The 57174-nt window shown below is 47.6% G+C and carries 55 protein-coding genes, 3 tRNA genes, 3 pseudogenes and 1 riboswitch; of the genes and pseudogenes, 45 read left to right on the forward strand and 16 right to left on the reverse strand.

All coding sequences use genetic code 11. The annotated features are described in order from the left end of the window. Positions 1-382 precede the first annotated feature (382 nt). The 25 genes and pseudogenes from B5F29_RS05825 to B5F29_RS05935 all read left to right on the forward strand — a co-directional run bounded on the left by B5F29_RS05825 (position 383) and on the right by B5F29_RS05935 (position 25472). Complete coding sequence (locus B5F29_RS05825; RefSeq protein WP_087153725.1) at positions 383-2569, forward strand: AAA family ATPase; 2187 nt, start codon at positions 383-385, stop codon at positions 2567-2569. Continuing rightward, positions 2566-3597 (forward strand): 5-methylcytosine-specific restriction endonuclease system specificity protein McrC, encoded by a 1032-nt coding sequence (mcrC, locus tag B5F29_RS05830; protein ID WP_087153726.1) that lies wholly within the window; start codon positions 2566-2568, stop codon positions 3595-3597. The genes B5F29_RS05825 and mcrC overlap by 4 nt, the downstream gene beginning before the upstream one ends. Positions 3598-3843: 246 nt before the next feature. Beyond that, positions 3844-5315, forward strand: a pseudogene (locus B5F29_RS17265) (IS1182 family transposase). A gap of 98 nt (positions 5316-5413) precedes the next feature. Beyond that, a pseudogene (locus B5F29_RS17270) lies at positions 5414-5572 on the forward strand (IS4 family transposase); the annotation flags it as partial. A 309-nt stretch (positions 5573-5881) separates the two neighbouring features. After that, the gene (locus B5F29_RS05845) at positions 5882-6466 is read left to right on the forward strand and encodes a restriction endonuclease subunit S (protein ID WP_087153727.1); all 585 of its coding nucleotides are present in this window, start codon (positions 5882-5884) and stop codon (positions 6464-6466) included. Next, the gene (locus B5F29_RS05850) at positions 6463-7998 is read left to right on the forward strand and encodes a type I restriction-modification system subunit M (protein ID WP_087153728.1); all 1536 of its coding nucleotides are present in this window, start codon (positions 6463-6465) and stop codon (positions 7996-7998) included. Before B5F29_RS05845 ends, B5F29_RS05850 begins: the two co-directional genes overlap by 4 nt. Before the next feature lie 14 nt (positions 7999-8012). Then, the gene (locus B5F29_RS05855; protein WP_087153729.1) at positions 8013-9011 is read left to right on the forward strand and encodes an SMODS domain-containing nucleotidyltransferase; all 999 of its coding nucleotides are present in this window, start codon (positions 8013-8015) and stop codon (positions 9009-9011) included. Next, positions 9004-9909 (forward strand): S-4TM family putative pore-forming effector, encoded by a 906-nt coding sequence (locus B5F29_RS05860; protein ID WP_087153730.1) that lies wholly within the window; start codon positions 9004-9006, stop codon positions 9907-9909. Before B5F29_RS05855 ends, B5F29_RS05860 begins: the two co-directional genes overlap by 8 nt. Next, a complete protein-coding gene (locus tag B5F29_RS16270; RefSeq protein WP_143449125.1) occupies positions 9906-11165 on the forward strand; it encodes a restriction endonuclease subunit S in 1260 nt (419 codons plus the stop codon). Before B5F29_RS05860 ends, B5F29_RS16270 begins: the two co-directional genes overlap by 4 nt. Next, the gene (locus tag B5F29_RS05870) at positions 11162-11680 is read left to right on the forward strand and encodes a dual specificity protein phosphatase family protein (protein ID WP_087153731.1); all 519 of its coding nucleotides are present in this window, start codon (positions 11162-11164) and stop codon (positions 11678-11680) included. Before B5F29_RS16270 ends, B5F29_RS05870 begins: the two co-directional genes overlap by 4 nt. Continuing rightward, positions 11680-11853 carry a hypothetical protein gene (locus tag B5F29_RS16545; RefSeq protein ID WP_087153732.1) on the forward strand — a complete coding sequence of 58 codons (174 nt, stop codon included), beginning with the start codon at positions 11680-11682 and terminating at the stop codon, positions 11851-11853. Before B5F29_RS05870 ends, B5F29_RS16545 begins: the two co-directional genes overlap by 1 nt. A 79-nt stretch (positions 11854-11932) precedes the next feature. Then, positions 11933-15022, forward strand: a complete 3090-nt coding sequence (locus B5F29_RS05880) for a type I restriction endonuclease subunit R (RefSeq protein ID WP_087153733.1) — start codon at positions 11933-11935, stop codon at positions 15020-15022. Between the two features lie 5 nt (positions 15023-15027). Continuing rightward, positions 15028-15753: a M48 family metallopeptidase gene (locus tag B5F29_RS05885; RefSeq protein ID WP_087153734.1), complete on the forward strand. Its 726-nt coding sequence runs from the start codon at positions 15028-15030 to the stop codon at positions 15751-15753. An 18-nt stretch (positions 15754-15771) separates the two neighbouring features. Beyond that, a complete protein-coding gene (locus B5F29_RS05890; RefSeq protein WP_087153735.1) occupies positions 15772-16611 on the forward strand; it encodes a restriction endonuclease in 840 nt (279 codons plus the stop codon). A 76-nt stretch (positions 16612-16687) separates the two neighbouring features. Continuing rightward, positions 16688-16852, forward strand: coding sequence for a hypothetical protein (locus tag B5F29_RS16405; RefSeq protein WP_162608369.1), 165 nt, complete (start codon positions 16688-16690; stop codon positions 16850-16852). 12 nt (positions 16853-16864) lie between these two features. Continuing rightward, positions 16865-16993 (forward strand): annotated as a pseudogene (locus B5F29_RS17275) (ATP-binding protein); the annotation flags it as partial. 197 nt (positions 16994-17190) lie between these two features. Continuing rightward, entirely contained in the window at positions 17191-19770 is a 2580-nt protein-coding gene (gene clpB / locus B5F29_RS05895; RefSeq protein WP_087153736.1) for an ATP-dependent chaperone ClpB, read from the forward strand. A 33-nt stretch (positions 19771-19803) separates the two neighbouring features. Further along, positions 19804-20496 (forward strand): site-2 protease family protein, encoded by a 693-nt coding sequence (locus B5F29_RS05900; RefSeq protein ID WP_206414180.1) that lies wholly within the window; start codon positions 19804-19806, stop codon positions 20494-20496. Between the two features lie 132 nt (positions 20497-20628). Then, a complete protein-coding gene (locus tag B5F29_RS05905) occupies positions 20629-20799 on the forward strand; it encodes a DUF4250 domain-containing protein (protein WP_087153737.1) in 171 nt (56 codons plus the stop codon). A gap of 161 nt (positions 20800-20960) precedes the next feature. Continuing rightward, a complete protein-coding gene (locus B5F29_RS05910; protein ID WP_087153738.1) occupies positions 20961-22001 on the forward strand; it encodes a uroporphyrinogen decarboxylase family protein in 1041 nt (346 codons plus the stop codon). A 205-nt stretch (positions 22002-22206) separates the two neighbouring features. Beyond that, positions 22207-22701: a translation initiation factor IF-3 gene (gene infC, locus B5F29_RS05915; protein ID WP_087153739.1), complete on the forward strand. Its 495-nt coding sequence runs from the start codon at positions 22207-22209 to the stop codon at positions 22699-22701. A gap of 33 nt (positions 22702-22734) precedes the next feature. Then, positions 22735-22932, forward strand: coding sequence for a 50S ribosomal protein L35 (rpmI, locus tag B5F29_RS05920; protein ID WP_087153740.1), 198 nt, complete (start codon positions 22735-22737; stop codon positions 22930-22932). Between the two features lie 26 nt (positions 22933-22958). Continuing rightward, entirely contained in the window at positions 22959-23318 is a 360-nt protein-coding gene (gene rplT, locus B5F29_RS05925) for a 50S ribosomal protein L20 (protein ID WP_087153741.1), read from the forward strand. 130 nt (positions 23319-23448) lie between these two features. Further along, the gene (locus B5F29_RS05930; RefSeq protein ID WP_087153742.1) at positions 23449-24519 is read left to right on the forward strand and encodes a CobW family GTP-binding protein; all 1071 of its coding nucleotides are present in this window, start codon (positions 23449-23451) and stop codon (positions 24517-24519) included. An 11-nt stretch (positions 24520-24530) separates the two neighbouring features. Further along, positions 24531-25472, forward strand: a complete 942-nt coding sequence (locus tag B5F29_RS05935; protein ID WP_087153743.1) for a TIGR03943 family putative permease subunit — start codon at positions 24531-24533, stop codon at positions 25470-25472. 52 nt (positions 25473-25524) lie between these two features. On the opposite strand, the gene pfkB is transcribed toward B5F29_RS05935, so the two are convergent. Then, positions 25525-26430: a 1-phosphofructokinase gene (gene pfkB, locus B5F29_RS05940; protein WP_087153744.1), complete on the reverse strand. Its 906-nt coding sequence runs from the start codon at positions 26428-26430 to the stop codon at positions 25525-25527. Between the two features lie 2 nt (positions 26431-26432). Next, complete coding sequence (locus tag B5F29_RS05945; RefSeq protein WP_087153745.1) at positions 26433-26753, reverse strand: helix-turn-helix domain-containing protein; 321 nt, start codon at positions 26751-26753, stop codon at positions 26433-26435. Between the two features lie 153 nt (positions 26754-26906). On the opposite strand from B5F29_RS05945, the gene B5F29_RS05950 reads away from it, so the two are divergent. The 4 genes from B5F29_RS05950 to B5F29_RS05965 all read left to right on the forward strand — a co-directional run bounded on the left by B5F29_RS05950 (position 26907) and on the right by B5F29_RS05965 (position 30555). Continuing rightward, positions 26907-26991, forward strand: a tRNA-Leu gene (locus B5F29_RS05950). A gap of 76 nt (positions 26992-27067) precedes the next feature. Then, a riboswitch (M-box (ykoK) riboswitch) is annotated at positions 27068-27229 on the forward strand. Positions 27230-27525: 296 nt separating this feature from the next. Then, positions 27526-30228 (forward strand): magnesium-translocating P-type ATPase, encoded by a 2703-nt coding sequence (gene mgtA, locus B5F29_RS05955; protein WP_242955589.1) that lies wholly within the window; start codon positions 27526-27528, stop codon positions 30226-30228. Between the two features lie 119 nt (positions 30229-30347). Beyond that, a tRNA-Leu gene (locus B5F29_RS05960) sits at positions 30348-30431 on the forward strand. A 39-nt stretch (positions 30432-30470) separates the two neighbouring features. Continuing rightward, positions 30471-30555: transfer RNA gene (locus tag B5F29_RS05965), tRNA-Leu, on the forward strand. A 130-nt stretch (positions 30556-30685) separates the two neighbouring features. On the opposite strand, the gene zupT is transcribed toward B5F29_RS05965, so the two are convergent. Beyond that, a complete protein-coding gene (gene zupT, locus B5F29_RS05970; protein WP_087153747.1) occupies positions 30686-31462 on the reverse strand; it encodes a zinc transporter ZupT in 777 nt (258 codons plus the stop codon). A gap of 169 nt (positions 31463-31631) precedes the next feature. Here zupT and B5F29_RS05975 point away from each other — a divergent pair, with 169 nt between their 5' ends. After that, entirely contained in the window at positions 31632-31976 is a 345-nt protein-coding gene (locus B5F29_RS05975) for a DUF805 domain-containing protein (RefSeq protein ID WP_087153748.1), read from the forward strand. A 62-nt stretch (positions 31977-32038) separates the two neighbouring features. Here the strand turns inward: B5F29_RS05975 and B5F29_RS05980 are convergent, their stop codons facing one another. Further along, complete coding sequence (locus tag B5F29_RS05980) at positions 32039-32671, reverse strand: cytidylate kinase-like family protein (RefSeq protein WP_162608370.1); 633 nt, start codon at positions 32669-32671, stop codon at positions 32039-32041. Between the two features lie 222 nt (positions 32672-32893). Here B5F29_RS05980 and htpG point away from each other — a divergent pair, with 222 nt between their 5' ends. Beyond that, the gene (htpG, locus tag B5F29_RS05985) at positions 32894-34972 is read left to right on the forward strand and encodes a molecular chaperone HtpG (protein WP_087153750.1); all 2079 of its coding nucleotides are present in this window, start codon (positions 32894-32896) and stop codon (positions 34970-34972) included. A gap of 12 nt (positions 34973-34984) precedes the next feature. On the opposite strand, the gene B5F29_RS05990 is transcribed toward htpG, so the two are convergent. After that, positions 34985-35482 (reverse strand): DUF5721 family protein, encoded by a 498-nt coding sequence (locus B5F29_RS05990; RefSeq protein ID WP_087153751.1) that lies wholly within the window; start codon positions 35480-35482, stop codon positions 34985-34987. 173 nt (positions 35483-35655) lie between these two features. Between B5F29_RS05990 and B5F29_RS05995 the strand changes: the two genes are divergently transcribed. The 7 genes from B5F29_RS05995 to B5F29_RS06025 all read left to right on the forward strand — a co-directional run bounded on the left by B5F29_RS05995 (position 35656) and on the right by B5F29_RS06025 (position 40770). Next, positions 35656-36495 (forward strand): DegV family protein, encoded by an 840-nt coding sequence (locus tag B5F29_RS05995; protein ID WP_087153752.1) that lies wholly within the window; start codon positions 35656-35658, stop codon positions 36493-36495. A gap of 240 nt (positions 36496-36735) precedes the next feature. Beyond that, complete coding sequence (locus B5F29_RS06000) at positions 36736-37392, forward strand: flavin reductase family protein (protein WP_087153753.1); 657 nt, start codon at positions 36736-36738, stop codon at positions 37390-37392. A 49-nt stretch (positions 37393-37441) separates the two neighbouring features. Next, on the forward strand, positions 37442-38509 hold the full coding sequence (locus B5F29_RS06005) for a virulence RhuM family protein (protein ID WP_087153754.1): 1068 nt from the start codon (positions 37442-37444) through the stop codon (positions 38507-38509). Between the two features lie 56 nt (positions 38510-38565). Next, positions 38566-39000, forward strand: a complete 435-nt coding sequence (locus B5F29_RS06010) for a GNAT family N-acetyltransferase (protein WP_087153755.1) — start codon at positions 38566-38568, stop codon at positions 38998-39000. 40 nt (positions 39001-39040) lie between these two features. Next, positions 39041-39538, forward strand: a complete 498-nt coding sequence (locus B5F29_RS06015; RefSeq protein WP_087153756.1) for an N-acetyltransferase — start codon at positions 39041-39043, stop codon at positions 39536-39538. 20 nt (positions 39539-39558) lie between these two features. Further along, complete coding sequence (locus tag B5F29_RS06020; protein ID WP_087153757.1) at positions 39559-40218, forward strand: DNA alkylation repair protein; 660 nt, start codon at positions 39559-39561, stop codon at positions 40216-40218. Positions 40219-40248: 30 nt separating this feature from the next. Then, positions 40249-40770, forward strand: a complete 522-nt coding sequence (locus B5F29_RS06025) for a hypothetical protein (RefSeq protein WP_087153758.1) — start codon at positions 40249-40251, stop codon at positions 40768-40770. Between the two features lie 77 nt (positions 40771-40847). On the opposite strand, the gene B5F29_RS06030 is transcribed toward B5F29_RS06025, so the two are convergent. Beyond that, the gene (locus B5F29_RS06030; protein ID WP_275532922.1) at positions 40848-41195 is read right to left on the reverse strand and encodes an HAD family hydrolase; all 348 of its coding nucleotides are present in this window, start codon (positions 41193-41195) and stop codon (positions 40848-40850) included. Positions 41196-41376: 181 nt separating this feature from the next. Between B5F29_RS06030 and B5F29_RS06035 the strand changes: the two genes are divergently transcribed. The 3 genes from B5F29_RS06035 to B5F29_RS06045 all read left to right on the forward strand — a co-directional run bounded on the left by B5F29_RS06035 (position 41377) and on the right by B5F29_RS06045 (position 43354). Next, positions 41377-41865 carry a flavodoxin gene (locus B5F29_RS06035; protein WP_087153760.1) on the forward strand — a complete coding sequence of 163 codons (489 nt, stop codon included), beginning with the start codon at positions 41377-41379 and terminating at the stop codon, positions 41863-41865. 96 nt (positions 41866-41961) lie between these two features. Beyond that, positions 41962-42201 (forward strand): hypothetical protein, encoded by a 240-nt coding sequence (locus tag B5F29_RS06040; protein ID WP_087153761.1) that lies wholly within the window; start codon positions 41962-41964, stop codon positions 42199-42201. 121 nt (positions 42202-42322) lie between these two features. Then, positions 42323-43354, forward strand: a complete 1032-nt coding sequence (locus tag B5F29_RS06045; RefSeq protein ID WP_087153935.1) for an FAD:protein FMN transferase — start codon at positions 42323-42325, stop codon at positions 43352-43354. Positions 43355-43482: 128 nt separating this feature from the next. On the opposite strand, the gene B5F29_RS06050 is transcribed toward B5F29_RS06045, so the two are convergent. The 4 genes from B5F29_RS06050 to B5F29_RS06065 form a co-directional block, all read right to left on the reverse strand. Beyond that, a complete protein-coding gene (locus tag B5F29_RS06050; RefSeq protein ID WP_087153762.1) occupies positions 43483-46140 on the reverse strand; it encodes an ABC transporter permease in 2658 nt (885 codons plus the stop codon). Positions 46141-46152: 12 nt separating this feature from the next. Beyond that, positions 46153-46821, reverse strand: a complete 669-nt coding sequence (locus tag B5F29_RS06055) for an ABC transporter ATP-binding protein (protein WP_087153763.1) — start codon at positions 46819-46821, stop codon at positions 46153-46155. A 106-nt stretch (positions 46822-46927) separates the two neighbouring features. Beyond that, the gene (locus tag B5F29_RS06060; RefSeq protein ID WP_087153764.1) at positions 46928-47860 is read right to left on the reverse strand and encodes a sensor histidine kinase; all 933 of its coding nucleotides are present in this window, start codon (positions 47858-47860) and stop codon (positions 46928-46930) included. Continuing rightward, positions 47857-48522, reverse strand: a complete 666-nt coding sequence (locus tag B5F29_RS06065) for a response regulator transcription factor (protein WP_087153765.1) — start codon at positions 48520-48522, stop codon at positions 47857-47859. Before B5F29_RS06065 ends, B5F29_RS06060 begins: the two co-directional genes overlap by 4 nt. A 97-nt stretch (positions 48523-48619) precedes the next feature. Between B5F29_RS06065 and B5F29_RS06070 the strand changes: the two genes are divergently transcribed. After that, a complete protein-coding gene (locus tag B5F29_RS06070; protein ID WP_087153766.1) occupies positions 48620-49105 on the forward strand; it encodes a hypothetical protein in 486 nt (161 codons plus the stop codon). A gap of 104 nt (positions 49106-49209) precedes the next feature. Here the strand turns inward: B5F29_RS06070 and B5F29_RS06075 are convergent, their stop codons facing one another. The 5 genes from B5F29_RS06075 to B5F29_RS06095 form a co-directional block, all read right to left on the reverse strand. After that, positions 49210-49977 (reverse strand): hypothetical protein, encoded by a 768-nt coding sequence (locus tag B5F29_RS06075; protein ID WP_087153767.1) that lies wholly within the window; start codon positions 49975-49977, stop codon positions 49210-49212. An 18-nt stretch (positions 49978-49995) separates the two neighbouring features. Next, positions 49996-51360 carry an FMN-binding protein gene (locus B5F29_RS06080; protein ID WP_087153768.1) on the reverse strand — a complete coding sequence of 455 codons (1365 nt, stop codon included), beginning with the start codon at positions 51358-51360 and terminating at the stop codon, positions 49996-49998. Between the two features lie 12 nt (positions 51361-51372). Then, a complete protein-coding gene (locus B5F29_RS06085; RefSeq protein ID WP_087153769.1) occupies positions 51373-52314 on the reverse strand; it encodes an RnfABCDGE type electron transport complex subunit D in 942 nt (313 codons plus the stop codon). Then, positions 52311-53690, reverse strand: a complete 1380-nt coding sequence (gene rsxC / locus B5F29_RS06090; protein ID WP_087153770.1) for an electron transport complex subunit RsxC — start codon at positions 53688-53690, stop codon at positions 52311-52313. The genes B5F29_RS06085 and rsxC overlap by 4 nt, the downstream gene beginning before the upstream one ends. 164 nt (positions 53691-53854) lie before the next feature. Beyond that, a complete protein-coding gene (locus B5F29_RS06095) occupies positions 53855-54283 on the reverse strand; it encodes an Rrf2 family transcriptional regulator (RefSeq protein ID WP_087153771.1) in 429 nt (142 codons plus the stop codon). A gap of 186 nt (positions 54284-54469) precedes the next feature. Between B5F29_RS06095 and B5F29_RS06100 the strand changes: the two genes are divergently transcribed. From B5F29_RS06100 to B5F29_RS06110, 3 genes are all read left to right on the forward strand, one after another. Further along, entirely contained in the window at positions 54470-55441 is a 972-nt protein-coding gene (locus tag B5F29_RS06100) for an NAD-dependent protein deacetylase (protein WP_242955590.1), read from the forward strand. Then, positions 55438-56067, forward strand: a complete 630-nt coding sequence (locus B5F29_RS06105) for a DUF3786 domain-containing protein (protein WP_087153772.1) — start codon at positions 55438-55440, stop codon at positions 56065-56067. Before B5F29_RS06100 ends, B5F29_RS06105 begins: the two co-directional genes overlap by 4 nt. Before the next feature lie 93 nt (positions 56068-56160). After that, positions 56161-56460, forward strand: coding sequence for a hypothetical protein (locus B5F29_RS06110; protein WP_143449127.1), 300 nt, complete (start codon positions 56161-56163; stop codon positions 56458-56460). Here the strand turns inward: B5F29_RS06110 and B5F29_RS06115 are convergent. Next, positions 56363-57028 (reverse strand): TetR/AcrR family transcriptional regulator, encoded by a 666-nt coding sequence (locus B5F29_RS06115; RefSeq protein WP_191411510.1) that lies wholly within the window; start codon positions 57026-57028, stop codon positions 56363-56365. The genes B5F29_RS06110 and B5F29_RS06115 overlap by 98 nt on opposite strands. Between the last annotated feature and the right edge of the window lie 146 nt (positions 57029-57174).

Consider the following 57174-nt stretch of genomic DNA (forward strand, 5'->3'; position numbering starts at 1 on the left):
CGTAATGCACTCCATCCAGAGGCTATAGTGGCATAAATCGCTATTTTTGTTAGCTGAAGTATTGAATTTTCAAGGTGCGAAGCCCATTTTGGGTATGGGAAGTCTTAGTATGATACTTAAAGTTGTCAGCATAGTGAGTTTTCATAATAACTTTTGAGATACGCAGAAAAATTAGGGAATTAGTAGTCTTGCATCTTGCCATGAATCGGGTGGTTTTTGTGAAAATGGTGCAGCGAAATAAGACAAGGGATTGAACCATTATCCAGAAAAGAAATCATAGATTAGAGTGTAGAGTAAGCAGAGCAATGCTATAATATAAAAGAAATGCAGGGTAGGTGTTCTGCCTGCTTTGATAAGAATGAACATATTGAGGAGGTATCTAATGGCACAATTTGACTGGATAGATTTTTACGGGGATTTCGCTAAAGCCTTACTTAACTATAGAGATAAGCGGGCTGATCTGATTCAAATCATAAAAAAAGTATATGAAGAGATTGAAATTAACTTGCCTACGCTGGAGAAAGATAATCAGATTGTGGACATAGATCCCTTTACCGTATTTGGTTTGTTTAATAAGAGTAAGTTAAAGGAATCAAATAGGGTAAAAATCATTACAGCGTTTGCAAAGAAACTTGCTATTAGCACTACGATTCCTACCTCTTTTGATGCCATTCCGGTGTTAAATAACCAGAATGCAACGTTTTATTATTGGATAGGAGACAGGGGATCGGAAGATGTTGATAATCTCTGGGAACTCTTTAGAAACGCGTTGGAATATGCAGAAGCACCAACCGATGATAAGCGGCAAATTTTTTCAAAGTATTTTGATCTTGCTATTAACCTGAAGGGAAATGGTAATAGTAAAATTACTATGGGTTTGTACTGGATTGCTCCGAATATATTTCTTAATCTTGACAGTAGAAATATTTGGTATATTTATGAATCCGGAAAGATTCCGGCTGATGTTGTTGACACTCTTCCTAAGATTGAACAAAAGATTTCAGCAAAATTATATTTTGATATTTCCGAGAAACTTCAAAAGTATTTGTTGAGCGAACGTAGTATGTTGAAAACTTTTATAGAACTCTCGTATGAGGCATGGAAGCGTTCTGTACAGGTAAATCAAGGGGAAAAAGAGGCTAAGATTCAAAGCCAGCGAGACGACAAAGGTATTGCGCTTGCAGATGAAGATGTTGATTCAGTTCATTATTGGGTATATTCACCAGGTGATAACGCATATAAATGGGACGAGTTTTATAAGAGTGGCATTATGGCGATTGGTTGGGGAGAAATTGGTGATTTAAAGATGTTTGCCAGCAAAGAAGAGATGAAAAAGAAAATGAAGGAGACTTTTGATCCTTCACGTTCTTATATAAATACAGCACTTGCCACATGGCAGTTCGTAAATGAAATGAAGCCTAGAGATGTGATCTTTGTAAAAAAGGGCATGTACCAGATTATTGGGAGAGGTATTGTTAAATCTGATTATATTTTTGATGACAGCGTCGAAGATTCATTTAAAAACATTCGTCAAGTTGATTGGACTGATAAAGGAGAATGGCCATATCCAGGACAAGCGGTTATAAAGACGCTGACAGATATTACTGCATATACGGATTCTATTGAGAAACTTAATGCTCTGTTTGAAACAGAGGATGACATAGTGGAAGAGGACGGCGATGACTCTAAATATCCTGAATATACTAAAATCAATTTTTTGAATGGAAAAGAAGATGGAAAGGATCGAGTCTATATGGGAGAGGAAGATTATGATACACTAGTGGGACTTGTTAGAAATAAGAAGAATGTAATCCTACAAGGAGCTCCGGGAGTGGGAAAAACATTCGTTGCAAAGAGACTTGCCTATTCTATGATGGGAAGAAAAAATCCGAATAGAGTTATGCTGGTACAGTTCCATCAAAGTTATTCCTATGAAGATTTTATTGAGGGATTTCGTCCCGTCGCTTCTGGTGGATTTGAGATTAAAAAGGGATCATTTTATAGTTTTTGCAAAAAGGCTCAGTATGATCCAGAGCATGAGTATTTTTTTATCATAGATGAGATTAATCGAGGAAACTTAAGCAAGATTTTTGGAGAGATGTTCATGCTGATTGAGAATGATAAGCGTGGAAATGAATTGCAGCTTCTTTATTCAGATGAGAAATTTTTTGTACCAAAGAATGTATATATTATTGGTATGATGAATACTGCGGACAGAAGTCTGGCAATGCTGGATTATGCTTTGCGCAGAAGATTTGCATTTTTTGATATGAAACCAGGATTTGCTTCGGATGGATTCCGTGAGTATAGAAAGAAGCTGGCAAATAAAAAGTTTGATAAGCTTATCGTTACAGTTGAAAATTTGAACAGAGTAATTTCGGAAGATGATTCTCTTGGTGAAGGATTTTGCATTGGGCATAGTTATTTTTGTGATTTGGAGCATATATCGGATAAAATTTTATCTGATATTGTTGAATATGAATTAATTCCAATGCTAAAAGAGTATTGGTTTGACGAACCTTTGAAAGTACAAGAATGGACGAACAATCTTAGGGGTGCTATTAAGTGATACCTATACAGAATATTTATTATATGCTTTCTTATGCCTTTCAGGTACTTAATGAGCAGGGCTATAAGAACATTGCTACAGAACAATTTTATAATATGGCTGATTTATGTGCGGCGATTCTGATACGAGGCATTTCATCGCAATTGAAACGAGGGCTTGGTCGGGAATATATATCTGAGACAGAAACGTTATCTGCATTAAAAGGGAAGATTAATGTGCCAGAATCAATAAAGACAATGACTATGCTGAGGAATCAGATGGTCTGTACCTATGATGAGTTTTCTGTTAATTCAAAGATGAACCAGATAATCAAAGCTACGGTAATGTTGCTTATGCATACCAATATTTCAAAACAGCGGAAAAAGGAATTACGAAAGCAGATAATCTTTTTCAGTGAGGTTGATGATATAGATGTATATATGATCGATTGGAATATTCATTATAATAGAAACAATCAGACTTATAGAATGTTGATATCTATTTGTTATCTGGTAATAAAAGGGCTGTTTCAAACAAATAAAAACGGGACTACCAGACTTATGGATTTCTTGGATGAACAGAGAATGTGCCGTTTATATGAAAAGTTTATATTGGAGTATTATCGAAAGGAACATCCCGAACTTATAGCAAATGCATCACGGATTCCATGGCAGCTAGATAACGATATGGATGATATGCTTCCGGTAATGCAGACAGATATCATGTTGAGTCGAGGAGAAAAATTTCTTATTATTGACGCGAAATATTATTCGCATATGTTGCAGACCAGGTTTGATACACATACCATTCATTCTGCAAATTTATATCAGATTTTTACATATGTAAAGAATAAAGAAGAGGAACTCTCTGACAAGCCACACGTTGTTTCGGGAATGTTGCTGTATGCAAAGACAGATGAAGGGATATTTCCCAATTACACATATCAGATGAGTGGAAATACGATTAGCGTGAAAACGCTGGATTTAGATTGTGATTTTGAGAAGATTGCTGAGCAGTTGGACGAGATAGTGGAAGAATATTTTCAGTAGAGAAAAATGTTAACCTTAACTTTGGAGAAAAATGTCATGAAAGAAAGATATCAAAAACAGCGTGAAATGGATTTCATTGTATGGTCTATAACGTAGTGATATAATCCCATCTTTGACAGTTGAGAAAAGAAAAAATCGCTGTATCCCTCGTATTTAAAGGGCACTGAAAAAGTCTGATTCTAAAAAAGAATTGGGCTTTTTTTAGTATTTCCTTTATAATAGAAATATACGGAAGGAGCGGCTGCCATGTTAAAAGATCATTCACAGTTACAATTATCATTGTCACCATATCAGGGGCTTTACGATGCAATCATTCCTGCAGATCATCTTTTGCGGAGAATAAAAGAAAATATAGATTTCAGCTTTGTAAATCCAATGCTTCGTAAGCAATATTGTGAAAATTTCGGTCGCCCGGCGAAGGAGCCGGAGATGATGTTTAAACTGCTTTTTCTGAAAAAACTGTATGATCTTTCTGATGAAGCTCTGATTAGCAGCGCCCAGACGGACATGGCATTTAAATTTTTCCTTGATCTGGAACCGGAAGCAAAAATGATAGATCCCAGTCTTCTTACAAAATTCAGAAAAACTCGTATTACAGAAGATATCCTGGAAGAAATGCTGAAAGAAACTATTCAACAAGCGTTAGACAAAAAACTGATCAAATCGGGAACCATTATCGTTGATTCTACTCATACACTTGCGTCTGTTCGGGCAAAATCCCCAACGCAGATTCTGCGGGATATGAGCAAACAACTCCGGAAAGAGATTTATAAAACAGCTTTTGAATTATCAGAGCTATTTCCCGAGAAACCATCTTTGGAAGCAGGACTGGATGAAGAAATTGCCTACACTAAAGAACTACTCCAGACTCTGGAAGAAGGAATAGAAACCTGCGGAAATAAAAAAATACGGAAACTCTCGCAGGAGATGAAAAACTACTAGAAGACGAACATCTCAAGGAAATCCGCTCCAAAGATGATAAAGATGCACGGTTTGGACACAAGACGGCAACCAGTACATTTTATGGGTATAAAAATCATCTTGCGATGACAGAAGAACGTTTCATTGCGGGGATCAGCGTAACAGACGGAGGAGCACCAGATGGACAGGAATTACCAAAATTGATAGAAAAAGCAAAGGAAAACGGAATACAAGTTGCAGAAGTGATAGGCGATATGGCATATGTCAGTGATGATAATCTGAAAACCTGCGGACAAGAAATAGCGCTGATAGCCCGAACGAACACAGCGGTAGCGGCTGCCGCAAATGGTGAACTTAAGGAAGGTTTCTGTTTCAATAAAGATGCAGGTATGTTGCAATGTCCTGCTGGAGAACTTTCTACACGTATAGAAAAAAGGTCGGCTTCAAATGGAAACACTTATTTAAGGTATATCTTTAGTAAAGTTAAATGCCGGAAATGTCCGCAAAAAGAGAATTGCTATGTGGGGAAATCAAAGGCAAAAATACGAAGTTACAGTATTACGCAGGCAAGCGAGAAAAACCTTGAAAGACTTAAATTTGAAGAAAGTGAATATTTCAAGGAGCGAATGAAGATCCGGCATAGAATAGAAGAAAAGAATGGAGAATTAAAAGAAGCTCACGGATTGCGCAGAGCAGATTCGAGAGGTCTATTTGCTATGCATCTGCAAATGTATTTTACGGCATTTACAGCAAATATAAAACGAATAGTAAGATTAGAGGAGCTGGCTATGGAGTAAACCATGGCTTTTTTTGTGATTTTTCTAAACAAAGAATTGAAAATAATCTAAAAGAAAAACTTCCACTTAAGAAAAAATGGAAGTTTTTCAGTGCCCTTGATATCACATGGATACAGGCATTTCACATGCTGCTCCAGATGTTCCGGTCTATCCTTAAGGACAACACAGAACTGACCGAAGAAAAGATCAACGAATTGGTTGATGCATTCATGGACACGTTGCCTGTTTTATTGAAGACACAGCTTCAGGCGGCATAGGGCAAAGGATAGAACTTTGATAATCGAATACCTGCCAGATATTGAATTTTCAAGGTGTATAGCTAAAATCTATGTGCGAAGTTTGAGTAAAATAATTAAAGGTAAAAAGAAAGTCTGGAAATCAATTAGTGGATATTTTTGAAATATAACGAAGCGTATATTGTGATATGTCCGTGATGTTATTTTTGTATCATGACAAACCTGTTCTTGACAAATTCAATTGGTTAAAATATAATAGGTTTATCTCAAGAAGAGTATTTTTTTAGATGACATCTGTCATTTATCAATCATGACAAACGAGGTGATGAGATGAAATTGCAGAGTCTTGCGGGTGTCCGCAGTGGATTAGTTTTGTCAAGAAAACAATCCAAGGAGCCGACAGATTACCGGTATCCTTTAATCAATTTACGTTGCATTCAGCAGGAGGGTAACATTGACCTACACAAAGCGGATATCTATGAAGCGAAAGAGTTACTGAAGGAAGAGTACCTTTCCAGGCAGGGAGATATTGTTGTCCGTCTTACTGCACCTTATACGGCAGTTTTGATAGATGACACTACATCAGGAATGGTGATATCCTCAAACTTTGTGGTGATTAGAATAGAAGATAAACGGTTGCTCCCAGAGTATCTTTTTTGGTTGCTTAATACCCAAAAGGTGAAGCATAAAATCTACGAGAATACGACTAGTAATATGCTTGGAGCAATAAAAGCAAAATTTCTTATGGACTTTGAGCTTGTGCTTCTTCCTACTGAGGTTCAACAAAAAATTGCACAGCTAAATTTGCTGGCAAAGAAGGAAAGCCAGCTGCTTAAAGAATTGGCAGCAGAAAAAGAAAAGTTGTATTCGAGTCTGTTAGATCAGGAATACAAAAGAGAAAAGAGAGGAAAATGAAGATGACAACGAGAAAAGATATTGAACAGGTTCTATGGAATGCCTGTGATAGTTTTCGTGGAAAGATCGATAGCTCCCGTTATAAGGATTATATTCTTTCTATGCTGTTCGTGAAATACCTAAGCGATGTCTCTAAGGAGAAACGAGAGGACTATATCAAACAATATGATGGCGATATGCGCCGGGTAGAGCGTGCCATGAGCCGAGAGCGTTTTTCAATGGACGAGCAGTCCACTTTCGACTATCTTTATACCAATAGAAATGATGCGGAAATTGGCCAGAAAATCAATGTGGCTTTGAACTATATTGAGGAACACAACAGCGGAAAGTTGCGCAATGTATTCCGGGCCATTGACTTTAATTCCCAGGTGGATTTTGGTGAGCCCAAAGAGAAGAATACAACCTTGAGGAATCTGCTGGAGGACTTCAATGGTCTTGATTTGCGACCAAGTCAGCTGGGCGCTGACGATATCATTGGGGATGCTTATGAATACATGATTGCTATGTTTGCCTCTGACGCAGGAAAGAAGGGCGGAGAATTTTTCACGCCCAGTCAGGTCTCTGAGCTAGTGGCCTCATTGGTAAAGCCCAGGGAGAACGACCGGATCTATGATCCTACCTGCGGGAGCGGTGGCCTGTTGTTGAAAGCGTATAAGAAAGTTCCCAACGGAAAAGTTGCTATTTATGGACAAGAACTCAACGCACAGACTTGGGCTCTCTGTACAATGAATATGTTTTTGCACGGTGTGGATGATGCTAGAATTTGGCAGGGAGATACCCTCTCCAATCCTCAGAATGTCGAGAATGATAATTTAATGAAATTTCAAGTCGTGGTGGCGAATCCCCCATTCAGTCTGGATAAATGGGATAGTGGTTTCTTATCGGAAGCCGAGGTAAACAGTAAGGGCAAGAAAAAAATGTCCGCTGAACTGGATCAGTATCACCGTTTTGATTGGGGAGTACCGCCCACTTCCAAAGGCGATTACGCCTTTGTGTTGCACATGCTTTCCAGCTTAGATGCGGAAAATGGTCGCATGGCAGTGGTGTTGCCGCATGGTGTCCTGTTCCGCGGAGCTAGCGAGGGAAAAATACGCCGTCAGCTTGTGGAAATGAATCTACTGGATGCGGTTATCGGGTTACCGGCCAATCTGTTTTACGGCACTGGAATCCCAGCCTGTATTTTGGTATTCAAGAAGAATCGCACTTGCCGAGATGTGTTGTTCATTGATGCTTCCGGAGATGGAAACTTCGAGAAGGGCAAGAACCAAAATGTTCTGCGAGACAGCGACATTACACGCATTGTGGAGGCCTATCAAGTGTGGCAGAACAAGGATAAATATAGTTATGTAGCCTCCTTCGACGAGATCAAAGAGAATGACTTCAACCTGAATATCCCCCGGTATGTGGATACTTTTGAGGAAGAAGAACTGGTGGATATTGATGAGGTACAGCGGAGTATTGCCAGTATTGAGGCTGAACTAGTTAATGTTCAAACGCAGATGAAAAAATATCTGGATGAATTAGGAATTTAGGGAGGTAAAGGAAGTTGGCTACAACAGTTAACAATGCATTTGTTGAATTTATGAAAGATATCGTCAATCTTGATCCGGATGTTGTATGCAAAGCAAGAACGAGTCGAGACAACCTGCTTGATAATATCGCTGAATTTGATAATAGAGACGGTTTCTTTGATTTGTGTGATAGCTTTAATGTACACTTTGGTTCATTTGCGAGAAGAACCAAATGCCGTGAACTTGATGATGTGGATTTGATGATTGGTATTGCTGCTAATGGTGCAAAGTATTACTCCGATGATCCATGGGACGAAGTCAGAATAACTGCAAGTACAACTAATGAAGCACAAAAAGATTGTACACGTGAAGACGGAACACTTAACAGTACCCAGGTATCTAATAAATTTAAGAAAAAATTAGAATCGGTAAGGGAATATTCTCGTTCTGAGATTCGCAGAAACGGTGAAGCCATTATTTTAAATCTTAAATCGAAGGAATGGTCTTTTGATATTGTACCATGTTTTCATACGGTGGAAGAAAGTGATGGTAGGTCATACTATTTAATTCCGAACGGAAATGGCAATTGGAAAAAGACAGCTCCCGATAAAGACAAAGAGCATGTTACAAGCACAAACCAAAGTAAAGATGGGCGCGTGTTGGAGTTAATCCGCCTTTGCAAAAAATGGAATAAAGTAAAGAACGCAAAAACACTACCGTCATATATGCTCGAGACTATGATTATAAATTTTGCAGATTCCCAAACGGAACTGAGTGAGTATATCGATTTTCGTTTTCGCGATGCGTTAAATTATATAGCGAGTCATATTTTGAGTCCAGTATATGACATGAAAGAGATACAAGGTGATATCAATAACCTCAGTGTAGATGATAAACTGTGCCTTCAGCAAAAGGCACAGACAGACTACAAAAAGGCCTGTGAAGCCTGGGAACAAGAAAAGGCTAGTAACCATAAAGAAGCAATTAAAAAGTGGGGTGAAATTTTTGGAAGCGACTTCCCAACATATGGATAACAGTATTTATGCCCAGCAGAATGAAAAATTTTTACTCGAATGTCAGTTGGCACAAAGAGATGAATATTCTCAGGCCAAAAGAGCCAATCAGTTGAAGTCAATCATAACTCTTGCGTTTGCGATCTTTTCTGTTGTTGTGTCTATTTTGGACTGTGATACACTATCTGCTTTATCCAGTTTATTTGCAGTGAGCTTGGTTGTGTTTAACAAATACTCAGATGGTTATATTTCATCTCATAAAAAGCACGCTGCTTCTATACAACAATATATTGATGTAACGCTTTTTTCCTCAATCATAGGGGGTGCTACATCTGAATGGGGTGAATTGCCCAATAAGACCGATCTTGCAAAGACGACAAGTAAATTCTCAGGTGTAGATACTTCTGATATGAAAAATTGGTATAGTGATTACTCATCTTTGTCAGGTGAAGCTCAGGTTTTTCACTGTCAACGAGAAAATGTAAGATGGGACTACGGCTTGCATAAATCTTATATTTGTCTTCAACTTGGTATTTTATTAGTTGCAGTTGTTGCTATGGTTGCAAGTATGTTTATCGTCAATCCAAACTTTATAAAGTTAATATGTATTTTATCATGGTTAACACCACTTGTAGAATATATATATTCTGTCTGTAAAGAGGTCTTTGAAAGTAATTCACTTTTGAAGAAAATCGATGCTTTTTGCGATAAAATTGAAAATAAATTATCAGGGGATAACAATGTGTCTATTAAACAAGAATTGATTGATTTGCAATATAAGATTCGAGAAAGACGAGAAGTAGGTTTTCTTATTCCAGATTGGTTTTATAAAATGCGAAAGAGAAAACATCAGAAGCAAGAAGATAGTATTGCAGAAACCATTGTTAATTTGAGTCAAGAGAATGGTGAGCAAAAATGAAATTAAGAACAAGAGATATAATTGAGCAGATTCGGCACGGAAATATTCCGGATGGATACAAAAAAACAAAAGCAGGGATTCTTCCTGTTGACTGGAATGTGCACATGCTTAGAGACTGCCTCCAACGTATTGAAAGGCCTGTTGAGGTTGAGCCAAACGAATTGTACACACAAATCGGTATTCGTTCCCATGGAAAGGGCCTTTTCTATAAAGAACCTGTTACGGGAGAAGCATTGGGAAATAAGTCTGTCTTTTGGATTGAGCCGGACTGCTTTATAGTTAATATTGTTTTCGCATGGGAACAGGCAATTGGGAAGACCACACAATCTGAAATAGGAATGATTGGTTCTCATCGTTTTCCAATGTACCGTCCTGTAAATGATAGAGTTGATATCAATTACCTGATTTATTATTTTTTAACAAAGCGCGGAACCAATATTCTAGAAGCGGCATCTCCAGGAGGTGCAGGACGAAACAAAACTTTGGGACAAAATCGCTTTTTGAAGAGCAAAATTATACTGCCGTCCATTGAAGAACAACAAAAAATTGCCGCGATCCTGATGACTCAAGATAAGGTGATTGAGTTGAAAGAAAAGCACCTTACCGAAAAACAGCAGCAGAAAAAGTATCTCATGCAGCAGCTTTTGACTGGAAAAAAGCGCCTGCATGGGTTTTGTGGAGAGTGGAAAAAAACAAAATTAAAAAATATACTGTATGAAAGAAAAACATATTCCACCAAGGGGTTGGAGTATCCACATGTTACACTATCAACACAAGGGATTTTTCCTAAAAATGAACGGTATGATAGAGATCATCTTGTAAGAGATGAAGACAAGGAATATAAGATTACACATAAAGGGGATATTTGTTATAATCCTGCAAATTTGAAATTCGGCGTAATTTGTGAAAATACTTTTGGAGATGCAATATTCTCTCCAATTTATGTAACATTTGAAGTGAGAAAAAATGTTTGCAGAGAATACCTGGCTAATTATGTCATGCGTTGGGACTTTATTAATGCTGTTCGAAAATATGAAGAGGGCACAGTATATGAACGTATGGCCGTAAAACCGGAAGACTTCTTAAAGTTTGAGATTTCCCTTCCTCAGATTGAGGAACAAATCGCTATTGCCGAAGTCCTTTCTGCTGCTGACCAAGAAATGGACTTGCTCCGACAGGATATTGAACAGGAAATACAAAAGAAAAAAGCCCTGATGCAGTTATTGCTGACAGGCATTGTGAGGGTGAAAGTATGAAAGAAATATATCATGACATTTTTATTGGCAATGAGAGAGATTACTATGAAATACAGCGAGAGAACAACTGGGCAGTTCTTCATTGTTGTAAGCATCCATTTCACTGCCAATTTGTGGGGTATCGTGGTAATTTACCTTCTACCCATCCCGATTATGCATTAAAGCGCATTGAAAATGAAATGGCGCTTAATCTTGTTGACATGGATCGTTTTAGTGAAAATTATTTGAACTTTAATCGAGACATGTTTACAACTGCCTTTTCTTTCTTGGATGAGTATAGACTTCAGGGGTATAAAATCCTTATCCATTGCAATCAAGGAGAATCGAGAGCCCCAACTATTGGCTTACTATATATTGCACGCTTGGGAACATTTGAATATGCTGACTTCGATACATCTGTTCAAAAACTAAGGAAAATGTACCCTGCATATATGCCCAAAAGAAACATATTTTTGACTGTTAAGTCTCTTTGGAGAGACTTTGTGCAGAATTCGGCAGAGGAGGTGAATACATAATGGCAACCAATTCCCCTAGTGGTGATGGACATAGAAATGGAGCGGTAAGAGACCGTTCTCAGACTTTTAACCCTGTTACAAAACAATGGGTAAAGCGGGACAGTGATACCGGTCGTTTTATGGATGTCAAAAAGAATGGAACGCCTTTTAAGGGAGTCCGCAAAGAAAAGTAAATCCAGAGACAGTAGAGCGAGGCGGGATTTCTCGTCCCGCTATTCCTGTTTTTATTGATATTTCCGAAAGGAGGCAACCATGGACAAATCCATGTACTTAGAAAAGAATATCAGCCAGCAGCCGGCTATTGATCTGCTACGGTCCATGGGTTATACCTATATTACACCGGAGGACTGCGAGGTGCAGAGAGGCAGCCGGTACCATGTGCTGCTCAGAGATATTCTCCGGGGGCAGTTGCGTCGGCTTAACCGTTATGCTTTCGCTGGTGCGGAAAATGAGTTTTCAGCCGCTAATATTGAACGTGCTATGGAAGATCTAGATGAGCCTTTAACTGATGGTTTAGTGCATACTAGTGAAAAAATTTATAACGCTCTTTTGCTTGGTAAAAGTTACCCAGAGACTGTGGGTGAGGGAAAAACACTCAGTTTTAATTTGAAATATATTGATTGGGAACACCCGGAAAACAACTTGTTCCATGTTACTGAGGAATTTGCGGTAGATAGTCGAGACAAGCTCCACAATGCTCGACCGGATATCGTGCTGTTCATCAATGGTATTCCTTTTGCTGTCATTGAATGCAAAGTGCCCCAGATTAGCGTTGAGCAGGCTGTGGAACAGAACATCCGCAACCAACAGAAAGAATACATTCCACAGCTGTATAAGTTTGCTCAAATCGTGATGGCAACCAACAAGAATGGTGTAAAGTATGGCACTACTGGGACACCCAAGAAATTCTGGAATGTGTGGAAAGAGCAAAACACCGCTTTTTTGGAAGAGGCACTGGCACATTATGTGACCGACCGCTCTCCCACCGAGCAGGACCGGAATCTGATTTCTTTGTTCAGCAAAGAACGAGTAATGGAGCTGATTCGGTACTTTGTGCTCTTTGATGCCAATGTAAAGAAAATCTGCCGGTATCAGCAGTATTTTGCCATAAAAGAAATTATCAAGACCATTCAGCAGACGAATGAAAAGGGCAATCGTCAAAGTGGTGTTATTTGGCACACTCAGGGTAGCGGCAAGAGCCTGACCATGGTCATGCTGGCGAAGTATATCTTAATGGAATTGTCCAACTGCAATCCGAAAGTGGTTGTTGTCACAGACCGCAAGGAACTGGACCGTCAGATTGCTGCAACCTTTGCCCATACTCGCTTAAATCCGGCTCGGGCCACCAGCGGGCGAAATCTGGTAGAGCTACTGGGCAGCGGCAAGGCAGATGTGGTTACTACCATCATCAACAAGTTCAACACCGCCGAGAAAATGGAGCACAAAAACTTTTCGCGGGATGTATTTCTGCTGGTGGACGAGAGTCACCGCTCCAACTATGGACTGCTTGCTACCAAAATGAGGGCGGTATTTCCAAATGCCTGCTACATCGGTTTTACCGGTACACCTTTGATGAAAAAAGAGAAAAATACTATGGCGAAGTTCGGTAAACTGATCCACAAATATACCATCAAGGATGGCGTGGAGGATGGGGCTATCGTGCCACTCATTTACGAAGGCCGTTTTGTGCAGCAGAATGTGGACGAGGACAATATTGACCTTTGGTTCAAGCAGACTACCAAACGTCTCACGGAAACTCAGCGGGATGACCTTTCCCGGAAATGGAGCAGCATCCGTCGATTGACCTCCACTGATGCCCGTATTAAGCGGATTGCACTGGATATCAACGAACACTTTATTGAAGGGTACAAAGATACCGGCTTTAAGGCTATGTTGGCCACCAATTATAAACGGGATGCGATACGATATTTGGAGTGTTTTGAACAGTTTGGAGATCTGAATTGCGCTGTGGTGATCTCGCCGCCTGATCTTCGGGAGGGTGTAGACGATGTGGACGAAGGTGCTGACGATAAGGTTATTGCCTACTGGAATAAGATGATGAATCGCTACGGCGATGCGGATGCTTATGAAGAGTCCATGAAGAATCAGTTCTGCGTAGGCGACATCGATATTCTCATTGTGTGTAGCAAGCTGCTCACTGGCTTTGATGCCCCCATCTGTCAGGTGCTCTACATCGATAAGGAATTAAAAGAGCATGGTTTGCTTCAGGCTATTGCTCGTACCAACCGTTTGTATGAAGGTAAGGACTACGGTCTAATTGTAGACTACCGTGGATTGATTGAAAAACTGGATACCGCAATGGATTTGTATAGTGGTGCTGGGCTCGAAAATTTCGACGGCGGTGATTTGAAGGGTGTTGTGGTGGATGTTATGTCATCTGTGGCTGGCTTGAGAGAAGCCTATACCCAGCTAACGGAGCTGTTTGATGATCTGAAAAATCCCCATGATATCGAAGAAGTAGAAGTGCATCTTGTTGATGATAAGAAACGGGAGAACTTTTATAATCGTCTTTGTGCTTACGGCAAGGCATTGAATGTGGTATTGAATGCAGAACAGGCGTATGCAGCCTTTCCGAAAGATGAATTGAAGCAATACCAAAATACATTTATATTTTTCTCCAAGGTGCGCCGCAGTGTGAAAATCCGTTACTGCGATGCAATTGACAACCGAGAATATGAGCCGCTAATGCAAAATCTTCTGGATACGCACCTTTCGGTGGCTGGCCTAAAGCAGATCACTAGTCCCATCGATATTTTAAACAAAGATGATTTTGTACATGAATTAGAGGAGTTGGGATCTCTTCGGGCAAAGGCGGATGCTATTACCAGTAAGTTAACCCGCAGTATCAGTGAAAAATATCAGGAAAACCCAGCCTATTATGACAGCTTCTCCAAACGGATCAAAGAAGCGTTGGATCAGTACAAGGAAAAAGTGATCTCCGAGGCAGAATATCTGGCGAAGATGCGTACCATTATGGAAGATTATCACGTCGGAAAGAGCACCGTGACTTACCCGGAATCTATTAAAAATAATATCCATGCACAGGCATTTTACGGTGTTCTGTCAGCAGTATTTGATGAGGCGAAAGAAGCAGAGGTCTCTCCTGATTTTGCGGCGGAGATTGCGGAAGAGATTACCAAAATTGTGGTTAACCATAGTCAGGTGGACTGGAGTAACAATAAAACAATCCATGACCGAATCTCGCAGGATATTGATGACCTTTTTTATAATTACGAAAAAGAACGAGGATTAAAACTGTCTTTTGACACCATTGATAAGATCATTGAAAATGTCAAAACAGTGGCGCTTAGGAGGTTTTGACATCAATGGTCCAAGAAAGAACTGTTTTATATGAAAATAACGAAATTCACTACATGCTGGAGCGGAAGATGGTGAAAAATCTTAATCTGCGAGTTCATAAAGATTGCACGGTTTATGTTTCAGCAAATTCAGATATCCCAGCCGAAAAGGTTGATGATTTTGTGGAGAGCAAAGGAAATTATATTTGGTCGGCACAAAGAAAGTTTCGCGAGATGGCGCAGTATGCTCCTCAGCCCAAGCAATATGTCAGTGGAGAGACGTTTTATCTGTTGGGAAGAGGAGTTCGACTGAAAGTGGAGAGAAATGTACAAGAAACAATTTCATCAAATGGGATTTATCTGTACCTCTGCGTGAAAAACCCGGATGATTATGAAAAAAAGAAAAGGATGGTGACACGTTACTTGGATGAGCAGTGTCGAGCTATTTTCGGCGAGATTATTTTAGAAATCTATCCGATATTTCAAAAATATGGAGTGTCCATGCCAACTTTGAGAATTCGGGATATGGAAACGCGGTGGGGATCTTGCTTGGCAAAAAAAGGGGTTATTACATTGAATAAACGTTTATTGGAAGCACCACGAAACTGTATCGAATATGTGGTGATGCATGAGTTCTGTCATTTTATTCATCCAAATCACTCAAAGCATTTTTATGGTTTCTTGGCTATGTTAATGCCTGATTGGAAAGAACGTAAAACTATTTTGGATCGCAGTGCAACATTTTGGCTGTGAGCTATAGGAGGGAAAATAATGTCGATGTGGTTATGTCGTGCCGGACGATACGGCGAGTTTGAGAACAAATTTCTTGAGGACAGTAGAGTATACTGTACTTGGGACAATTTAGCTGAATCAATCATGCAGTTCCACACTAAGCAAGATTTGCAACAGTATTTCGTGGACAACAACGTAGATGTAAAGGTCAAAACAGCAATGAACTGGGCAAGTCAGGTATGGCCATTCGCTCATGAGATGAAGAAGGGAGAAATTGTGATTTTACCAAGCAAGATCAAGCCGGTAATTCATTTTGGTAAGATCACAGGTGATTATGAATTCTTGCCCAACAATAACAATCCCTACTATCACGCACATCAAGTAGATTGGTTTGCCTGTGACATTCCTCGCACGGCTTTTGATCAGGATATCCTATATTCCTTTGGCGCCTTTATGACGATTTGTCGCATCAAACAGGAAGATCGCATTAAAGCGGTCATTAGTGCACATAACCAGGGAAAGAAAGTACCCAAAATCACTCTTCAGGAGTTACAGAATGATGAAGAAGTCCGCGATATTGAAAATGAAGCTTTAGGGGTTATTACAAATCTGATAATCCAAAAGACCAAAGGGCATGGCTTAGCAAGAATTGTAGATGCAATTCTCCGTGCAAAAGGGTTCACTACATACGTTAGTCCGGCTGGGCCGGATAAAGGTGTGGATATTCTGGCTTCTGCTGGTACAGTAAGCAGAAAGGCTTTAAGGCACTTGTTTTCTTATACTACCACAATGCAGATGCTATTGGCGGCATGTGTACGGACTATCTCCACCGGATGCAGTGGGGCTATGAGTTTGAGATCAACCGGATATAGGATATGATTGACAACAGCACTGATGCCTGTGAAGTGACTGTTTCTACCAAGCGTAAGGACAAGCTTCAGAAGAAGTGGAAAGAATGCCGGAAACGCCGAATGCAGTGAAGCTGATTCTGAGGAATAAGATCGATGAAAGAGTTGCTCGCAGAAATAAAGCATCAGATGAGGCTTTAAATGACGCTATAGGTGAAGCTTTAAATGATGCTGAAAGAATTATTGTTGAAATTATTAGGAAATCTCCGTAGACAAGCCAGAAAGAGATTGTGGAAATGACAGGATTTTCCAGATCGAAGGTTCAACGAATTGTGAAAAAACTGATAGAGAACAAAATTATCTGTCGCGAAGGTGCACGGAAAAGAGAAATCTGGAGGGTGATCGGAGAATAACGGGCTGACCAAAAAGGAGCAAACGCAATAGGGAACATTTATGTCAACTAAAACCTGCAATTACTTTTTCAATTAACGGCTTGACCAAAAAATTTAGAAAATTAGCACTCGCCTCTTGACACTGCTAACAACAAGTGTTATAGTTCTAATAGAACATGAAAACAACACTTATTGTATAGAGTAGAAGGAGGAGCTTTATGAATTTTCAGAAATTTACGCAGAAGTCCATACAGGCGGTAAATGATCTGGAAAAGGTTGCTCTGGAGTATGGAAACCAGGAGATTGAACAGGAGCATTTGTTGTACAGTCTTTTGACCCAGGAAGAGAGCCTGATTGCCAGACTGATCTCCAAAATGGATATAGATTCGACATTATTTAAAGAGAGAGTGGAAGAAGCCCTGAATAAAAGGGTGAAAGTGTCCGGAGGACAGCCGTATATCGGTCAGTACCTGAACAAAGCGCTGGTCAGCGCCGAGGATGAGGCCAAGAGGATGGGAGACGAATACGTCTCCGTGGAACATCTGTTTCTGTCTCTGCTGGATAACCCCAGCCCCACGATCAAGACCTTGTTCCGGGAGAACGGGATCACCCGGGAGAAATTCCTGCAGGCCCTGTCTACGGTTCGCGGGAACCAGAGGGTGACTACGGACAATCCGGAAGCTACTTATGATACCTTGAATAAATACGGCTACGACCTGGTGGAAAAAGCCAGAGAGCAGAAGCTGGATCCGGTCATCGGACGTGATTCGGAGATCCGGAATGTGGTTCGGATCCTGTCCCGTAAGACGAAGAATAATCCGGTGCTGATCGGAGAACCCGGCGTCGGCAAGACCGCCGTGGTGGAAGGCCTGGCGGAGCGGATCGTCCGCGGCGATGTGCCGGAGGGACTGAAGGATAAGAAGATTTTCGCGCTGGACATGGGCGCGCTGGTGGCAGGCGCCAAGTACCGGGGCGAGTTCGAGGAACGTCTGAAAGCGGTTCTGGAAGAAGTAAGAAAGAGCGAGGGGCAGATTATCCTGTTCATCGATGAGCTGCACCTGATCGTGGGGGCCGGCAAGACAGACGGCGCGATGGATGCGGGCAATATGCTGAAGCCCATGCTGGCCAGAGGCGAACTCCACTGTATCGGAGCCACGACGCTGGATGAGTACCGCCAGTATATTGAGAAAGACGCGGCGCTGGAACGCCGTTTCCAGCAGGTGCTGGTGGATGAGCCTACCGTGGAAGACACGATCTCGATCCTGCGTGGATTGAAGGAGCGGTATGAGGTATATCATGGAGTCAAGATTACGGACTCCGCGCTGGTTGCGGCGGCGTCGCTGTCCCATCGTTATATTTCGGACCGGTTCCTGCCGGATAAAGCCATCGATCTGGTAGACGAAGCGTGCGCTTTGATCAAGACAGAGATGGATTCCATGCCTACGGAGCTGGACGAACTGCGGCGTAAAGTGCTGCAGCTGGAGATCGAGGAGGCCGCCCTGAAGAAAGAGACCGACCGTCTGAGTCGGGACCGTCTGGCGGCATTGCAGAAAGAGCTGGCGGATCTGCGGGATGAGTTTAATAATAAGAAAGCACAGTGGGATGACGAGAAGCATTCTGTGGAGAAACTGTCCAAACTCAGGGAAGACATTGAGAATGTGAACAAAGAGATCCAGAATGCCCAGAGAAATTATGACCTGGAGAAGGCTGCCCAGCTCCAGTACGGCAAACTGCCGCAGCTGCAGAAACAGTTGGAGGAGGAAGAAGAAAAGGTTAAGAAACAGGATCTGTCGCTGGTACATGAGAGCGTGACGGACGAAGAGATTGCCCGGATCGTTTCCCGCTGGACGGGTATCCCGGTGGCGAAACTGACCGAAAGCGAGAGGAACAAGACCCTGCATCTGGACGGAGAACTGCATAAACGGGTGATCGGGCAGGACGAAGCGGTACAGAAGGTGGCGGACGCCATCATCCGTTCCAAGGCCGGCATCAAAGACCCGACGAAACCCATCGGCTCGTTCCTGTTCCTGGGTCCCACCGGCGTGGGCAAGACGGAGCTTGCCAAGACACTGGCGGCCAGTCTGTTCGATGATGAGCAGAATATGGTCCGTATCGATATGAGTGAGTACATGGAGAAATACTCGGTATCCAGACTGATCGGAGCGCCGCCCGGATATGTGGGCTATGAAGAAGGCGGTCAGCTGACGGAAGCAGTCCGGAGGCATCCGTATTCGGTAGTGTTGTTCGACGAGGTGGAGAAAGCCCATCCGGATGTATTCAACGTACTGCTTCAGGTGCTGGACGACGGACGGATCACGGATTCTCAGGGGCGTACGGTCGACTTTAAGAATACCATCCTGATCATGACTTCCAATATCGGATCTTCCTATCTGCTGGATGGCATCGATGAAAAAGGCGATATCCGTCCGGAGAGCGAGGAGATGGTCATGAAGGATCTGCGCAGCCACTTCCGTCCGGAGTTTTTGAACCGGCTGGACGAGATTATTCTCTTTAAGCCATTGACAAAAGACAACATTGGGCATATTGTAGATTTGTTGATCGCGGATCTGAACCGCCGTCTGGCAGACAAAGAACTGCATCTGCAGCTGACGGACAGCGCGAAAGCATTTGTGGTGGAGAACGGCTACGATCCGGTGTACGGAGCCCGTCCGCTGAAACGGTATCTGCAGAAATATGTGGAGACCATGGCGGCGCGCTATATCCTGTCCGGAAACGTACAGGCAGGAAGTACGATGACGGTGGACTGCGACGGACAGAACCTGACGATCGCTTCCTGATAAACAGCTGCGTTTATTTAATGAGAAAGAGATATGTTATTTTATAATTCGAGATATTTAATGGCACAGCTTGGCAGTCTGCTGTTTGTGGCGCCGGCGATACTGATTGCGATCATCTGCCATGAGTGTGCTCATGGCTGGATGTCGGACCGTCTGGGGGATCCTACCCCCAGGGCGTCCGGACGGCTGACTCTGAACCCGCTTCGTCATCTGGACCTGTGGGGAACGCTGTGCCTTTTGCTTTTCCATGTGGGCTGGGCGAAACCGGTGCCCATCAATCCCTATTATTATAAAGACCGGAAGAAAGGGATCATCCTGGTCTCTCTGGCGGGGCCGGTCATGAATTTTCTGGTGGCGTTTGTATCCGTACTGCTGGAAGGACTGCTGGTAAAATACGGTTCCCGCGGTTCGGTTCTGATAACAATATTGATACTGCTGACCGAGTATTCCGCCCGGATCAACATCGGTCTCGGCGTGTTCAATCTGATTCCGGTACCTCCCCTGGACGGGTCGAAAGTCCTGGGCGAGCTGGCGCCTTCCGTGAATCAACTCTATAGAAGATGGGGGCCATACTGGCAGTGGGGCCTTCTGATTCTTTTGGTTGTGGGCGTACTGAGCGTGCCGCTGTCGGCGATCGACGGCGCGGTCTATAATCTGATGTGGGACGGCGCGGTGCGGCTGCTGAGGCTGTATGCGGTCGGAGGCGGGGGCGCCGGCGTGATCTGAACCGCGGTTGTAAATGGCGGAATCGCATGTTATAATGCTGTCCGGGACGGCATATCTTCCCGCCCGGCCGGGACCGTCCGGAACTGCTGCGAAAAATCAAGGTTTATGGGTGAACAGGAAGGAGTATCTGTGATGCCGAATGATCCGGTAATGCTTTTGAGCTATGTAAACACTCAGCTTCGGGATTTCTACCCGAGTCTGGACAGCTTCTGCGAGGCGAACGGAGTCAGCGCCGAATCGATCTGCCGGAAGCTGGAGACGATAGACTATCGTTATGATGAAAAGACTAATAAGTTTGTATAGGTTTGAAGGACGGACCGCCGCAGTGATGCGGCGGTTTTTGTGCGGTATGCATAAATTCTACAAAGTGTCCATTGGACATATACTTAAAAAAGACTAAAATATAAATGGCGGACAGGACATAAAGGCTTGCACAGGGGAATAGAAAAAGGAGGAATATGCAGATGCTGACAGCAAAAGAGAATCTGCGGGAGGTGATCCGCGGGGGGAATCCGGATCGTTACGTGAACCAATATGAGGCTATTCAGTTATTGTTTCATCCGTATGTGATGCACAATCCGTCTCCCGCCAAAGGACAGGAGAATGTCGTGAACGCATGGGGTGTGACCAATTCCTTCCCGGCAGGGACCCCGGGAGCTTTCCCGGTACATACGCCGGACAAGATTGTGGTGAAAGACATTGAGAACTGGAAAGAGTACGTGCACGCGCCTGCGTTGGATTTTTCCAAGGAAGAGTGGGATATGTTCAAGGCGCAGTATGATGCGGTAGACGGGACCAAGTCCTACAAGGCTGCGTTTATCGCGCCGGGGCTTTTCGAACAGACCCATCATCTCTGCGAGATCAGCCAGGCCCTGATGAATTACATCACTGATCCTGACGAGATGCATGATCTGATCAAATATCTGACCGAGTGGGAGCTGAAGCTGGCGGAGGGAATCTGCTCCCATCTGCATCCGGATGCGATCTTCCATCATGATGACTGGGGCGCGGAGAAGAATACATTCCTGAGACCGGAGATGTTCGCGGAATTCTTTGTGGAATCCTACAAGCAGATCTATGGCTATTACCATGACCACGGCGTGGAACTGGTGTTCCATCACAGCGACAGCTACTGCGCGACGCTGGTGCCTTATATGATCGAGATGGGCATCGATGTATGGCAGGGATGCATGGCGTCCAACAATGTACCGGAACTGGTGAAAAAATACGGCGGAAAGATTGCTTTCATGGGCGGCATTGACAATAAGATGGTCGATTTTGAAGGCTGGACGCAGGAAGACTGCAGGAAAGCCGCAGTGGATATCTGCGAGGCGTGCGGGAATAAGTACTTTATCCCATGCATCACCCAGGGAGGGCCGGGGTCTGTATATCCGGGAACCTATAAGGCGCTCTGCGACGAGATCGACAAGTACAACGCGGAGAAGTTCGGACTGAAGATCGAAGAGATTGAAGAAAATCGTCTTCCGTGGCAGATTCTTTTCTAAAAAATGATTGACAAAGGGTTTCATCTGTGCTAAGGTTAACAAGGTTATGAAATGAAAGAAGAGTATCCACTCTCACCTTGGCACAGACGGTGACCCGGGTTAATACAGAAACAGACGCATGTTCAGGCATGTTTTTTGTAGAGCAGAAGTGGATAGTTTTCTATCCACTTTTTTTGTGCGGAGGTGTACAGTTATTAGCGATTTAATGATCAATGAGCAGATCCGCGACCGTGAGGTGCGCGTGGTCAGCAAGGATGGAGAACAGTTAGGTATTATGCCAATCAGCGAAGCGATGAAGATGGCGAGGGAGGCGGAGCTGGATCTGGTGAAAATTGCTCCCAATGCAAAACCGCCGGTTTGTAAGATCATCGATTATGGAAAATACCGTTATGAGATGGCCAGAAAAGAAAAGGAAGCAAGGAAAAAACAGAAGACGATCGAGGTTAAGGAAGTTCGTCTGTCTCCGAACATTGATGATAATGACCTGAACACCAAGGTGAATGCGGCGAGAAAGTTCATCCAGAAGGGTGACAAGGTAAAGGTGACGCTTCGCTTCCGTGGACGTGAGATGGCGCATGTACAGAGCAGCAAGCAGATCCTGGATGTATTCGCGGAAAAACTCCAGGATATTGCGGTGGTCGATAAGGCTCCGAAGATGGAAGGCCGCAGCATGACGATGTTTTTAACTGAAAAACGTTAAAATAATTTAGATAATTCATAGGAGGAATCACATATGCCAAAGGTAAAAACAAGCAGAGCAGCTGCAAAACGTTTTAAAAAGACCGGAACCGGTCAGCTGAAAAGAATGAAAGCTTACAAGAGCCATATCTTAACCAAAAAATCTCAGAAGAGAAAGAGAAATCTCAGAAAATCCACCACTGTGGATGCTGCAAATGTAAAGAGCATGAAGAAGATTTTACCGTATTTATAAGATTTGGAAGTTAAGGAGGAAGAAAGATGGCAAGAGTAAAAGGCGGATTGAACGCTAGAAAGAAACACAATAGAGTATTGAAGCTTGCAAAAGGATACAGAGGAGCCAGAAGCAAGCAGTATAGAATTGCAAAACAGTCTGTAATGAGAGCGATGGCATCTGCTTACGCAGGACGCAAACAGAGAAAACGTCAGTTCAGACAGCTCTGGATCGCCCGTATCAACGCTGCGGCCCGCATGAACGGTCTGTCCTACAGCAAGTTTATGTATGGCCTGAAGACTGCAGGCGTTGAGATGAACAGAAAGATTCTGGCCGATATGGCAATCAATGACGCAGCGGCTTTCACTGCACTGGCAGAAGTTGCAAAGAACGCCCTGAACAAATAATTCACGTTGAATCATAGCAAGAGCCCTTGGGAACTTCGACCGTGCAGGTGAGATCTCAGGGGCTTTGTTGGCTGCTTTGACAGTCTGTTTTGCGGCAAAAAGTTCAATATGACAGAAAGAAGGAAGAGATATGACAAAAATTGAGATTATCTCCGGCTTCCTGGGAGCCGGAAAGACTACGCTGATCAAGAAACTGCTGAAGGAAGTATTTGCCGGAGAAAAAGTTGTCCTGATCGAGAATGAATTTGGAGAGATCGGTATCGACGGCGGGTTCCTGAAAGAATCCGGAGTACAGATCACGGAGATGAACTCCGGCTGTATCTGCTGCTCTCTGGTGGGAGATTTCGGCACTGCGCTGAAAGAAGTGATCGAGACCTATGCGCCGGACCGTATCCTGATCGAGCCGTCCGGAGTGGGCAAGCTGTCTGATGTGACCAGAGCGGTCCGGGGCGTAGCCGCGCACGAGCCGGTGGAACTGAACAGCTCCGTAACGGTAGTAGACGGCCAGAAGTGCCGGATGTATATGAAAAATTTCGGAGAATTTTTCAACAATCAGGTGGAGCATGCGGGGACCATCGTGATCAGCCGTACCCAGAAGATGTCCGATGAAAAGGTAGAGGCCTGCGTCAATATGCTGAGGGAAAAGAACCCGACCGCAACGATCATCACGACGCCCTGGGACGAGTTGAAGGGCGAGCAGATCATGGCGGCTATGGAACATCAGGATCTGCTGATGAAAGAAGACCTGGAAGCAGAGCATGATCATGACGAGGAGTGCGGCTGCGGCTGCCATGACCACGACCATGAGCATCATCATGATCATGATCATGACCACGACCATGATCACGACCATGAGCATCATCATGACCATGACCACGATCATGAGCATCACCATGATCACGACCATCATCACCACCATGCGGATGAAGTATTTACCAGCTGGGGTAAAGAGACACCGCATAAATATTCCGAAGAGCAGCTGCGCGCGATTCTGAATAAGCTCTCCGAGGACGACGACTGCGGCATCGTGCTGCGCGCGAAAGGGATTGTGCCCTGTACGGACGGCGGCTGGCTGCATTTTGACATGGTTCCGGAAGAGTTCGAGATCCGCCATGGAGCGGCGGACTATACAGGACGTCTCTGCGTGATCGGATCCCATCTGAACGACGAGGAACTGACCAAAGTATTTGAACTGGCTTAAGAGGTGAGCATATGGCGAAAATACCTGTATTTGTAGTACACGGTTTTCTGGAGAGCGGAAAGACCAGGTTCATTCTGGAAACGCTGGAGGATGAGTATTTCTCCGGCGGAGAGCGCAACCTGGTCATAGCCTGCGAGGAAGGCATAGAAGAGTATGACGAGGAGACGCTGAAAGCGCATAACGCTACTCTGGTAATGCTGGAAGACAAGAGTGAACTCAATGAAAAGTTCCTGACAGAATGCCAGAAAAAATACAAACCTTCCCAGATCATTCTGGAGTACAACTGTATGTGGGGTATGGACTATCTGAGGGACATGTATATGCCCAAAGGCTGGTTTGTGGCGCAGGTGATCACGACCGTGGACGCGTCTACCTTCGATGTATATCTTAAGAACATGAAGTCCCTTTTCATGGAGATGGCGAAGGATTCGGACCTGATTATCTTCAACCGGAGTACGGACGACACGCCGGCGGCCAGCTACAAGAGAAATATGCGCGCGGTCAATCCGAAAGCGCAGATTGTCTTTGAAAAAGAGGACGGTTCCCAGCTGGAATTTGAAGAGGAGATGCCCTTCGACCTGGATGCGGATATCATCGATATTTCGGATATCGATTATGGCATCTGGTATATCGACGCCATGGACCATCCGGAGAAATACGACGGGAAAACCGTGCGTTTCAAGGGTATGGTATATGTAAACAGGAACCTGCCGAAAGGATATTTTGTGCCGGGACGCATGGCCATGACCTGCTGCGCGGACGATACCGCCTTTATCGGATTCCTCTGCAAATCTTCCTATGTAGACCGTCTGAAATCCAGACAGTGGGTCACAGTGACGGCGAAAGTGACGGTGGAAGAGCGGGAGGAATACGGCGGGGAAACGGGCGTCGTCCTTCATTCTACGAATATCAAGAGCGATCAGAAACCGGAAGAAGAACTGGTGTATTTCTAATGATAAGAAAAGCTGCGGGAAAGCGGGAAATGACCCTGCCTCTCGCAGCTTTTCAGCGCATATTTTTTAAAAGTGCTTCGACCTCCGCGCGCGTGGCCAGATGTTCGGAGAAAGCGCTGGCGCTTCCGGCCGCCACTCCCATGCGGAAAGCATGCTCATAATCCTTTCGTTCCAGCCATCCGGCGAGGAAACCGGCCACCATGGAGTCCCCGGCTCCTACGGCATTGACAAGGACCCCTTCCGGCGCCGGAAGCTGACGGACAGATCCGTCCTCGGCGACCAGCACAGCGCCCTGACCGGCCATGGAGACCAGTACGTTTCTCGCGCCCATTTCCTGCAGACGGTGGGCATAAGGGATCACTTCTTCCCTTGTGAGAAGCTCTGTGTGAAAGATTTCCCCCAATTCGTGATTGTTGGGTTTTATGAGAAACGGATGGTATTCCAGCACATTCAGCAGCAGATCCCCGGTGGCGTCCGCAACAGTAAGGACATCGCGCCCCTGAAGCATAGACAGAATATCCCGGTAGATGGAGTCCGGGATGGACCGGGGGATGCTCCCCGCAAGTACCAGCGCGTCTCCTTCTTCCAGCTTTTCCAGGCGTGCCAGCAGCTGTCCCACAGCCGCGGCGTCTATATCCGGCCCCTGCCCGTTGATCTCTGTCCCGTCAAAATCTTTCATCTTGACATTGATGCGGGAAAACCCGTTCTGAATGTGGATAAATTCATGCAGAATCCCCAGAGATGTTATCTTTTCCCGGATTTCCCGGCCGGTAAAACCGGCGGTGAATCCGAGCGCTGTGGATTCCAGTCCCAGGTTCTTAAGGACAATGGATACATTGATTCCTTTGCCCCCGGGAAGCATGAGCTCCGATATGGTTCGATTGGTTTTTCCCAGCTGGAAATGATCGACGGAAACGATATAATCCAGCGACGGATTAAAAGTTACGGTATAAATCATGGTTACTTGTTCGCAAACAGAACTTTGAGCAGGTTGATGGCCAGCGTCTTTTCCTCTGCCGTACGGTCATGCATCAGTTGAATCAGAATGTTGATGCTGTTGTCGTCGGTTGCGACGACATAATCAGCCAGAAGAAAATCAACCGTGACGCCAAGGCGGTTTACTACCTTGATCAGCTTGTCCAAAGTCAGACTGCGTTCTCCTCTTTCGATCTGTCCGATATAAGCGGTGGAGACTCCGACCTCTTCCGCCAGCTTTTCCTGGGTGAGATTTAATCTCAGACGTTCTTCCCGGATTCTCTTTCCTAAAGCCCGATAATCCATGCAGACACCCCCTATCCATTATAGTACATTTAGTCTTATTAAATAATACTTTGAAATATAGTCTGTCGAGAATCTGCTAAATGTATTTTTTTTGATATTTTTATAAAAATGTTTGACAAGATGTGAAAAATGAGGTATTATAGCATTCGTGATGCGGAAGTGTCGGAATTGGCAGACGAGCAAGATTCAGGTTCTTGTGAGCGTTACGCTCGTGAGGGTTCAAGTCCCTTCTTCCGCATGGTTAACCCCGGAGGCAGACGTCTCCGGGGTTTTGACAAATGAGAGTTGACAAATAAAAAAGATTATGTTATTTTGGCATTGTTCGGTAGGTAAGGCTACTGCAGGGATATGGGCTGTTGCCGCGAAATGGTGGAGACACCATGAGCTGGTTTGAACAGGGTACATCGAAAGCAAGGTGTATCATAATACAGTTTCACCGCCCTGCAAAGTTAAAGCTCAGACGAATGAAGAGAAGTGTTATCACTCCCGTATGTTCATACCGGACATACGGGATATTTTTTTGGAAAGGCAGGTGACGCGCTGTGGACGGCAGTCAAAGTTGTAACTGGCACATAACAAAACGGTGGATTTTATGCCGGCACAGGCGCGCTTTCCTGTAGCGGCTTTCAAAGTGTTTTTATCGCCATCGTTTTGTAAGAAGCATTTTACAGGCGGTGGCTTTTTTGCGCCCTTTTTTCGGGGAAAAGCCTTCATGCGCTGTATTTTTCTGCTCCGGCGGGAGTTGGTTCAATGTTTGAGGAGGTACAGAAAAATGAAGAGATGGAATATGATATTTACCGGAAAAGCAGCAAAAAAAGAAAACAGAAGAAATAACCAGGTCTATGAAAGCCTGTTCTGGGCTTCCGCGCATCCGGAAGCAGAGGTGATGAAAATATACGGAACACCGGAGGGAGGGTTTTCTCCGGAGCAGGCGGAAGAACAGAGAGAAGCGTACGGAGAAAATGTCCTGACCTATGGAAAAAAGGAGCCGGCGGTAAAGCGGTTGTTCGACGCTTTCGTCAATCCGTTTTCAGTGGTTCTGATGGCGCTGGCGGCGATATCCGTTTTTACGGATATAGTTTTCGCGGAGGCGGGAGAGAAGAATTACATCACTGTAAGCATTATCACGGTCATGATTTTGATTTCCGGGATTCTTCGTTTCGTACAGGAAACGCGCAGCGGAAATGTGGCGGAAAGACTGAGCGGAATGATTCACACGACGGCCTGCGTCCTGAGAGACGGCGTTCGCGAGGAGATTCCCATGGAAGAGATTGTGGCCGGAGACATGGTATTTCTCTCCGCGGGCGACATGATCCCGGCGGATCTGAGAATATTGGAGGCCAAAGACCTGTTTGTCAGTCAGTCTGCGCTTACGGGAGAGAGTGAACCCGTAGAGAAATATGGTTCGCCGGCCGCCCGGAGGAGCGCATTAATGGATGTGGAAAATCTGGCGTTTATGGGCAGCAATGTTATCAGCGGCAGCGCGAGAGCCGCCGTGATCTCTGTGGGGAATGACACGGTGATCGGCGCCATGGCGAAAAAACTGAATGAAAAAGCGCCGAAGACCACTTTTGAAAAGGGCGTCAATGCGGTTTCCTGGATTCTGATTCGGTTTATGCTGATCATGGTGCCGGTCGTACTTTTTGTAAACGGTTTTACAAAAGGCAGCTGGATGCAGGCAGTGTTATTTGCGATATCTGTCGCTGTGGGCCTGACGCCGGAAATGCTGCCGATGATCGTTACCACTTCCCTTGCCAAAGGCGCCGTAGCCATGAGCAAAAAGAAAGTGGTGATTAAGAGCCTGAACGCTATCCAGAATCTCGGATCCATAGACATTCTCTGTACGGATAAGACAGGTACGCTGACGCAGGATAAAGTGGTGCTGGAATATCATCTGAACGTGAACGGGGAAGAAGACGACCGGGTTCTGAGACACGCGTTTCTGAACAGCTATTTTCAGACAGGGCTGAAAAATCTTATTGATGTGGCGGTGATCTCCAGGCAGGAGGAACTGGGGGCGGATCCGCTGATACAAAAGTATACCAAGGTTGACGAGATCCCCTTTGACTTTGAGCGCCGCAGGATGAGCGTGGTGGTCAAAGACAGGGAGGGAAAGACCCAGCTGGTCACCAAAGGAGCGGTGGAAGAGATGCTGAAATGCTGTGCCTTTGCGGAGTGCGGAGGCGTGATCTGCCCGCTGACCGATCAGGTACGGCAGCTGGTACTCGGAAAATCAGACGAGTTGAATGAGACGGGAATGAGGGTCATAGCGGTGGCTCAGAAGACAAATCCCTCTCCGATAGGCCAGTTTTCAGTACAGGATGAGGCGGACATGGTGCTGATCGGTTTCCTGGCATTCCTGGATCCGCCGAAAGAGACCTCGCATGCGGCGGTTCGGGCGCTGCAGGAATATGGCGTAACAATAAAGGTACTGACGGGGGACAATGAAAAAGTGACCGGTGCCGTCTGCGCTCAGGTGGGGCTGGACGCGGGAAAGATCCTTCTGGGCAGCGATCTGGAAAGACTCAGTGACGGGGAACTGGCGGCGCAGGCGGAGAAGGTGTCCGTCTTTGCCAAATTGTCACCGTCGCAGAAAGCGCGTATTGTCCGAGTGTTGAGAGAGAGCGGACACAGCGTGGGCTATATGGGGGACGGCATCAACGACGCGGAAGCCATGAAGGCGTCCGATGTAGGAATCTCCGTAGATACTGCCGTGGACATCGCCAAAGAATCTGCTTCAGTAGTTCTTCTGGAGAAAGATCTGATGGTGTTGGAACAGGGGGTGACAGAAGGAAGAAAAACCTATGCAAATATGATCAAATATATCAAGATGACGGCGTCGTCCAACTTTGGAAACATGTTTTCCGTGTTGGCGGCGAGCGCGTTTCTTCCGTTTCTGCCCATGGCGTCCCTGCATCTGATTCTGCTGAACCTGGTCTATGATATTTCGTGCACGGCCATTTCCTGGGACCATGTGGATGAAGAATATCTGAAAATACCGAGAAAATGGGATGCTTCCGGAATCGGCCGTTTTATGCTGTGGACGGGACCGGTTAGCTCTGTGTTTGATATTATTACATATCTGCTGATGTATTTTGTAATCTGTCCCGCATGCACCGGAGGGCAGGTGTTTTCCGGCATGATGGATCCCGCGGGGCAGGCGCTGTATGAAGCGTTATTCCAGACGGGATGGTTCGTGGAATCTATGTGGAGCCAGACTCTGGTGATTCATATGATACGTACGGCGAAAATCCCGTTTGTACAGAGCCGGGCGTCACTCCCGGTAACGCTGCTCTCGCTGGCCGGGATTGGCATTGTGACGCTGATCCCTTTTACTCCGCTGAGCCGGGGACTGGGACTGACAGCCCTTCCGCCCGTGTATTTTGTGTGGCTGGCGGTCATCGTGGCAGGATATATGGCGGTCACGACGATTATGAAGAAAGTGTATATTCACAGATATGGAGAATGGCTGTAAGCAGAAAGGCGACAGGCAAAATTTTCAAAATTTGATGAATAAAAAGTAAAATTAGTATTGACGAACAGCACCCGGGGTGCTATAATAATTACCGTTGAGTCGCTGAAACTCAATGGTTTGCGGAAGTGTCGGAATTGGCAGACGAGCAAGACTAAGGATCTTGTGGTGGTCACACCGTGTGGGTTCAAGTCCCATCTTCCGCATCAGAGGATATGGACTCTGTATAAAAATTCATATGGTTTGCGGAAGTGTCGGAATTGGCAGACGAGCAAGATTCAGGTTCTTGTGAGCGTTACGCTCGTGAGGGTTCAAGTCCCTTCTTCCGCATGGCTAAAGCCTCTGGTTTACAGAGGCTTTTTTATTTCTGCCTGCAGCGGTCTGCGGCGCGGTTTGCCGGCCGGGTGTTATGCGGAATTTCATCCCGGTATCCGCTCAAAAGAGACGGTTCCGGCGGATACTAGGGAACGGCCAGAAGCAGCAGACTCACAGCCATCACAGCCATCCCCGCAGTCATGCCGCAGGAGGAACTGTTCCGGCTTCCATGCGCTCCGGCTGAGGGCAGGAGTTCATCAAAGGAGAGAAATACCATGATTCCGGCTACGGCGGCAGAGAGAAGTCCCAGCGCCGGACCGGCCAGCAGAGGCTGCAGCAATATCCACCCCAGAAACGCGCCCGCGGGTTCCGCCATTCCGGATAAAAAAGAATAGAAGAAAGCCCTGGCGCGGGATCCGGTGGCCTGATAGATGGGGACAGATACGGCGATTCCTTCCGGAATATTGTGGATGGCGATCGCGGCCGCCACAGGGATGGCGACGCCGGGCTCCCGGAGTGCGGAGATGAAGGTAGCGATCCCTTCAGGGAAATTGTGGATGGATATGGCAAGGGCGGTATAGATTCCGGTTTTCATCAGACTGGAAGACTGCGTCCCGGACGGAGTCTCGTTCAAGGGAAGGATCCGGTCCGGAATGGCGATCAGAGCCATGCCCGCGAAAAATGAAAGAACCGTGAGCGCGCTGCCCATACGCTGTCCGTATACGCTGGAAAGATCTGTCTGCGCCTTGGGAAACATTTCTATCATGGAGACATAGATCATGACGCCTGCCGAGAAACCAAGGCTGACGGACAAAAAGAGACGATTTTCTTTTTTAGAGAGGAAAGCAATGCTGCTGCCGATCCCCGTGCAGAGACCGGCGGCCAGAGTGAGGGCAAAAGCCCGGAGAATACTGCTGATCATAATCACTCCTTCCGGTATACAGTTTATCGTATGCAGGAAATGAGAGCAGGGTGATTGCATGTAAAATAAGAGTAATATCCGGAAGATGATATGTAAAAGAAATTTCCGTTGACAAAGATCTTGCGTATGCATACAATGGTGTCAAACACAAGAGGAGGAATGTGTATTTATGGAATACTATATTGGTGCATTTAAAAATTACGCAAACTTTAACGGGCGCGCCAGAAGAAAGGAATACTGGATGTTCGTGCTGTTCAACGTGATTGTTGCGTTTGTGATCGGCATTATCGCAGGTATTATTCATTTTTCTTGGCTGAGCACACTGTACAGCCTGGCTGTGCTTTGCCCGTCTCTGGCGCTCTGTTTCCGTCGGCTGCATGATATCGGGAAGAGCGGCGTTTGGATTCTGGTTTCCCTGATTCCGCTGGTGGGCTGGATCTGTATGCTGATCCTGCTTTGCAAAGACAGCGATCCGGGCGCTAACCAGTATGGAGAAAACCCGAAAGGTATGTAAATACATACACTAAAAGAGGAGTCGTCACAAGGCGGCTCCTCTTACTTCCTGGAATAATCTTTTTACGCGTCCACATATCCTTTTTTCTGCAGATAGAAATAAATGATATCGGCCGCTTCTTCGATCGTCATATTCCCGGTGTTCAGGCACAGATCATAGTTTTTGGCGTCTTCCCAGTCTTTTCCGGTATAATAATTGTAATATTTCCGGCGCTGCTTATCCGTTTCGTGGATGCGTTCAATAGCTGCTTCCCGCTCCAGAGAAAACATGCGCATCATCCGGCGGATCTTGCTCTCTTCGTCCCCGCAGAGAAATACATTGACTACACGGTCATAATCCCTCAGCACATAGTCGGCGCACCGTCCGATAATCATGCAGGACTCGTTCTCCGCCAGTTCCCGGATCAGTTCAGACTGGAAACGGAAGAGATTGTCGGGAGAAGCGATATCCTTTCCCAGGGAAGGCTTCCGATCCTTTGGATAAAGATCTTTGATGATCTTGTAGAGCAGGTTATTGCCGGGCCTTTCGTTGTTCACATGGAAGAATTCTTCCAGGACGCCGCTTTTGTCGGAGACCATGCGGAAAATATCTTTGTCATAGTAGGGGATGCCTAACTTTTTAGACAGGACTTGCGCGATATTGGTCGCACCGGCACCACATTCACGCCCTAATGTAATCGTAAATTTTTCTGACATAAACATCACCCCTTGTTGTGAAATCATGATAACTTTTTCTTTATTGTATCATATAAAATATGCAAAAACAACAAAAGAAAGTTTGTTTGAAAAAAATTCGGCGTTACTAGCACTCATCTCAAATGAGTGCTAAAAAATCCTTGACTTTTCCGAAACGCAGGGTTATATTACTGTATAGAGAATTTTGAATGAAGTATTTATGAAAGAAAGGCAGTGCATGATATGAGCGAAAAACATGGTAATCTTTCTATTAACAGTGATAATATTTTCCCGATTATTAAAAAGTGGCTGTATTCGGACCATGATATTTTTATCCGTGAGCTGATTTCCAACGGCTGCGACGCGATTACGAAGCGTAAAAAGCTGGACATGATGGGGGAATGTACACTTCCGGAGGATTACAAGCCGCAGGTTCAGGTAATCGTGAATCCCGAAGAGAAGACGATGAAATTCATCGATAATGGTCTCGGTATGACCGCCGACGAGGTGGAAGAATATATCAATCAGATCGCTTTCTCCGGCGCCACGGATTTCCTGGCGAAGTATAAGGACAAAGCGAATGAGGATCAGATCATCGGACATTTCGGCTTGGGATTTTATTCCGCGTTTATGGTGGCAGATGAGGTGCATATTGATACGCTTTCCTGCAAAGAGGGAGCGCAGGCGGTACACTGGGAGTGCGACGGCGGCACAGAGTTCCAGATGAAAGACGGGGAACGTACAGAAGTAGGTACAGAGATCACACTGTTCCTGAATGAGGACAGCACGGAATTTGCCAATGAATACCGGGCGCGGGAAGTGATTGAGAAATACTGCTCCTTTATGCCGGTGGAGATTTTCCTGTCGAAGGCCAACGCAGAGCAGGAATACGAGACGATCGACGAGAGCGAACTGAGAGACGACGATGTGATCGTAGAGCGTATTCATGAAGAGGCGAAGACGGAAGAGATCGAGAAAGAGGACGGCACCAAAGAAGTGCAGGAGGTGTCTCCGGCAAGAGACCGCGTAAAGATCAATAAACGGCCAGTTTCTTTAAGCGATACGCATCCGCTCTGGGCGAAGCATCCCAACGAGTGTACGGAAGATGAGTATAAGGATTTCTACAGAAAAGTATTCCATGACTATAAAGAGCCGTTGTTCTGGATCCATCTGAATATGGATTATCCGTTTAATCTGAAAGGAATCCTGTATTTCCCGAAGATCAACATGGAATATGAATCCATCGAAGGAACGATCAAGCTGTACAATAATCAGGTATTTATCGCGGATAATATTAAAGAAGTGATCCCGGAGTTCCTGCTTCTGCTGAAAGGCGTCATCGACTGTCCGGATCTTCCGCTGAACGTGTCCAGAAGCGCTCTGCAGAATGACGGTTTCGTAAAGAAGATCGCGGATTACATTACGAAAAAGGTTGCGGACAAGCTGAGCGGCATGTGCAAGACCGATCGCGAAAACTATGAGAAGTACTGGGACGATATCAGCCCGTTCATCAAATTCGGCTGCATTAAAGACGAGAAGTTCTGCGAGCGTATGGGCGATTACATCCTCTTCAAAGACCTGGACGGCAAATATATGACGCTGAAAGAGTATGTGGGCGAAGAGCCGAAAGAGGAGGCAGCTTCTGAAGAGAAGAAGCCGGAGGAAAGTGCATCCGAGAAGCCGGAAGAGCAGCCGTCCGACGAGAAAGAAAAAGACGAGAAGAAGACCACAGTTTACTATGTAACTGACGAGATCCAGCAGAGTCAGTACATCAATATGTTCCGCGAGCAGGGCATGAATGCCGTGATCCTGAAACATAATATCGACGCTCCGTTTATCAGCCATCTGGAAGCAAAGAATGAGAATATCAAGTTCCAGCGCATCGATGCGGATGTGACCGATACCATGAAAGAAGAGGTATCCGAAGACGAGCTGAAGGAAGAGACCGATGCATTAACGGAACTGTTCCGCAAGGCTCTGAATAATGACAAGCTGGAAGTAAAAGTGGAAAAGCTGAAGAGCGAAAAAGTATCTTCCATGATGATTCTCTCCGAAGAGAGCCGCAGGATGCAGGAAATGATGAAGATGTACAATATGTACGGAATGGATCCGTCCATGTTCGGCACCAGTTCCACGCTGGTATTGAATGCCAACAACGCGTTGGTGAAGTATCTGTTCGAGCATCCGGAAGGAGAGCATACGAACATGATCTGCGAGCAGCTCTACGATCTGGCCATGATCAGCCAGCAGCCGCTGAATCCGGATGAGATGACCAGATTCATCCAGAGAAGCAATGATATCATGATGATTCTGGCAAAATAAACTGTATAGGAATTATACTGCCTGAAAGGGAATTTCCTGACGGTGGAAAAATCTCTGGACCATGTCATCCCAGGCATGGTCCAGTTCTTTGTCCATGGTAAAGACAGAGAGGGAAGTGCCTGTGGTGCACAGAAGAGTATGGCCATCGTAGCGAAGATTCATGAGCAGGGCGCGCACCTGATCGGAGGGAATGGGGCTGTGCGTCTGAGCCAGAAATTTTTCTGTATTGCTGTGAGACAGCTGGAGTGTGAAACGAAAAGAAAGCGGCGTCCGTCTCCCTTTGATCAGTTCCAGGCAGAAAGGGCGTACCTCGCCCCAGAAGGTCAGACTGCGGTTTCCCAGAAGTTCCTGTTCTTGTGCATGAAAGTAAGACGGATGGAGAGTCCCGTCGATATGGAACGCGGCGAAGGTTGTGACGTTCCCTTCCAGCAGAAGAAAATGGTCGAAGGTTTCGCTTAAAAGAAACTGTTTCATAAAAGTTTTGATATCAGCGATCTGTAACGCAGTCATGGCCGGCTCCTCCTGTAAGACAAATTGATAGATCTATTATATAGGAAAAAACAGAGCTTTTCCATAGAAAATCCGTCCTCAGACTATTGAATAATAACTCACGTTATGGTAATATAATGTGGTATTAAAAACTACATCTTGTAAGAAAAGTATTTTTGAGGATGGTAAGGGATATGAGTTATCGGATTGTGGTAGACAGCTGCGGAGAATTTACAGAAGAGATGAAAAAAGACCCGCATTTTGTACATGCGGCGCTTCACCTGGATATTGACGGAGAAGAGTTTATAGACGACGACAGTTTTGACCGTCTGGATTTTCTGAAAAAGATGTCGGCAAGCCCGAACTGTCCCAAGTCCAGCTGCCCTTCACCGGAAGTATACAGGGAGGCGTTTGACTGCGGAGCCGATCATTTATATGCGGTAACGCTTTCTGCGGAGCTGAGCGGTTCCTACAACAGCGCCGTATTGGGAAAGAATCTGTATCTGGAAGATCATCCGGAGGCGAAAGTGCAGGTGTTTAATTCCTGTTCTGCGTCCGTGGGTGAGACGAAGATCGCTCTGAAGATACAGGAGTGCGAAGAAGCGGGGATGAGCTTCGAGGAAACGGTAGAAGAAGTGAATCAGTTTATCCTGGATATGCACACCTATTTTGTGCTGGAGACCCTGGAGAATCTGAGAAAAAACGGCAGGCTCAGTTCGGTGAAAGCATTTGTGGCTTCTGCGCTGAATATTAAGCCGGTCATGGGCGCGACAGACCAAGGGGTGATCATCCAGCTGAGCCAGGCGAGGGGGATGCAGAAAGCGCTGCGCAAAATGGTGGAAGTGATGGCCGAAGAGGTAAAGAATCCGGAGGAAAAGATCCTGGGACTGGTACACTGCAACAACCGGGAACGGGCCGAGTATGTGAAAGAAGAAATTAAAAAGTTTATAAAAGTAAAAGACATCGTGATCCTGGAGTCGTCCGGAGTCAGTACGCTGTACGCGGCGCAGGGCGGGATTATTATGGTGATCTGATCGGAAACGAATATGTAAAGAAGCTAAAAGCGGATGGAACTGTATGTGGAGGTTCCATCCGCTTTTTCTCTATACTACTAAGATTCGTTCCATTCTTTATACCTCAAATAGTCGTTGCTAAAGGACATTATAACAGATGGTTCCCATTTCTCATAGACCGGCTTCTCTAAAGGGTAAAAATACAGTATAATGGGCATATGGTAAAGAATTTCCAGGTTTCTGGGGAGGGAGGGGGAAAGGATGGCTGCAACGAAGATCGAAATCGGAAAGGACTTTCCGCAATATTTTAAACCGGCGTATCCGAAGGAGTTTGAATTGTTTTCACATTTTGAGGTGACGGCAGGAATTCCCACAGTTCTGTTTGCGATCACTACCTGGAAGGAAAATGGAAAGCCGAATGTATGCTTTCATTCCTGGAGCTGTTTCCATGGAGATAAGACGGCCTTTTTTGCCGTTATGGGAAACCTGTATCAGCATACTCACACTTATGCCAATATTCAGCGAGAAAAATGTTTCTGTATCAATTTCCTGCCGGTCAGTGCTTACGACAGGCTGGTGGAGACGATCAACAGCAATAGTTTTGAAACGGATGAATTTGCGGCAGGGAATTTTACGCCTGAAAATGCGAAGACGATTCATGCGCCGGTGATCCGGGAAGCGTTTATGAATGTGGAATGTACCTTGAAAGAGGTGCAGGATTTGAGCGGAGCAGGGATCACGGCAATGGTGATCGGACAGGTGCAGCACATTTCCGTGGAAAAAGAATATGCGCAGGGTTATGAAAAGCGGTATGGGAAAGACGGATTCATGATGTTGATACCGGCGCCGCAGGATCTGGTAAACGGAGAACCAAATCAGTCTGCGATCGCTACGGTGAAGATTGAGAAGTTTGACTGAGGCTGGAAAACTTTTGTGATTGAAAAAACGGAGAACAGGGGAATAAATTATGGATAATAAAGAAGAACGCTTTTTAGCCGAAGATCAAGGAGAAATCATTATTTATCAGACGGATGATGGTGATACCAAAATTGATGTTCGTTTTGTCGATGAAACTGTTTGGCTGACACAACAACAGATGGCTGAATTATTTCAGTCTTCCAGAACCAATGTTGTGGAACATATCCGGCATATTTATGAAGAAGGCGAATTGGAGGAGAATTCAACCTGTCGGAAATTCCGACAGGTTCGAATGGAAGGTAGCAGACGGGTTGCAAGGGAGATACCATATTATAATCTTGATATGATTATTTCTCTCGGATATCGTGTGAGGTCAAAGACAGCCACTCACTTTCGCCGTTGGGCAACGGAGCGTCTGAAAGAGTATATGATAAAAGGCTTTACAATGGATGACGAACGTTTGAAGAATCTTGGCGGAGGAAACTATTGGAAAGAACTCTTAGACCGCATCAGAGACATTCGGTCTTCTGAAAAAGTAATATATCGCCAAGTTCTTGACTTATATGCTACCAGCGTAGACTATAACCCCCAAAGCCCCGAATCTATTGCGTTTTTTAAGCTGGTACAAAATAAACTTCATTATGCTGCGCATGGACATACAGCTGCAGAAGTTATTTTTGAGCGTGCAGACGCAGATAAGCCATTTATGGGCCTTACCACATTTTCCGGCGATTTTCCGACGGCAAAGGATATTGGCATTGCCAAGAACTACTTGACAGAAGATGAATTGCGAATATTGAATGGCATTGTATCTGGATATTTTGATTTTGCGGAAGTTCAGGCTATGCGCCATCGTCCAATGTATATGAGCGATTATATAGAGCATTTAGATCGTGTTTTATCAGCCACTGGTGAGAAATTATTGACAGGTACAGGAAAAGTGAGTCATAAGCAGGCTATGAGCAAGGCAAAAGAAGAATATCAGCGATTTCTGACACAAAACCTTTCGCCTGTAGAAGAAGCTTATTTACAGACAATAAAAGCAGTTGAAAAAACAGCACAGAATGCGAGCAGAAATATGAAAAGCGTTACAGTGAAAAGCGAGAAATATGATTGAGATTGTAAAAATAACGATATCAATAAACAAGGACCGTGACGGAGAAGGGGAATTATATGGATATTCGGAAAATAACCGGCAGCGAAATGACAGATGCAGTGGAACTTATCTGGACAACCTTTTTACAGTTTGAAGCGCCGGATTATTGTGAGGAGGGAGTACAGTCGTTCCGGAATTTTATTGAGAACAAAGAAATTATGGAAACACTGGAGCTCTGGGGAGCGTATGAAAATGAGGAGTTAAAGGGGGTTCTTGCGACCAATGAAAACCGTAAACATATATGTTGTTTCTTTGTGAAAGCCCAATATCAAAGGCAGGGCATCGGCAGAAGATTATGGGAGTATTTACTGAACCATAGTTCCAATATGGTCTTTACGGTAAATTCGTCACCTTATGCAGTCCCAGTTTATCATAAACTGGGATTCAAGGATATGGATGAGGAACAATTGGCTGATGGGATGCGGTATACGCCCATGAGGTTTGAGCGGTAAATGAAAATATATGGAGAAAGCAAACGGAGGGAGACTTTTAATGAATACGCAAACACATACTGTGGAAAAAGCAGAAATGAAGGATTTGTCAAGAATACTGGAAATCTACGCATACGCGCGGAATTTCATGAGGGAGACGGGGAATCCGGATCAGTGGAGGAATAATTTCCCTCCGGAAGCGCTGCTTGCAGAAGATATCAAAAAAGGGAATTTGTATGTGATCAAGGAGGACGATGCCATACACGCCGTCTTTTTCTTTGTGATCGGGGCAGATCCCACTTATGCGAAAATAGAGCAGGGCGAATGGCTGTCCGATACGGAATATGGAACCATACACCGGGTGGCAGGAGATGGGACTCTGCACGGCGTTCTGGGGATGATTGTGGCGTTCTGCAGCCGGAAAATCAGTCATCTGCGCATCGACACCCATGAGGATAATAAAGTAATGCAGAGGGCAATCTGTAAAAATGGTTTCCAGAAGCGCGGAATTATCTATATTGAAGACGGGTCGCCGCGGATCGCGTATGAAAGGGTATAAAGCAGCCGAAGGAGCCATAAATGGATAAATATTTCGATATCAAAAAAAGATTTGAGGAAAAAGAAGATAAAGAAAATGCCGCACAGATGGCAAAGTATATGAGAGATCAGTTTGTTTTCTATGGCCTGCCCACGCCGAAAAGGAAGGCGCTCTATAAGGATTTTTTGAAAGAAGAAAAAAAATCGGGGCAGATCGACTGGGCGTTCCTGGACCGATGTTACGAAGATGAGCACAGGGAGTTTCAATATCTGGCCTGTGATTATCTGACTGCCTTGGATAACTTCCTGGCCTATGATGATATTCCCAGAATAAAAGCATACATAAAATGTAAATCATGGTGGGATACGACGGATTCTCTGGACCGGGTGATCGGACAGATCGGACTGCGGGACAGCAGAGTCGATGCGCTGATGCTGGAATGGTCTCTGGACGACGATTTCTGGGTCAGAAGAGTGGCGATAGACCATCAGCTGTGCCGAAAGGAAAAGACGAACACGGAACTGTTAGAGAAAATCCTCGTCAATAACTTTGGAAGCGATGAATTTTTCATCAACAAAGCCATTGGATGGAGTTTGAGGGATTATTCGAAAACGAATCCGGAATGGGTAAGGGCGTTTGTGGAGAAACATGCGGACAGGATGTCTAAACTGAGTGTCAAAGAAGCCGGGAAATATATTTAATCGGACGAATGGATTTGAAGAGGATATGAGATGATCGATGAATTGAGACAAGAGATGCTGGCGGAGCAGGCGCAGCGCCTGGCGAGGCTGGAACTGCGCAGCCGCATCCATATGATTGGACTTCTGATATGGGGAACGCTGCTGCTGGGGTGGATGATTTACTGTTTTGTGAAGCTGATGGTCATGGCAAACCGGACAGCAATCATGCAGGCAGGAACAATTCCTTTTACCTGCGGGACCTGCGGCGCAGCGTTTGATCTTCCGGCGGAATATCTGGTGAAGCATCCGTTTATTCCGAAGAAATCCATATCTGCGGGGGCAGTCGGAGGGAGCGGGCTTCATGGCACGGTCCGTATGTCCAGAAGACTCCGGTGCCCTGTATGCGGGAAAAAGGCATGGTGCAGACAGGATATGCGGGAAACCGGGAAAATTGGCGCAAATTCTTTTATAGAAGCAGCAAGAAGGATTATCCCTAAGTTTTTTCTGGTTGAGGCGGTTATTGTTGCGGCGGGCGGGGCGTTTTTTACGCTGCTGCGGATCGTATTGAGATAAAAGCGTATGATGGATGCCGAAAGGATTCAGCCGTCAAAGACTTCGTTCCCCCGACGCTTCTCCTCTATGGCCGGTCGCTATATCAAGCCCTGCTCCAGGCAATAATGATAGATTCCGTCCTGTGCGACGTGTCCGCACACCTGGTCTGCCACCGCTTTCAGCTGCTCAGAAGCATTTGCCATAGCGATACCGGTTCCAACGGCTTGCAGCATTTCGATGTCGTTATTGCCGTCCCCGAAAGCAATCGCTTCTTCCGGCTCAAGGTGATAATATTCCAGCAGCTTTTTGATTGCGATTCCTTTTCCGCCATTTGCCGGAATAATATCGACCGCCCGGTCCCACCATGCCGCAATTTTTGAGTGGCGGACATCTTTCATCACCAAAGAATATTCCGATTTGTAACATCCCAGCATTACCTGATAAATTTCTTCCTGCTTTGTTTTTTATGAATCGCTGCGTCCGGATGCAGTGTTCCAGGAGCGGGAAAAAGATGATGCCGGGGGAGAATATTCGCATTATGCATGATGCGGCATCTGATACAGGCATTAGACCAGCCGCAGATTCAGGAGTATAATATACACAACATAAGCTAAGGAGGGGTATCAGATGAGTAAATATTTTGTCGCTTATTTTTCCGCGTCCGGCGAGACGGCGCGGCTGGCGAAGACGATCGCTGGAGTGGTCGTAGGCGATCTGTATGAGATTGCGCCGGAGCAGAGATACAGCACGGCGGATCTGAACTGGCAGGATCAGAAGAGCCGCAGCACGCTGGAAATGAAAGACGAGGCGTCCCGGCCGGCCATCGCGGGAAAGGCAGAAGGGATTCAGGAGGCGGAGTACGTCCTGGTCGGGTTCCCGATCTGGTGGTATCAGGCGCCCAGAATTATCCAGACTTTCCTGGAGAGTTATGATTTATCCGGAAAGACGGTGATCCCGTTCTGTACTTCCGGCGGAAGCGGTCTGGGAAAAACGGTGGAGATTTTGAAGAAATCCTGCTCCGATTCCACGAAATGGAAAGAAGGAAAGCGCTTCAGCAGCAGGGCAGGGGAAGGAGAGATCCGTTCCTGGATTGACAGCCTGGGCCTTTCGGACTGAAAAAGCAAAAAAACGGTGGAAATTGCGCGGAAATGTGATATACTGTCTCTGTAGGCCATGCCTACGCAATGGATATGGAAAAGGCAGGACGGAAGTATGAGTCAGGAAAAAGTAGATCGCTATAAAGAGCAGAAAAAGAACCGTAAGGCTATTCAGGCTAAGAAGAAAAGAAAAGCGCTGATCGAGAAGATCTGCGCGGGTGTCATCGTGCTTGCTCTGGTATGCTGGATCGGCTATTCGGCGTGGGACAGCTACTGGGACAGTGTCAATAACAGTCCGGTAACGGCGGATGTAACTGCGCTGGATGACTATTTTACATCTCTGAACGCGGAGTAACAGGTACACAGGCATTGATTTATGAGAGTACTTCCTTCGGGCAGACAGGCGAAGATTCGTAACCTGCCGCCTGGGAGGAAGTATTTTTATATGGCGAAAATAAATGATAGCAGGAGATTTTATGGCGGGCAGAAAAAGGACGGTCATATTGGCGGCAGCAGCGCTGGTCATCGTTTTCGGGATTTTCGGCGTATTTTATTCGAGAAGGCAGCAGGTGGATCCCATATCGGCGACCGCTTTCAAATTGAATACGGTTGTGACGGTAACGCTTTACGATTCCCAGGATCAGGAGATTCTGGATGGTGCGCTGGCTTTGTGCGACGAATATGAACGCATATTCAGCCGGACTCTGGAGGAGAGCGAGCTGTATCGTTTGAATGCCGGGGAATTGCCGGAAGAAGATGGAGGATATACGCTTTCGGATCCTCTGTCGGAGCTGGTTGCAGCGGGGCTCCACTATGGGGATGTATCGGACGGCGCGTTTGACATTTCCATCGCCCCGGTGTCGTCCCTGTGGGATTTCACATCCGGGGAAGGATCGGTTCCGGACAGCGGCGCGATCGCGGCAGCGCTGGAACTGGTGAATTACCGGGATGTAACGCTGGAGGGAAATGCGCTTCACTTTGCAAAAGAAGGAATGCAGCTGGATCTGGGAGCAGTGGCGAAGGGATATATTGCGGACCGGATCAAAGATTACCTGCTGGAGCAGGGTGTGGAGAGCGCGATCATTGATCTGGGCGGAAATATTCTGTGCGTAGGGAGCCGTCCGGGAGGCGATCCGTTCCGGATCGGTCTGCAGAGGCCTTTCGCCAGCCGCAGCGAGACGGTGGCGACGGTGGAGATCATGGATAAATCCGTGGTGTCTTCGGGGATCTATGAACGGTATTTTGAAGAAGACGGCGTGCTCTACCATCATATTCTGAATCCGGAGACCGGATATCCGTATGACAACGGTCTGGTGTCCGTGACGATCATCTCCGATGAGTCGGTGGATGGAGACGGGCTCAGCACTTCCTGTTTCGCACTGGGGCTGGAGAAGGGCATGGAGCTGATCAACAGCCTGCCGGACGTCCAGGCAGTGTTTATCACAGAAGATGGGGAACTGCATTTCAGCGAGGGCTTTGAAGACGAACTGACGGTGATCAGGAATTAAAGACAAACCTGAGATCCGGCAGGCATATGAACTTGGAAAATCGATTCAGTAAACGGCAGGGCAGCGGAAATAATATCCGCTGCCCTCAGATATTTATTATGGACGGAAACAGAATGTTGTGAAAAACATCAGTTTTCACGCAGACGTTCCACAATGGTGTGTCTGGCCTCTGCCCGTCCGGTAAGGACAGGGATGCCTGCCCCCAGCAGGGCGAACAGGGGGATGACCAGCAAGAAGGGCGTCAGGGTCAGCCGGTAGGTAAAGAACCAGAACAGCCCTTCGATGGCCCGGAAAGCCACCGGTCCCAGGATAAGGGTCAGGAGCAGCGCCAGGCCTGCGGCCCCCAGCGCGTACAGCAGGCCTTCCCAGATCAGCATGGTCCGCAGCTGTCTTCCTGTCATGCCGATGGACTGGAGCACCGCCAGTTCCCGCTGCCGGGCGATGATGCCGGTAAGGACGGCGTTGAAGAAATTCAGTATGCCGACCAGTCCGACGATGAAGCTCAGCGCTCCGCCCAGCAGCAGGAACATGGCGCGCATGCTCTCGAACTCTCCGGCGTAGGTGGCTTTGCTCTCGTAGTCAAGGTCAGGGTTGACATTTTCTGTGTAGTCGGACAGGAAATCTTCCATGGCGGCATTGGCGTCATCGGAGGTGTCGAAAGCATAGTACATAACGGAATCCGTGCCGGTATCTGCCGCAAAGGTCTCATCATTGAGAATAAACTCGTCGCTGCCGTAGTACCGGTAGGAGAGGGCTGAAGGTACCGTCACCAGAGCGGCTACTTTGTATTCTTCATCCCGGTATTGGACGGGACGGGCCGTAAAATCGGCGCCCTGGGGTATATCTTCATAAGTTCCGTAGACTTCGCCGGTGTCGGGATCGCAGTATTCAAATTCATCCACATACCGGAGAGTCACTGTATCGCCCAGCTTGGCCCAATGGGAATCCATGTCGGCGCTGCCGTATTCGTCCTCGGAATATACGGCAGCGATGGCACGGCTGTCCGGTTCATATAGAGGGGACAGATCTCCTTCCAGTACAGTGAGATGATCCAGGGCGAAAGGACTCATGCCGGAGAGCTGGATATTGGCTGCCAGCAAGCCGTTTTCGTTCCGATCCGTGAGACGTATCAGGTTATCCAGCTGCTCCGGGGTATAAAAATGCTGGTTGAGCTGCCGGAAGTAGTTTTCCTCCACATATTCCAGCATGGGGGAAGTCTGGCCATATACGATGCCGCTGTCGGTAATGCCTCCCTGAGCCCGGATGTCATCGATGACCGTTTGGGACACTCCCATGTCGGCGTTGAATCCGACGCTGGAGGTCTGGAATTTGGCTGCGTTTGCCACGATAAAGTCGCTGGCGGTAAAATTGGACACGTACTTGTCCATGTCGAAGCCGCCGGTAAAGTTGACGGTTACCGTGAGCAGCACCACTGCCAGAGAGAGGGAGAGCACGGTTACCGCCGTCTTGCCCTTATTGCGCCCCAGATTTGCCCATGCCATGGTAAAAGGACTGACCTTCCGGGCTTTGCGGCCTCTGGCATGGGTTTTGTTCCCGGCTTCCGTATAACGGACTGCTTCTACCGGGGAAACCTTTGCCGCCATCCGGCCGGGCCGGCGGCAGGAAAGCAGCACGGTGAACAGCGCGAACAGGGCCGCGATGATGAAGATCAGCGGATTCAGGGAGGTAAGTGTTACTACTCCGTTGAGCCGCTCTACGATGACCGGCGTCAGCTGACCGCCGATGAGCCATCCCAGCAACAGGCCGATGGGGATACCGGCGGCGCTGAGGGCAAGGGCCTGAATCCGGATGATCCGCCGCAGCTGCCGGGGCGTAGTGCCGATGGTTTTCAAAAGGCCGTAGAACCGGATGTCCCCGGCTACGGAGATCTGGAACACGTTATAGATGATCAGATAGCCGGTGAAGATGATAAGAAGCAGAACTACTGCAGCGGCGGCAATCATCAGCGGATCCGCCGCGTCCGAGAGACGCGCGCCGGTATAGCCCCAGTTGACGCCGATTGCGATGTAGTTGTCTCCGGCCTCTTCATTCTGATAGCCGTGATTCTCCAAAATCTGGTTCAAGTCCCGTTCGATATGCCGGGAACCATTTTTCAGCATCACGTCCATATTCCAGGTTCCGGTCATGCCGTCGGAAGGGTTGTCGGGATCCACGCCGGTTTCTTCCAGGATCTCATTTACCCGGCTCTCCGGGATGAGAATGTGATTGGCCACGATGGCTTCATCGTATTCCCACCATCCGGAGAGTGTGAAGGTCTGGGTGGTGGGAACTCCGTCCACGTTGAAGGTGAGGGTGAATTCTGCGCCGATCTGCGGCTCGATATCCAGCAGTTCTAGTACATGGGCGTCGGTGGCAGCCTGGTCGGTGCCCTCCTGCGGCAGGGAACCCTCCGCCGGATCGCAGTACTGCCAGTGGGCTTCATTGGCGTCGGAATAACTGATCTCCACATGGGATTTGTTAAACGGCGCGTCCGCAGGCATACCCAGGAAACGGCGTTTACCCCATTGGCCGATGAGAGGATCGTCTTTTAATTCTTCGAATTGTTCTTCTGTCAGGTACTTGAAGCCGCCATGGGAGAATCCGCCCACCTGGCGGAAGTTGGCCTGCTGGATACCCTCGTTGATAGACAGGAGAATGGTGAAAAGACTGGTGAACAGCACTGCCGTAAGGGCGATGGCCACCACGGCGATCAGATTCCGGGTATGGCTGGCCAGCAGGCTTTTCCAGGCCAGGCGGCGGATACATCTGTTATTTTTGACATTCATGGTTCCGCCTCCTTACTGAGTCACGATCCGGCCGTCCTCGATCCGGACGATCCGGTCGGCGAGCTGGGCAATTTCTTCGTTGTGGGTGATCATCACCATGGTCTGGGCGAATTTCCTGCCTGTGACTTTCATCAGGGACAGCACGTCCTGGCTGGTGCGGCTGTCCAGATTGCCGGTCGGTTCATCGGCCAGAAGGATGGCGGGCTTGGCAGCCAGAGCCCGGGCGATGGCTACCCGCTGCTGCTGGCCTCCGGATAGCTGGCCGGGGAGACTGCCTAATTTTTTCTCCAGTCCCAGAGCGTCGATGACCTCCTTCACATAGGCTTTATCTACTTTCCTTCCGTCCAGCTGGACAGGGAGGACAATGTTTTCATACGCCGTCAGTACCGGCACCAGGTTGTAGCTCTGGAATACAAAACCGATCTTTCTCCGGCGGAAGATAGTCAGCGCCTCGTCTTTCAGAGAAAAGATGTCCTTTCCGGCTACGGTGACTGCGCCGCCGGTGGGGCGGTCCAGGCCGCCCAGCATATGGAGCAGGGTGGATTTGCCGGAGCCGGAGGTGCCCACGATGGCCACAAATTCTCCGCCTTCCACGCTCAGATTGACCCCGTCCAGGGCCTTGACCTGCGTATCTCCGCCGCCGTAATATTTTTTCAGATTTTTAGTTTTTAAGATAGTCATAGAAATATCCCTCCAGAAAAAAGTCCGTACTGTCTTTTGACAATACAGACTTTATCATAACAATCTTTCCAGGTCCTTTCTCAAATCTGACAGAATGGAAAGAATCTTATTTTCGCGCTGTTTCGCCTGCGTGCTGTCCTTCCATCGGCAAATACAGGGAAAATATGCATCCCGATCCGGGACGGGACGAGACCTTGATATATCCGCCCTGTCTGGTAAGTATTTCCCGGGCGAGGTACAGACCGAGCCCTAACCCCTCCGCAGTGCGTGTTCCCCTGCCGCGGAAGAAGCGGTTAAAGATCTCTGCCTGTTCGCTCTCCGGGATGCCGGGGCCGGTATCGGATACGTCCACCCGGCAGAAAGAATCCAGCATCTGGGCGGAGATGGTCACCGTTCCTCCGGCAGGAGTATATTTGACCGCGTTGTTCACCACATTGCCCAGCGCTTCGCCGGTCCAGCGGGGATCAAAGGAGGCGTCGCCCTGAAAGGGTATCACTGTAAGAGTGATCTGTCTGGACTTTGCCGTATATTCTTCCTGATCTTTCGCGCCTTTCAGAAGGGGCTCCACCGGATTGCAGGACGGGACGGGAGTCACGATGCCTGCTTCCAGCCGGGAGGCTTTTACCAGAGCCTGGATCAGGAAGGACAGTTTTTCCGCCTGGGCAGTAAGGGCCTGGACTTGTTCGCGCTGTCCCGGGGTCAGATCGCTCTCGGAAAGCAGAGAGGCATACAGCAGCAGATTTGCGATGGGAGTGCGGGTCTGATGAGAGATGTCGGCAATGAGGGTTTTTACCGCCGCCTGTTCGGCTTCTATATTTTTCCGGACAGAGGCAGAGCCCTGGAGGAACCGGGCCATCCTGCTTTCCAGAGAAGACAGCTCCGTCTCGTCGAACTGATCTTCGACAAAGTCTCCAAAGACAGTGCGGTCCAGCATCCGGTCCAGCCGCCGGAGCATACGCTGTCTGGCTGTCCGCTGCCAGATTCCAAAAGCCGTCCCGGCTAACCCCAGAAGCAGAGCGCCCCAGGCCAGGGCGGTCATCTGTCTGCCTCCCAGGTATAACCGACTCCGTATACGGTCTTAATGGGAGCGTCTCCCAGTTTGGCGCGCAGTCTTCTCACCGCCACGGACAGAGCATTTTCGTCTACAAATTCACCGCCGTCCCATATCCGTTCCAGCAGCAGATCGCGGGGGAGGATACGCCCCCGGTTTTCCACCAGCAGACGGAGCAGCCGCTGTTCGGTTTTGGACAATTCAATGGACGTTCCGTCTCTGGAAAATTCCAGACGGGAGAAATCAAAAGCGAAACCGTTAAGCTCCAACCGGTCAGAGGACGCCGGGGCCGACCGGCGCAGCTGGGCGTTTACTCTTGCCCGGAGCACCGCCAGAGAAAACGGCTTGGTGATATAGTCGTCCGCGCCTGCTTCCAGGCCGGTGACTTCGTCCAGTTCCAGGTCGTTGGCGGTGAGCAGGACAGTAGGCGTGCTGTCCCTGCTCTGACGCAGCGCCCGCAGCAGATCCAGTCCGCTGCCGTCAGGCAGGTTAATATCCAGTATCAATAATTCAAATTGCTGCTTTGCGAGAAGATTCTTTGCCTGCTCCAGCGCACCGCAAAGGACAACCGCACAATCTGAAGTTTCCAGGGCCATACGGACGCCCCGTCCCAGGACACAGTCATCTTCTAAAAGTAATATATGATTCAAGTTTGTGACCTCCTTTCTTGAATTATACAAAGACATGTGATACCTTGTAAATGATAGTTTTTATATCGGTAATACCGGGGAATATGGAGGGAATGAAATGACGATAAAAGACGCGCTGATCGGCGTATTTACGGACGATCCCGTTAACTGGATAAAATGGGGAATTGTATTTGCGATTCTTATTGGAGGGTATGTTATCGCAATTCCCCTTTACGGAAAGATCTCATCTCGGCTGAGCTGGGAACGCAAGCGGGATATCGCGCGAAGCAGGGATCATATAATTAAGGCAGCCCTGATCAGAAAGCATCCGAAAGGCGAATCGGGAAAGTACAGTTGGAACGCTGCTTACCGTTATGAATTTCAAGGCGAAGAAAAAAAATATCACGCATATTTCAAAGAGCCGACCAGACCGCCCGTCTATTTGTATCTGTACTATTTGGACAATCCCCGCAAGCTGTTTTCGGTTGAGGAATACCATTATGAGAACCATAAGGCGGTCCTTCTTCTGCCTGTGATTTTCCTCCCGTGGATTTTGGCGCTCATGGCTCTGTTCCTCCTGAATATTCCGCTGACAACGGTGTAAACTGGAATGGCATTTGAGGCGCGGCTAAGCAGGGCGGGCTTTAAGCCCGCGTCCCGAGCCACCCGTTTTACGGGTGGCGGCGACTGCGGCCTGCCTGCCGGCATTTAATAAATATTCAGGATCATATAGATAAATCCTGCCGCCAGCATATCTGCCGGAAGCCCTTTGTACGCTTTCCCCATCCGCGAGAACTTCAAGGTCTGTTTGACGGACAGGAACATGAGCACAGGCACGGCGATGGAGATCAGTATGCCGGCCGCCTGCCCGAAGATGCGCACAGTGAACGGGTGAAGCAGGAAGAAAGCGGGGACGGCAGCCAGGAGGCTGCGTCCCCCGGCGCCGCTTTTTTTCAGAACGCCATTGGTAAATGCCAGCGCGAGACCTGCCGCCAGGAATGCGAAGGCGGGTTCGGCTATGGCAGAGGACTGGAAGGAAGCCTGGAAGACTGTATTCCCAAATATGGCTCCGCCGCTGAAAAATTCACGTACGATTGCCAGCAGGATCCAGAATCCCCACGCGATGGAGGACTCCCAGAAAAGATCTCCGTACTCCGCATCCAGGTCTCCGGTGAGAGAGAAGCAGGCGCATAAAACTCCGATCACAAAGGTCAGGATCCACGTGCCTGTCTCCAGCGGAGCGCCCAGCGCTGCGAACCCGATCAAAAATACAGAGGAGCACACTGCGCCGGTTCCGATTCCCACACAGAGCCGGAGACTCCATTCCGGAATAGACGCTTCCAGGAGATTTTTCAGGAATTCCGCGAATACAGCGGATAAAATCACTAGGATGCCGGCTGCGAAAGCCTCCTTCATTCCGGCGGAAAACAGGATGATCCCCAGGGCGAAAGCCTCTGCCGGATATTTTAATTTCATAGTAAATCCCCCGTTTCCTTATTTAACTGACTGCAAGAAGTTATAAGCATCGTTGATTCCGGTGACTGCAGCGGTGGAAGATCTGGTGGCTCCGGATACGGCGTCTACCTGCGTGCCGTTCTGAGGAGCGGCTGCCTCTTCTGCGGGAGCTTCCGGCGTCTCGATGCCTGCCGCCTGATCCAGACACTGCTGCGCCAGGTTCATGAATCCGCTCACGGAGATGCTGACGCCGGATACGGCGTCGGTCTTGCCTTCTTCGTTGGGATTCAGGAAGGAAAGGGACTGATTCTCGATCAGAGCCGAGCAGAGAGCTTCCGACTGCTCTTTCCAGGTGAGCCCGTCTTCCGTCATGGTATATTCACCGTTTTCAGAGAGAACGCTTTTGCTGGTGCCGTCTTCCATTACGGCGTCCCAGGTCACAGCAGTGACAGCGCCGTTTTCCACCGTGATGGACACTTGATCCGTATAACCGTTGGAATCCGGCTGGCCGGAAGCGGTGTAGGTTCCATCGGAGAGAGGAAGCGCCTCTTCCTGCGGTTCGATGCCCGCTGCCTGCTCCAGACACTGCTGCGCCAGGTTCATGAATCCGCTCACGGAGATGCTGACGCCGGATACGGCATCGGTCTTGCCTTCTTCATTGGGATTCAGGAAGGAGAGGGACTGATTCTCGATCAGAGCCGAACAGAGAGCTTCCGACTGCTCTTTCCAGGTGAGCCCGTCTTCCGTCATGGTATATTCACCGTTTTCAGAGAGGACGCTTTTGCTGGTGCCGTCTTCCATTACGGCGTCCCAGGTTACAGCGGTAATCGCACCATTTTCCACCGTGATGGACACCTGATCTGTATAACCGTTGGAATCCGGCTGACCGGAAGCGATGTATGTGCCGTCTGAAAGAGCGGCGCCTTCCAGCGTTTCCAGGGATTCCTGCGAAGCAGCTCCTTCGGTTTCGGATGCTGCTTTTTCTGCGGAGCCTGCGTCATCCAGCGTCATGCCCGGCAGATAAACCGGCGCGGCGACGCCTTTGAATTGATCCAGAAATTCCGGCTCTGCAATCCTGGATCCCAGGCTTTCGGTTTCATTCTGTTCCAGTACTTCTACGGAAGAGATCGTGGAAGCGTCCGATTCGAATGCGACGCGCAGAACGATGTCGGAAGCATATCCGCTTTCGCGGACGGTTACTTCGTATCCGCTTTCTGTGCGGACGGCTTTTTCTACGGTTTCGGAGCCGCTTACGTCATATTCTTCCAGGGCGGCGGCAGTTTCCCCGGTGCCGGCGCTGCCTGCAATGTCTGTGGACAGCGCGCGGGAGCCGGCGATGACTCCGAATGAGAGCGCGGTCACCACGACCAGCGCAAGGATTCCTTTCACTTCTTTATTCTTCATAATATTCCTCCCTTAGGCTTTCTTGGTTCCATATACATGTTTTTTCTGGAACAGGGACAACGCGCCTGCCAGACAGTTGGCGGTCAGGATGCCGAAGCAGATCCCTTCCGGATAGATGCTGAAGATACGGATTGCCGCGGTGATGATCCCGGCGGTGACCGCATAGAGGATCCGTCCCCTTCTGGTGACGAAGACATAGTCCGTCAGCATGTAGCATGCGCCGATGATCAGTCCTCCTCCAAACAGGTTCAGAAGGATGTCGCCGGTGAATAATCCCGCCGGCCCGAAAACAAAAGTCAGGACAAGGACCGTGGCGATATAGCTCAGCGCCGCTTCCGCGTTGACAATGCCCATGTAACACATATAGGCAAATCCTACCAGGAGCAGGAGTTTGCTGGTTTCTCCCAGCGCCCCGGGGGTCTCGCCCAGAAACATCTGCAGGTAGCTGTATCCGGCTTCGCCGCCGGTCTTCACGGCGCCCAGAACTGTGGCGGAAGAGACGGCGTCGGCGTTCAGCGTCCGGGGAACGACGTACTGCATGACGGTTCCCGGCCACACGACCATCGTAAGAAGGCGTCCCATAAGGGCAGGGTTGACGAAATTGCTTCCAATGCCGCCGAACATCTGCTTTACAAATAAAATGCTGAAGACCGCAGTGACGATCACGATCCAAGTGGGTACCGTCACCGGCATATTAAATGCCAGCAGCATTCCGGTGACGACTGCGCTGAAATCTCCGGCGGTCACCTGTTTTTTTGTGAGCTTCTGCCATAAATATTCGGTGAGCACACACACCGCTACGGAAAGCCCCGTCAGATACAGGGCGCGGATCCCGAAGAAATAGACGGCGCCCAAAAGAGCAGGAATCAGAGAGATCGATACATGGAGCATGACATTTCTCGTGGTCCGTTCTGTCCGCAGGTGCGGTCCCTGGATGGTTTTGGTCTGGTTCATGCCTTTTTCACCGCCCTTTCTCTCATTCTCTGTTTTACCATATCTCTTGCCATGCGCGTCCGGACGGTCAGTTCCCGTTTCGCGGGACAGATATACGAACAGCAGCCGCAGGCGATACATTCGCTGGCAAACAGTTTTTCACATAAATCATAGTCTTCCTCCAAAAATGCGAAGTCGATCTGGTACGGAACCAGACCCGCAGGACACACATTTTCGCATCCGCCGCACCGGATACAAGGCTGCTCTTCATAGGCAGAATCCGGAAGAACAAGGATGCCGGAGGTGTTTTTGGTGACATAGAAGAGTTCTTCTTCCCCCTTCCAGTCGGAGGCCACGCAGGGACCGGTCATAGGGCCGCCTGCGATGACGCGGTTCTTTTCCACAGTTACGCCGCCGGCAAGCTGCACCAGTTCTCTGGCGGAAGTGCCGATGGGAACCAGATAGTTGCCCGGGTGCTTTACGCTTCCGGTGACGGTGACGATCCGGCGGATCAGCGGCATCTGTCCCAGGATCACGTCGGCTGCCGCGCGGGCCGTTCCCACGTTGGAGACGATCACTCCCACATCTGCGGGAAGGCCGCCCATAGGCACTTCGCGGGAGAGTACCGCCTGGATGAGCTGGCGCTCACCGCCCTGGGGATATTTCGTGGGAAGCATCTTGACTTCCACATGCTCACCGGCATCCAGCGCGCCGGATTCTCCGGCCTGTTTCAGGATGTTCCACAAATGCTCCGCGGCCCGGGGCTTGTTGTCTTCCAGACAGATATATGCTTTCTGTGCGCCGGAACCTTTCAGGAGCAGACGCACTCCGTTGATCAGCGCATATCCGTTCTCCAGCATCAGACGGTAATCACAAGTCAGAAACGGTTCGCATTCGGCCCCGTTGATCAACAGGGCGTCGATGGGTTTGTCCGTCTCGTATTTTTTGTGGGTGGGGAATCCGGCTCCGCCCATGCCGGTAAGGCCTCCGTCCCGGAGCCCTTTCAATATCTCTTCCCTGGAAATGTCGCGGATGTTTACAGGTTCATGGCAATATGCCGCGTCCGGTTCCGTGTGTTCTTCCTCCCGCCGTATGACGCATGACAGGATATTCCGGCCCTGGTTTGCGACTTCTTTCACTTCCAGGACGGTTCCGGTCACGCTGGCGTGAAGAGGAGCAGCCATGAATGCGTCAGGTTCGCCGATGAGCTGTCCTTCTTTTACGGAATCTCCGGGATTTACCAATATCCGGCATTTCCCTCCGAAGGACTGTTCGGACAGGATCGTGACTGTCTCCGGCCAATACGGCTGTATGGCGGCCTCCATGGACAGTTCCTTGTCAGATCCGTCCGTGGGATGGATGCCGCCGGGAAATACAGGTTTTTGTTTTATCTGCATATCCTGTTTCTCCTTTTGTTTTGTGTAATAAGGCGGAAGGTACTTCCGCCGGTGTGGGGCGCCCCGCAGAAGCGCCGGGGCAAAGATTGTTAAAAAAATATCACACGTATTTTACCATACTATCTATAGGATTGACAAGACTGTATAGGAAAAATCAAGGGATATCATTTTCCGGAAATTTTTTCCTGATAACGGTCCAGGATGTCCTGGAGCGTGATATGCCGCATTTCTTCTTCTGCGGTTTTCTGGATCTGGTCAAAGTAGTCCTGAAGCGACAGCTGGATATGGACGCCCACTCCGCATTCCGGATTTGTATGGGTGTCCAGATGGAGAAGAGGTTTGTCGCCTTCGACTGCTTTATAGACGTCCAGAAGGGTAGTAGAAGAAGGTTCCTTCGCCAGCGACGGCCAGGGATGTCCTTTTATGCTGGATAAAAGCCCGGCTTTGCGGAGCGCGGACATGAGCTGGCGTACGCATCCGGGGTTGGTGTGCATGCTCTTCGCGATACTGTCGCTGGACAGGGAACCGGTAGAATTTAACTGGATAAAAGCCAGGATATGGACGGCGTCGCTGACTTTCGTGGAATATTTCATGGCTGTTTCCTCCTTGGATGGTTACTATTCACAGCTCGCTCCACCTGCATGCGCACTCGCCGCCTGTGAATGGCAACCTTTGATGTTAATTTTATTATAACAACATATTGACAAGCGTGCAACCGGATGTTAAATTAGTGGTGTTAAAATAATATTTACAACAAATGTGAACAGGAGTGGTAAATCGTGACTTTTTATGAAAATCTTGTCATGCAGACACAGATGAATTATTCCAGATATTACGGACTGTATGCGGAAGGGAAAACGCCGTACTCATTATCGGAGAAAACGGCGCTTCCGTATGAAGAACAGATCGGGCGGCTGGCAGATGAGATAAAAGAGGCAGAGTGTATCCTGGTAGGTGGCGCTTCGGGCCTGTCCGCGGCAGGCGGCGGCGACTTTTATTATGAGGATAATGCCTCTTATCGGAAATATTTTGGAAAATACGCGGAGAAATATCATTTTAAGGGAGCCTTTGACGGTATGATGCGTCAGTGGGACAGCCGGGAGGAGTTCTGGGGTTATCTTGCTACTTTCCTTCACACCACCCAGACTGCCGGGCTCCGGGAACCCTACAAGGATCTGGACCGCCTTTTGCAGGGAAAAGACTTTTTTGTCATCACTACCAATCAGGACACGCAGTTTGTAAAGATCTATCCGGAGACTCAGGTGGCGCAGATCCAGGGCGACCACCGGTTTTTCCAGTGTGCCGGCTGCTGTACCGACGATACCTGGGACGCGGTAAAACCGGTGGAAGAGATGGTAAAGGCCATGGGAGAAGGGACTTCCGTGCCTTTGGAACTGATTCCCCGGTGTCCTCACTGCGGAGGAGAAGCGTTCCCATGGGTGCGGGGATACGGGAATTTCCTCCAGGGGAAAAAGTACGAGGAACAGTATGAAAAGGTGTCCCGCTATGTGCTGGAGCATAAGGACCGGAAAATATTGTTTCTGGAATTGGGCGTCGGGCGGCTGACTCCCATGTTCATCCAGGAGCCTTTCTGGAACCTGACCTTGAGTTTCCCGAATGCCCGGTATATTGCAGTGAATAACCAATATAATTTTCTGCCGAAAGAAATAGAAGACAAAGGAATGGTCATTGTGGGCGATATCGCCGGGGTGCTGAAGGATGCCGTGGAAAGAATGGGGAAAGAGATATGAAGAATACAGCCTTTGAAAACATGAAGCAGGCGGCGCTGCAGCGGCTCTGCGGGAAAGCTCCGGAGGAAATCGGAAGAAATACCGGAATCCGGTTCTCGCCGGAGACATCGGAGTTCTGCCTGTCCTCACTCGGGAAAAGCATCACCGTAAAATATCCGGAATACAGTATGGCCAAAACAGTGAACGAATGGCACCAGCTGGTGATTCTTCACTATATGGATATGGCGGACCGGAGCAGCCTGACAGGGAAGCTGATAAGATTTGAAGAGATTCCGGGAGGGATGGTAAGAGGCGGGGGCTTTGACAGATTGTGCGAGCAGACGGTCAGCCGTGATCTGGGAAACTGGCCGGAAAAGATGCTGGCTGCGGTCTGCCGGTCTCTGGGAGGCAGGATTTTTTCTTCCAACGCGGATTTTGCGGCGGAGTTTTCTTTCCTCCCCTTCTATCCTGTAACATTGAAAATATGGTTTGCGGACGAAGAGATGGCCGGAAGCGGGAGAATGTTTCTTGACAGCAGCGCAGGACATTTCCTGTCTGTAGAGGACGCGGTAACGGTAGGAACGCTGCTCCTGGAAGAGATACAGAAAAACGGCGGTCAATATGAGAGGGGGAAAATATTTGAGTGACAGAAAACAGATCATCAGCAGGATCAGGAGGGAAGAAGTCTGTCGGAACTGATCCCCAGATGCCCGGTCTGCGGCGGATCTATGCAGGTACATATGGAAACCGACAGGAATTTCATTCCGGATATGGAGAGCCCAAAGCGGCTGGAGGTATTTCTGGAACGATATCATGGAAAGAAGCTGGTCATCCTGGAATTAGGCATCGGGTGGAGAAATCAGCTGATCAAAGCGCCTTTGATGCGGCTTGCGGCACAGGAATCGCAGGCTGTTTATGTGACGATCAACCTGGGCGAGATTTTTATCCCGGATGAGATCCGGGAAAAGTCTTACGGACTGGACGGGGATCTGACGGAGATTCTTCATGATCTGGCGGCATATTCCGGCGTTCATCTTTGATCAGGAAGCTTTCCAGACCGGATTTTATAAAACGGTCAATCACCTGCTGGATACTCCCCCAGTCTCTGCAGTTGTTCTTCAGCATGCGTTTGTTGATAGCCAGACAGCCGTTCATCTGAAAGTAGAGTAATGCTTCAGCCTGTTCGTAAGAGAGCAGGCTGTTTTGCATGAGCCTGGTAATAAAATCTTCCTTTGAAAGTTCGCAGAGTTTATCCAGTAGCCGGGCAGAAGCGGTCTCGTCGGAAAAAAGAATGCGAAATTCCCGGCTTTCCTGTACTTTCCGGCAGAAAGGGTAAGTGCATCGGTCTTTTTCAGGACACATCACATGGTCGAAGACCTGCGTTGTGTCCTGAATGGTTTTTTCTATGATATCGTCCAGGACGTCATCCAGATCATAATAATGAAGGTAAAAAGTTCCCCGGTTGATCTCCGACAGTTTGCAGATCTCCGTGACCGTAACTTTGGTGAATGGTTTCTGCTGCATCAGGGACAGCAGGGAATCGCGGATGACATTCTGTGTATATCTGGTACGCCGGTCCACGGACTGGCCATTTCTTTTGGAACTCAAAACAGACACCTCTTTCTGTACAATTATACAAAAGTGTTCAGGAATCATACAGATTCCTGAATCTGACGATTGAAACACGGTACAGTTTTATTATAATAGATTTAACGAAATAATCAACACTATGTTTATAAACATACAAAATGTAC

The sequence above is a fragment of the Lachnoclostridium sp. An196 genome (assembly GCF_002160135.1).
Classification (GTDB): domain Bacteria; phylum Bacillota; class Clostridia; order Lachnospirales; family Lachnospiraceae; genus Hominiventricola; species Hominiventricola avistercoris.

What these genes read in the sequence shown, in the direction of transcription:
- B5F29_RS05825 (WP_087153725.1), top strand. Translation starts at nt 383, where the DNA reads ATGGCACAATTTGACTGGATAGATTTTTACGGGGATTTCGCTAAAGCC.
- B5F29_RS05845 (WP_087153727.1), top strand. Translation starts at nt 5,882, where the DNA reads ATGAAATTGCAGAGTCTTGCGGGTGTCCGCAGTGGATTAGTTTTGTCA.
- B5F29_RS05850 (WP_087153728.1), top strand. Translation starts at nt 6,463, where the DNA reads ATGAAGATGACAACGAGAAAAGATATTGAACAGGTTCTATGGAATGCC.
- B5F29_RS05860 (WP_087153730.1), top strand. Translation starts at nt 9,004, where the DNA reads ATGGATAACAGTATTTATGCCCAGCAGAATGAAAAATTTTTACTCGAA.
- B5F29_RS16270 (WP_143449125.1), top strand. Translation starts at nt 9,906, where the DNA reads ATGAAATTAAGAACAAGAGATATAATTGAGCAGATTCGGCACGGAAAT.
- B5F29_RS05870 (WP_087153731.1), top strand. Translation starts at nt 11,162, where the DNA reads ATGAAAGAAATATATCATGACATTTTTATTGGCAATGAGAGAGATTAC.
- B5F29_RS16545 (WP_087153732.1), top strand. Translation starts at nt 11,680, where the DNA reads ATGGCAACCAATTCCCCTAGTGGTGATGGACATAGAAATGGAGCGGTA.
- B5F29_RS05880 (WP_087153733.1), top strand. Translation starts at nt 11,933, where the DNA reads ATGGACAAATCCATGTACTTAGAAAAGAATATCAGCCAGCAGCCGGCT.
- B5F29_RS05885 (WP_087153734.1), top strand. Translation starts at nt 15,028, where the DNA reads ATGGTCCAAGAAAGAACTGTTTTATATGAAAATAACGAAATTCACTAC.
- B5F29_RS05890 (WP_087153735.1), top strand. Translation starts at nt 15,772, where the DNA reads ATGTCGATGTGGTTATGTCGTGCCGGACGATACGGCGAGTTTGAGAAC.
- B5F29_RS16405 (WP_162608369.1), top strand. Translation starts at nt 16,688, where the DNA reads ATGCCGGAAACGCCGAATGCAGTGAAGCTGATTCTGAGGAATAAGATC.
- clpB (WP_087153736.1), top strand. Translation starts at nt 17,191, where the DNA reads ATGAATTTTCAGAAATTTACGCAGAAGTCCATACAGGCGGTAAATGAT.
- B5F29_RS05900 (WP_206414180.1), top strand. Translation starts at nt 19,804, where the DNA reads ATGTTATTTTATAATTCGAGATATTTAATGGCACAGCTTGGCAGTCTG.
- B5F29_RS05905 (WP_087153737.1), top strand. Translation starts at nt 20,629, where the DNA reads ATGCCGAATGATCCGGTAATGCTTTTGAGCTATGTAAACACTCAGCTT.
- B5F29_RS05910 (WP_087153738.1), top strand. Translation starts at nt 20,961, where the DNA reads ATGCTGACAGCAAAAGAGAATCTGCGGGAGGTGATCCGCGGGGGGAAT.
- infC (WP_087153739.1), top strand. Translation starts at nt 22,207, where the DNA reads ATGATCAATGAGCAGATCCGCGACCGTGAGGTGCGCGTGGTCAGCAAG.
- rpmI (WP_087153740.1), top strand. Translation starts at nt 22,735, where the DNA reads ATGCCAAAGGTAAAAACAAGCAGAGCAGCTGCAAAACGTTTTAAAAAG.
- rplT (WP_087153741.1), top strand. Translation starts at nt 22,959, where the DNA reads ATGGCAAGAGTAAAAGGCGGATTGAACGCTAGAAAGAAACACAATAGA.
- B5F29_RS05930 (WP_087153742.1), top strand. Translation starts at nt 23,449, where the DNA reads ATGACAAAAATTGAGATTATCTCCGGCTTCCTGGGAGCCGGAAAGACT.
- B5F29_RS05935 (WP_087153743.1), top strand. Translation starts at nt 24,531, where the DNA reads ATGGCGAAAATACCTGTATTTGTAGTACACGGTTTTCTGGAGAGCGGA.
- pfkB (WP_087153744.1), bottom strand. Translation starts at nt 26,430, where the DNA reads ATGATTTATACCGTAACTTTTAATCCGTCGCTGGATTATATCGTTTCC.
- B5F29_RS05945 (WP_087153745.1), bottom strand. Translation starts at nt 26,753, where the DNA reads ATGGATTATCGGGCTTTAGGAAAGAGAATCCGGGAAGAACGTCTGAGA.
- mgtA (WP_242955589.1), top strand. Translation starts at nt 27,526, where the DNA reads ATGAAGAGATGGAATATGATATTTACCGGAAAAGCAGCAAAAAAAGAA.
- zupT (WP_087153747.1), bottom strand. Translation starts at nt 31,462, where the DNA reads ATGATCAGCAGTATTCTCCGGGCTTTTGCCCTCACTCTGGCCGCCGGT.
- B5F29_RS05975 (WP_087153748.1), top strand. Translation starts at nt 31,632, where the DNA reads ATGGAATACTATATTGGTGCATTTAAAAATTACGCAAACTTTAACGGG.
- B5F29_RS05980 (WP_162608370.1), bottom strand. Translation starts at nt 32,671, where the DNA reads ATGTCAGAAAAATTTACGATTACATTAGGGCGTGAATGTGGTGCCGGT.
- htpG (WP_087153750.1), top strand. Translation starts at nt 32,894, where the DNA reads ATGAGCGAAAAACATGGTAATCTTTCTATTAACAGTGATAATATTTTC.
- B5F29_RS05990 (WP_087153751.1), bottom strand. Translation starts at nt 35,482, where the DNA reads ATGACTGCGTTACAGATCGCTGATATCAAAACTTTTATGAAACAGTTT.
- B5F29_RS05995 (WP_087153752.1), top strand. Translation starts at nt 35,656, where the DNA reads ATGAGTTATCGGATTGTGGTAGACAGCTGCGGAGAATTTACAGAAGAG.
- B5F29_RS06000 (WP_087153753.1), top strand. Translation starts at nt 36,736, where the DNA reads ATGGCTGCAACGAAGATCGAAATCGGAAAGGACTTTCCGCAATATTTT.
- B5F29_RS06005 (WP_087153754.1), top strand. Translation starts at nt 37,442, where the DNA reads ATGGATAATAAAGAAGAACGCTTTTTAGCCGAAGATCAAGGAGAAATC.
- B5F29_RS06010 (WP_087153755.1), top strand. Translation starts at nt 38,566, where the DNA reads ATGGATATTCGGAAAATAACCGGCAGCGAAATGACAGATGCAGTGGAA.
- B5F29_RS06015 (WP_087153756.1), top strand. Translation starts at nt 39,041, where the DNA reads ATGAATACGCAAACACATACTGTGGAAAAAGCAGAAATGAAGGATTTG.
- B5F29_RS06020 (WP_087153757.1), top strand. Translation starts at nt 39,559, where the DNA reads ATGGATAAATATTTCGATATCAAAAAAAGATTTGAGGAAAAAGAAGAT.
- B5F29_RS06025 (WP_087153758.1), top strand. Translation starts at nt 40,249, where the DNA reads ATGATCGATGAATTGAGACAAGAGATGCTGGCGGAGCAGGCGCAGCGC.
- B5F29_RS06035 (WP_087153760.1), top strand. Translation starts at nt 41,377, where the DNA reads ATGAGTAAATATTTTGTCGCTTATTTTTCCGCGTCCGGCGAGACGGCG.
- B5F29_RS06040 (WP_087153761.1), top strand. Translation starts at nt 41,962, where the DNA reads ATGAGTCAGGAAAAAGTAGATCGCTATAAAGAGCAGAAAAAGAACCGT.
- B5F29_RS06045 (WP_087153935.1), top strand. Translation starts at nt 42,323, where the DNA reads ATGGCGGGCAGAAAAAGGACGGTCATATTGGCGGCAGCAGCGCTGGTC.
- B5F29_RS06050 (WP_087153762.1), bottom strand. Translation starts at nt 46,140, where the DNA reads ATGAATGTCAAAAATAACAGATGTATCCGCCGCCTGGCCTGGAAAAGC.
- B5F29_RS06055 (WP_087153763.1), bottom strand. Translation starts at nt 46,821, where the DNA reads ATGACTATCTTAAAAACTAAAAATCTGAAAAAATATTACGGCGGCGGA.
- B5F29_RS06060 (WP_087153764.1), bottom strand. Translation starts at nt 47,860, where the DNA reads ATGACCGCCCTGGCCTGGGGCGCTCTGCTTCTGGGGTTAGCCGGGACG.
- B5F29_RS06070 (WP_087153766.1), top strand. Translation starts at nt 48,620, where the DNA reads ATGACGATAAAAGACGCGCTGATCGGCGTATTTACGGACGATCCCGTT.
- B5F29_RS06075 (WP_087153767.1), bottom strand. Translation starts at nt 49,977, where the DNA reads ATGAAATTAAAATATCCGGCAGAGGCTTTCGCCCTGGGGATCATCCTG.
- B5F29_RS06080 (WP_087153768.1), bottom strand. Translation starts at nt 51,360, where the DNA reads ATGAAGAATAAAGAAGTGAAAGGAATCCTTGCGCTGGTCGTGGTGACC.
- B5F29_RS06085 (WP_087153769.1), bottom strand. Translation starts at nt 52,314, where the DNA reads ATGAACCAGACCAAAACCATCCAGGGACCGCACCTGCGGACAGAACGG.
- rsxC (WP_087153770.1), bottom strand. Translation starts at nt 53,690, where the DNA reads ATGCAGATAAAACAAAAACCTGTATTTCCCGGCGGCATCCATCCCACG.
- B5F29_RS06095 (WP_087153771.1), bottom strand. Translation starts at nt 54,283, where the DNA reads ATGAAATATTCCACGAAAGTCAGCGACGCCGTCCATATCCTGGCTTTT.
- B5F29_RS06105 (WP_087153772.1), top strand. Translation starts at nt 55,438, where the DNA reads ATGAAGAATACAGCCTTTGAAAACATGAAGCAGGCGGCGCTGCAGCGG.
- B5F29_RS06110 (WP_143449127.1), top strand. Translation starts at nt 56,161, where the DNA reads ATGGAAACCGACAGGAATTTCATTCCGGATATGGAGAGCCCAAAGCGG.